This window comes from Chromatiaceae bacterium, assembly GCA_024235395.1.
GTDB lineage: Bacteria > Pseudomonadota > Gammaproteobacteria > Chromatiales > Chromatiaceae > Thiosocius.
In genome coordinates, this window is sequence record JACKMK010000004.1 from 633615 (window position 1) to 691285 (window position 57671).

At 64.1% G+C, this 57671-nt stretch carries 54 protein-coding genes; 20 read left to right on the forward strand and 34 right to left on the reverse strand.

What is annotated here, in order from left to right; translation table 11 throughout:
- Window positions 1-108 precede the first annotated feature (108 nt).
- On the forward strand, window positions 109-618 hold the full coding sequence (locus H6955_21380; protein MCP5316122.1) for a cytochrome C: 510 nt from the start codon (window positions 109-111) through the stop codon (window positions 616-618).
- A gap of 264 nt (window positions 619-882) precedes the next feature.
- On the forward strand, window positions 883-1767 hold the full coding sequence (locus tag H6955_21385) for a PhzF family phenazine biosynthesis protein (GenBank protein MCP5316123.1): 885 nt from the start codon (window positions 883-885) through the stop codon (window positions 1765-1767).
- A 33-nt stretch (window positions 1768-1800) separates the two neighbouring features.
- On the opposite strand, the gene H6955_21390 is transcribed toward H6955_21385, so the two are convergent.
- The 22 genes from H6955_21390 to leuC form a co-directional block, all read right to left on the reverse strand.
- Complete coding sequence (locus H6955_21390; GenBank protein MCP5316124.1) at window positions 1801-2607, reverse strand: TonB family protein; 807 nt, start codon at window positions 2605-2607, stop codon at window positions 1801-1803.
- Entirely contained in the window at window positions 2604-2987 is a 384-nt protein-coding gene (locus H6955_21395) for a biopolymer transporter ExbD (GenBank protein ID MCP5316125.1), read from the reverse strand. The genes H6955_21390 and H6955_21395 overlap by 4 nt, the downstream gene beginning before the upstream one ends.
- Complete coding sequence (exbB, locus tag H6955_21400; GenBank protein MCP5316126.1) at window positions 2984-3412, reverse strand: TonB-system energizer ExbB; 429 nt, start codon at window positions 3410-3412, stop codon at window positions 2984-2986. The genes H6955_21395 and exbB overlap by 4 nt, the downstream gene beginning before the upstream one ends.
- Window positions 3413-3545: 133 nt before the next feature.
- Entirely contained in the window at window positions 3546-5756 is a 2211-nt protein-coding gene (locus tag H6955_21405; GenBank protein ID MCP5316127.1) for a TonB-dependent receptor, read from the reverse strand.
- Window positions 5757-5960: 204 nt separating this feature from the next.
- Entirely contained in the window at window positions 5961-6386 is a 426-nt protein-coding gene (locus tag H6955_21410; GenBank protein ID MCP5316128.1) for a hypothetical protein, read from the reverse strand.
- 198 nt (window positions 6387-6584) lie between these two features.
- Window positions 6585-7130 (reverse strand): hypothetical protein, encoded by a 546-nt coding sequence (locus H6955_21415; GenBank protein MCP5316129.1) that lies wholly within the window; start codon window positions 7128-7130, stop codon window positions 6585-6587.
- A 194-nt stretch (window positions 7131-7324) separates the two neighbouring features.
- Entirely contained in the window at window positions 7325-8512 is a 1188-nt protein-coding gene (locus tag H6955_21420) for an O-succinylhomoserine sulfhydrylase (GenBank protein ID MCP5316130.1), read from the reverse strand.
- A 194-nt stretch (window positions 8513-8706) separates the two neighbouring features.
- Window positions 8707-10227, reverse strand: a complete 1521-nt coding sequence (purF, locus tag H6955_21425; GenBank protein MCP5316131.1) for an amidophosphoribosyltransferase — start codon at window positions 10225-10227, stop codon at window positions 8707-8709.
- 13 nt (window positions 10228-10240) lie between these two features.
- Window positions 10241-10735, reverse strand: a complete 495-nt coding sequence (locus H6955_21430; GenBank protein MCP5316132.1) for a CvpA family protein — start codon at window positions 10733-10735, stop codon at window positions 10241-10243.
- A 59-nt stretch (window positions 10736-10794) separates the two neighbouring features.
- A complete protein-coding gene (locus H6955_21435) occupies window positions 10795-11337 on the reverse strand; it encodes an SPOR domain-containing protein (protein MCP5316133.1) in 543 nt (180 codons plus the stop codon).
- A gap of 42 nt (window positions 11338-11379) precedes the next feature.
- A complete protein-coding gene (folC, locus tag H6955_21440) occupies window positions 11380-12669 on the reverse strand; it encodes a bifunctional tetrahydrofolate synthase/dihydrofolate synthase (protein ID MCP5316134.1) in 1290 nt (429 codons plus the stop codon).
- Between the two features lie 64 nt (window positions 12670-12733).
- On the reverse strand, window positions 12734-13594 hold the full coding sequence (locus H6955_21445; protein MCP5316135.1) for an acetyl-CoA carboxylase carboxyltransferase subunit beta: 861 nt from the start codon (window positions 13592-13594) through the stop codon (window positions 12734-12736).
- A gap of 47 nt (window positions 13595-13641) precedes the next feature.
- Window positions 13642-14448, reverse strand: a complete 807-nt coding sequence (locus tag H6955_21450; GenBank protein ID MCP5316136.1) for a tryptophan synthase subunit alpha — start codon at window positions 14446-14448, stop codon at window positions 13642-13644.
- On the reverse strand, window positions 14445-15674 hold the full coding sequence (gene trpB, locus H6955_21455; protein ID MCP5316137.1) for a tryptophan synthase subunit beta: 1230 nt from the start codon (window positions 15672-15674) through the stop codon (window positions 14445-14447). Before trpB ends, H6955_21450 begins: the two co-directional genes overlap by 4 nt.
- Complete coding sequence (locus H6955_21460; protein ID MCP5316138.1) at window positions 15646-16269, reverse strand: phosphoribosylanthranilate isomerase; 624 nt, start codon at window positions 16267-16269, stop codon at window positions 15646-15648. Before H6955_21460 ends, trpB begins: the two co-directional genes overlap by 29 nt.
- Before the next feature lie 34 nt (window positions 16270-16303).
- Complete coding sequence (truA, locus tag H6955_21465) at window positions 16304-17122, reverse strand: tRNA pseudouridine(38-40) synthase TruA (protein ID MCP5316139.1); 819 nt, start codon at window positions 17120-17122, stop codon at window positions 16304-16306.
- Between the two features lie 56 nt (window positions 17123-17178).
- Entirely contained in the window at window positions 17179-20325 is a 3147-nt protein-coding gene (locus tag H6955_21470) for a hypothetical protein (protein ID MCP5316140.1), read from the reverse strand.
- Window positions 20326-20545: 220 nt separating this feature from the next.
- Entirely contained in the window at window positions 20546-21661 is a 1116-nt protein-coding gene (gene asd / locus H6955_21475; protein ID MCP5316141.1) for an aspartate-semialdehyde dehydrogenase, read from the reverse strand.
- A gap of 42 nt (window positions 21662-21703) precedes the next feature.
- Window positions 21704-22777 carry a 3-isopropylmalate dehydrogenase gene (leuB, locus tag H6955_21480; GenBank protein ID MCP5316142.1) on the reverse strand — a complete coding sequence of 358 codons (1074 nt, stop codon included), beginning with the start codon at window positions 22775-22777 and terminating at the stop codon, window positions 21704-21706.
- Between the two features lie 90 nt (window positions 22778-22867).
- A complete protein-coding gene (gene leuD, locus H6955_21485; GenBank protein MCP5316143.1) occupies window positions 22868-23509 on the reverse strand; it encodes a 3-isopropylmalate dehydratase small subunit in 642 nt (213 codons plus the stop codon).
- Window positions 23510-23512: 3 nt separating this feature from the next.
- Entirely contained in the window at window positions 23513-23641 is a 129-nt protein-coding gene (locus H6955_21490) for an entericidin A/B family lipoprotein (GenBank protein MCP5316144.1), read from the reverse strand.
- Between the two features lie 20 nt (window positions 23642-23661).
- Window positions 23662-25065, reverse strand: coding sequence for a 3-isopropylmalate dehydratase large subunit (gene leuC, locus H6955_21495; GenBank protein MCP5316145.1), 1404 nt, complete (start codon window positions 25063-25065; stop codon window positions 23662-23664).
- Window positions 25066-25159: 94 nt separating this feature from the next.
- Between leuC and H6955_21500 the strand changes: the two genes are divergently transcribed.
- Window positions 25160-26026, forward strand: a complete 867-nt coding sequence (locus H6955_21500; protein MCP5316146.1) for a LysR family transcriptional regulator — start codon at window positions 25160-25162, stop codon at window positions 26024-26026.
- Window positions 26027-26068: 42 nt separating this feature from the next.
- On the opposite strand, the gene H6955_21505 is transcribed toward H6955_21500, so the two are convergent.
- From H6955_21505 to aroC, 5 genes are all read right to left on the reverse strand, one after another.
- Window positions 26069-27379 (reverse strand): LssY C-terminal domain-containing protein, encoded by a 1311-nt coding sequence (locus H6955_21505; GenBank protein MCP5316147.1) that lies wholly within the window; start codon window positions 27377-27379, stop codon window positions 26069-26071.
- A complete protein-coding gene (locus H6955_21510) occupies window positions 27376-30498 on the reverse strand; it encodes an efflux RND transporter permease subunit (GenBank protein MCP5316148.1) in 3123 nt (1040 codons plus the stop codon). Before H6955_21510 ends, H6955_21505 begins: the two co-directional genes overlap by 4 nt.
- Before the next feature lie 5 nt (window positions 30499-30503).
- Window positions 30504-31778, reverse strand: coding sequence for a biotin/lipoyl-binding protein (locus tag H6955_21515; protein ID MCP5316149.1), 1275 nt, complete (start codon window positions 31776-31778; stop codon window positions 30504-30506).
- A gap of 6 nt (window positions 31779-31784) precedes the next feature.
- On the reverse strand, window positions 31785-32939 hold the full coding sequence (locus tag H6955_21520) for an MFS transporter (GenBank protein MCP5316150.1): 1155 nt from the start codon (window positions 32937-32939) through the stop codon (window positions 31785-31787).
- A gap of 103 nt (window positions 32940-33042) precedes the next feature.
- Complete coding sequence (gene aroC, locus H6955_21525; GenBank protein ID MCP5316151.1) at window positions 33043-34146, reverse strand: chorismate synthase; 1104 nt, start codon at window positions 34144-34146, stop codon at window positions 33043-33045.
- Between aroC and H6955_21530 the strand changes: the two genes are divergently transcribed.
- From H6955_21530 to H6955_21550, 5 genes are all read left to right on the forward strand, one after another.
- Window positions 34115-34294: a hypothetical protein gene (locus H6955_21530; GenBank protein MCP5316152.1), complete on the forward strand. Its 180-nt coding sequence runs from the start codon at window positions 34115-34117 to the stop codon at window positions 34292-34294. The two genes, aroC and H6955_21530, sit on opposite strands and share 32 nt — an antisense overlap.
- A gap of 22 nt (window positions 34295-34316) precedes the next feature.
- Window positions 34317-35462, forward strand: a complete 1146-nt coding sequence (locus H6955_21535; protein ID MCP5316153.1) for a glycosyltransferase family 4 protein — start codon at window positions 34317-34319, stop codon at window positions 35460-35462.
- Complete coding sequence (locus tag H6955_21540) at window positions 35452-36378, forward strand: NAD-dependent epimerase/dehydratase family protein (protein MCP5316154.1); 927 nt, start codon at window positions 35452-35454, stop codon at window positions 36376-36378. Before H6955_21535 ends, H6955_21540 begins: the two co-directional genes overlap by 11 nt.
- Window positions 36375-37394: a glycosyltransferase gene (locus tag H6955_21545; protein MCP5316155.1), complete on the forward strand. Its 1020-nt coding sequence runs from the start codon at window positions 36375-36377 to the stop codon at window positions 37392-37394. The genes H6955_21540 and H6955_21545 overlap by 4 nt, the downstream gene beginning before the upstream one ends.
- Window positions 37395-37607: 213 nt before the next feature.
- Window positions 37608-38378: a class I SAM-dependent methyltransferase gene (locus H6955_21550; GenBank protein ID MCP5316156.1), complete on the forward strand. Its 771-nt coding sequence runs from the start codon at window positions 37608-37610 to the stop codon at window positions 38376-38378.
- Window positions 38379-38486: 108 nt separating this feature from the next.
- Here the strand turns inward: H6955_21550 and H6955_21555 are convergent, their stop codons facing one another.
- Window positions 38487-40178 carry a methyltransferase type 11 gene (locus H6955_21555; protein ID MCP5316157.1) on the reverse strand — a complete coding sequence of 564 codons (1692 nt, stop codon included), beginning with the start codon at window positions 40176-40178 and terminating at the stop codon, window positions 38487-38489.
- Window positions 40179-40758: 580 nt separating this feature from the next.
- On the opposite strand from H6955_21555, the gene H6955_21560 reads away from it, so the two are divergent.
- The 8 genes from H6955_21560 (at window position 40759) to H6955_21595 (ending at window position 49652) form a co-directional block, all read left to right on the forward strand.
- The gene (locus tag H6955_21560) at window positions 40759-41538 is read left to right on the forward strand and encodes an ABC transporter permease (protein ID MCP5316158.1); all 780 of its coding nucleotides are present in this window, start codon (window positions 40759-40761) and stop codon (window positions 41536-41538) included.
- Window positions 41528-42805, forward strand: coding sequence for an ABC transporter ATP-binding protein (locus H6955_21565; protein MCP5316159.1), 1278 nt, complete (start codon window positions 41528-41530; stop codon window positions 42803-42805). The genes H6955_21560 and H6955_21565 overlap by 11 nt, the downstream gene beginning before the upstream one ends.
- A complete protein-coding gene (locus H6955_21570; GenBank protein MCP5316160.1) occupies window positions 42802-43155 on the forward strand; it encodes a hypothetical protein in 354 nt (117 codons plus the stop codon). The genes H6955_21565 and H6955_21570 overlap by 4 nt, the downstream gene beginning before the upstream one ends.
- A complete protein-coding gene (locus tag H6955_21575) occupies window positions 43152-44672 on the forward strand; it encodes a GMC family oxidoreductase (GenBank protein ID MCP5316161.1) in 1521 nt (506 codons plus the stop codon). Before H6955_21570 ends, H6955_21575 begins: the two co-directional genes overlap by 4 nt.
- Before the next feature lie 12 nt (window positions 44673-44684).
- On the forward strand, window positions 44685-45209 hold the full coding sequence (locus tag H6955_21580; GenBank protein ID MCP5316162.1) for a class I SAM-dependent methyltransferase: 525 nt from the start codon (window positions 44685-44687) through the stop codon (window positions 45207-45209).
- Window positions 45210-45214: 5 nt separating this feature from the next.
- Window positions 45215-46693 (forward strand): glycosyltransferase, encoded by a 1479-nt coding sequence (locus tag H6955_21585; GenBank protein MCP5316163.1) that lies wholly within the window; start codon window positions 45215-45217, stop codon window positions 46691-46693.
- A gap of 114 nt (window positions 46694-46807) precedes the next feature.
- Window positions 46808-48763 (forward strand): hypothetical protein, encoded by a 1956-nt coding sequence (locus tag H6955_21590; GenBank protein MCP5316164.1) that lies wholly within the window; start codon window positions 46808-46810, stop codon window positions 48761-48763.
- Window positions 48764-48779: 16 nt separating this feature from the next.
- Window positions 48780-49652 carry a glycosyltransferase family 2 protein gene (locus H6955_21595; protein MCP5316165.1) on the forward strand — a complete coding sequence of 291 codons (873 nt, stop codon included), beginning with the start codon at window positions 48780-48782 and terminating at the stop codon, window positions 49650-49652.
- A 29-nt stretch (window positions 49653-49681) separates the two neighbouring features.
- Here H6955_21595 and H6955_21600 read toward each other — a convergent pair whose 3' ends face one another.
- Window positions 49682-50983, reverse strand: coding sequence for a TolC family outer membrane protein (locus H6955_21600; protein ID MCP5316166.1), 1302 nt, complete (start codon window positions 50981-50983; stop codon window positions 49682-49684).
- A gap of 48 nt (window positions 50984-51031) precedes the next feature.
- Window positions 51032-51898: a M23 family metallopeptidase gene (locus tag H6955_21605; protein ID MCP5316167.1), complete on the reverse strand. Its 867-nt coding sequence runs from the start codon at window positions 51896-51898 to the stop codon at window positions 51032-51034.
- A 149-nt stretch (window positions 51899-52047) separates the two neighbouring features.
- Between H6955_21605 and H6955_21610 the strand changes: the two genes are divergently transcribed.
- Complete coding sequence (locus tag H6955_21610; protein ID MCP5316168.1) at window positions 52048-53793, forward strand: ABC transporter ATP-binding protein; 1746 nt, start codon at window positions 52048-52050, stop codon at window positions 53791-53793.
- 7 nt (window positions 53794-53800) lie between these two features.
- The gene (locus H6955_21615; GenBank protein ID MCP5316169.1) at window positions 53801-54757 is read left to right on the forward strand and encodes a hydrolase; all 957 of its coding nucleotides are present in this window, start codon (window positions 53801-53803) and stop codon (window positions 54755-54757) included.
- Window positions 54758-54769: 12 nt separating this feature from the next.
- On the opposite strand, the gene H6955_21620 is transcribed toward H6955_21615, so the two are convergent.
- On the reverse strand, window positions 54770-55126 hold the full coding sequence (locus tag H6955_21620; protein ID MCP5316170.1) for a hypothetical protein: 357 nt from the start codon (window positions 55124-55126) through the stop codon (window positions 54770-54772).
- A gap of 19 nt (window positions 55127-55145) precedes the next feature.
- On the reverse strand, window positions 55146-55556 hold the full coding sequence (locus tag H6955_21625; GenBank protein MCP5316171.1) for a phosphate-starvation-inducible PsiE family protein: 411 nt from the start codon (window positions 55554-55556) through the stop codon (window positions 55146-55148).
- 24 nt (window positions 55557-55580) lie between these two features.
- Here H6955_21625 and H6955_21630 point away from each other — a divergent pair, with 24 nt between their 5' ends.
- Both H6955_21630 and H6955_21635 read left to right on the forward strand, forming a co-directional pair.
- Window positions 55581-56030 (forward strand): hypothetical protein, encoded by a 450-nt coding sequence (locus tag H6955_21630; GenBank protein ID MCP5316172.1) that lies wholly within the window; start codon window positions 55581-55583, stop codon window positions 56028-56030.
- A 108-nt stretch (window positions 56031-56138) separates the two neighbouring features.
- On the forward strand, window positions 56139-56375 hold the full coding sequence (locus H6955_21635; protein ID MCP5316173.1) for a hypothetical protein: 237 nt from the start codon (window positions 56139-56141) through the stop codon (window positions 56373-56375).
- A gap of 6 nt (window positions 56376-56381) precedes the next feature.
- Here the strand turns inward: H6955_21635 and H6955_21640 are convergent, their stop codons facing one another.
- Together H6955_21640 and H6955_21645 are read right to left on the reverse strand one after the other, a co-directional pair.
- Window positions 56382-56906 (reverse strand): redoxin domain-containing protein, encoded by a 525-nt coding sequence (locus H6955_21640; GenBank protein MCP5316174.1) that lies wholly within the window; start codon window positions 56904-56906, stop codon window positions 56382-56384.
- Between the two features lie 83 nt (window positions 56907-56989).
- Window positions 56990-57622: a lytic transglycosylase domain-containing protein gene (locus tag H6955_21645; protein MCP5316175.1), complete on the reverse strand. Its 633-nt coding sequence runs from the start codon at window positions 57620-57622 to the stop codon at window positions 56990-56992.
- Between the last annotated feature and the right edge of the window lie 49 nt (window positions 57623-57671).

Below are 57671 nucleotides of genomic sequence, written 5' to 3' on the forward strand. Positions count from 1 at the left end.
GCGAATATTTAGCATTTCCATAGCGAAGAGTTAACAGCGGCGTTTCGGGCGCCCGCCTAGGCTAGTGCCCAGGCATCCACACCCCGTCAGAACAGGAGACCCTTCGCGATGAAAACCGCTGCACTCACGCTCACCCTTTCCGCCCTGTTGTCGGCCGGCGCGCTGTCGGCCCAGCCCGGGCGCAGCGACGACACCGGCGTCGTCGAGCACGGCCGCTACCTGGCCCAGGTCAGTGGTTGCAACGACTGCCATACGCCGGGATACATGCAGACCGAGGGGCAGGTGCCCGCAGAGCAGTGGCTGACCGGCAGCGCCGTCGGTTTCCAGGGCCCCTGGGGCACCAGTTACCCGGCGAACCTGCGCCTGTACATGGACAGCATCAGCGAGGCGCAATGGCTGGTGCGCGCACGCCAGCCGATGCGCGCGCCGATGCCCTGGTTCAACCTGCGGGCGATGTCCGACGGCGACCTGGTCGCGCTGTACCGTTACGTGCGCTCACTCGGCCCCGCCGGCGAACCGGCGCCGATCGCGCTGGAGCCGGGCCGGACGCCGACAACGCCCTACATCGACTTCGTGCCCAAAAACCTGCCCCAGGCCGCGCTGCACGCGAGCCGGTAACGCGGACGAATCTACGAGCCCATCCGAACCCTGCCGCAGGCCCGGTCCAAAGCCGGGATTGCGGTCGTCTGCGCGTCGCGAGACCTCAAGGTATCCCTGGATCACGCCGGACCCGGACGTTGTCTGACCCGGAACGCCGTGTCCGTCCGTTGGTTTCTCACGCGGTCGAAAACCTCGTTCGCTGCCGTCTCAGCGTGTAAGGTCACGCTTCCGATCGATATCGGCATGCAGACAATCCGATCCCATGTGCGACAAGGCAAACGAATGACAAACCGCTTCTACATGGTCGACGTGTTCGCGGAACACGCCTATGCCGGCAACCAGCTGGCGGTCGTGGTCTGCGACACGCCGTTGGCCGACGACACCTTGCAGCTGATCGCCGCGGACATGAACTTCTCCGAGACGACCTTCGTCGAACCGGATGCCGAGGCCGATGGCGGCTACCGGGTGCGCATCTTCACCCCGGCGCGCGAGATCGACTTCGCCGGTCATCCGATCCTCGGCACCGCCTGGGTGATCCGCCGTTACCTCGCCGACACCCTGGCCGCGCAGATTCAGCTTAATCTCGCCAAGGCGCGCATCGGCGTGCGCTTCGAGACCGACGCCGATGGCGAGGAGATTGTCTGGTTCCGCGCCCCGCCGATGACACTCGGGAAAACGGCGCCGGCGGACGCGGTCGCCGCGGCGCTCGGGCTGTCGCCGGACGACATCGACACGACGACGCCGGTGCAGGTCGTATCGGCAGGGACCGCGGCGGTGATGGTGCCGCTGCGCAGCCAGGCGGCGCTGCGCCGCAGCCGGCTCCACCTGGATCGCTACGCGACACTGGCGGCAGACGGCTTCCCGCCGCTGCTGTACCAATACACACGCGAGACGAACTCACCGGCGAACGACCTGTGCGTGCGCTTCTTCTTCGAGGCACACGGGGTGCGCGAGGACCCGGCGACCGGCAACGGCGCGGCCTTCCTCGGCGCCTACCTGCTGGCGCACGCGGTGCCGCCGGGCGACATGCTGACGCTGCGCATCGAGCAGGGCCATGCCTTGCGCCGGCCATCGCTGATCCGGCTGCGCGCGCAGCGACGCGACGATGAACAGGACGTGCAGGTCGGCGGCCGCGTGGTGCCGATCGTGCAGGGTGCGTTGCTGTAAATCGAGCCGGCGAGACGCGCGCCTGCCCTGCGCCTAACCGCTGAGCTGAAACGCGATCGGCACCGATATGCTCCAGCGCTCCCGGCCCAGGGTCTGCGGGATCGGACGCACCGGTGACGCCTTCTGCAGCGTCTTGATCGCCGCGTCGTCGAGCCGCTCGAACCCCGACGAATCGAGTACCAGCAGATCGGTCAGGCGCCCGTCTCTCTCGACCACGAAGCTGACCACCACGGTGCCCTGCTCCTGGCGTCGGCGCGACTGGCGCGGGTAGAACTTGCTGCGATCGATCTGCGCCGCGAGCGCCGCGAGGTAGGCCTGCTGCAGTGCCTCGGCACCGGGATCGGGCGTCGGCGGCGCCGGGTCGACGATCGGCGCACGGGGGACATCGGTGGCGACCGCCTGGGCGCTGTGCGCCGGGGCTGTCTCGATGGATTCATGCACCACCTCGGCGGGCCTGTGCTCGACCGGCGGCCTGACGGCCTTGCGGGTCACCGGACGCGGGCGCGGCTCAGGTGCTTGCCGCACCACGGGCTCAGGCTCGGCCGGCGGCGGAGGCGGCTCGCTGACCAGCGCCGGTTCGACCGGCTCGGGTGTCGGCGGCACCGGCGGTTCGACGACCGGGTCGACGATGGAATCGACTTCAGGCTCGGCCGCGGTCTCGACCACGGCCTCTTCGACGACGGCCGGCGGCGGTGCGCTGAACATCGCGAGATTCAACGCGAGCCGGGTCTCGCCCTCGACCATCGACGAGGGCGCCTGATCCGGCAGGTTCAACGCCAGCACGATCGCGGCGTGCAGCACGCCCGACAGCAGGAAACCGATGCGCAGCGGCGTGCTCATCCGCCCCCCGACTGGCGGGTCACGATCGACACGTCGTTCAGGCCGCGCGCCTTGAGCAGATCGATCACGCGCACGAAGTGCCGAAACGCCGCGCCGGCATCGACGCGCAGCAGCAAGGTGGTGTGGGTATCGAGTTGCGCGATGCGCTGCGCCAGCGCGGCGTCGTCGACCGCCTCGTCGGCGAAGAACACCGCGCCGTCGTCGGACACGGTGATCTCGACCGGTTGTGTGACCGGCAGTTGATCGGCCGATGCGGCATCCGGCAGCGCGACCGGGATCTTGCCCTGCGCGACGAAGGTCGCGGTGGTCAGCACGACCGCGAGCAGCACCAGCATCACGTCGATGAACGGGATCACGTTCATGGTCGAGATCGGTCTCATGCACGCCCCCGGAGTCCGGCCCAGCGCGCGGTCAGTACATCGACGCGCCGCACCAGGCCGTTGTAGATCAGCGTGGCCGGGATCGCGACCAGCAGGCCCGCCGCGGTCGCCTTCAGCGCCAGCGCCAGGCCCAGCATCACCGCCGCGGCCGACAGGTTGTCGCCCTGCGCGAGATCGTGGAAGGTGATCAAGATCCCGAGCACGGTCCCCAGCAGGCCGATGTATGGCGCGTTGCTCGCGATCGATGCGATCAGCGTGAGGTGACGCGTCAGCGCCACGTCGAGATTGGGCCGGTCGGCGAAGTCATCGACCTCGACCCTGGCATAGAACAGCAGGCGCTCGATGGCGTACGCGAACATCAGGAAACTCATCAGGCCGAGCACGCCGAACACCGCCACGTCGAGATAGTCGCGCAGCAGCGTGATCAGCGCCGCCTGTTCGAACCAGCTGGTCTCCGTCATCAGTCGTCATCCATCCAGCAGCTGTCGGACGGGGCGCGCCCGGGTGGGCGCACCCCTCGATGCCGGCGCAGAGCCGGCGATACATGGCAGACCGGGTTCAGAAGGTCACGGTCACCCCGGCATACACGGAACGTCCCATGCCCGGGACCGCCACGCCCCACTCGATGCCGTTGAGCGACATCGTCGAGCCCTGCCCGGTATAGGCGCCGCCGGTCGGCAGATAGTAGAACTTGTCGAACAGGTTCTCCACACCGAGATCCAGGCGCACGTTCTTCCATGCATGGCTCGCGCGCAGGTTGACCAGGCCGTAACCGGCGGTCTGGATCTCGTTGCGCACGTCCGACCCGTCATCCTTCGAATCGACCAGCACCCACTCGACCGCGTTGTCCCAACCGTTGTACTGATGGGTCAACGTGAAGCGGCCGTTGAGCGGCATGATGTTGTAGAGCTCGTCGTCGGTGTCGCGGTTCTCGCCGTCGGTGTAACTGACCACCGCCTCGAAGCCCCATGCCCCCCAGGCATTGCGACCGAGCGCCATATGGCCGGACAGGTCGATACCGTACAGGCGCGCCGACTGGTTCTCGTAACGCAGGATATTGAACTGGTCCGGCTGCCACATCGCCGGGTTCAACGCGACCGCGTCGATATAGTCGTCGACCCGCGTGTAGTACGGCGTCAGCTGCATGCCCCAGCGCCTGTCGCTCGCATGCCAGTCGAGCGTGACCGACGCGGTATAGGCCTTCTCCGGCTCCAGGTCGATGTTCCCGACATAACCGTTACCGTCGCCGACCGTGTTGTTCATCTCCGCCGGCATGCCCCAGGTCGACCAGGTGTAACGCTCGTAGAGGTTCGGTGAACGCACCTTGCGCGCGACGCCGAACTCCATGTCGAGGTTCTCGTCGTGCGTGTAGCGCGCCAGGGCCGTGAGGTCGACGTTGTCGTCGGTGCGTTCGTGATCTAGGGCGTTGAACGCCGCGGCATCGGCGACCTGGTTACCGGGCGCGTTGTCCGCGCTGCTGTAGCCATGCACGTCGCCCGCATCGGACGTGACGCGCTCGTAGCGGACGCCGAGCAGCGACAGCCACTGTGCGTTCCACCGGGTCTCCCACTCGGTGAACAGCGCCGCACGGTCACGCTTGCCGTCGTTGATGTTCAGGAAGGTGTCGGGCCACATGCCGCCACCGGACGCCGGCCAGTAGTCGTCGAGCCGGTAGCGCTGGTATTCGCCGCCGACCCGCAGCACGTCGGCGTCGGACAGGTCGATGTCCGCCTTGACCGTCGCGCCGGTCGTCGTGCTCTCGGCGTACATCGGCATGCCCTCGGCGCAGGTCATGAAACCGATCGGCGAACACGGCGTGCCGACCTCGGGTGCCGCCGGCGGCTGCGACAAGCCGCCGTACCAGAAGCGCTTGTCCGGACCGAAGTCCATGAAGTGTTCGACGCGCTCGTGGTAGAGCCGCGTCTCGAGGTCACCCCAGTCGAAGCCGCGCTGCCAGGAAAGATTCGCGCGTTTCTGCTCGTTGTCGAGCATGTCCATGCGCTGGTTCGGGTACAGCTGCTCGGGGACCTTCTGGAAACCCAGTTCGAGCTCGAACAGGTCCGCGGCGGTCTTGGCCGCGAGGCCGATCGTGTGGCTCTGGATCTCGTACGCGGTCGAGCCGACCTCGTCGAGCGGCAGGCTGTGACCGACGCGCCCGGTCGACTTGGAGGTCTTGAAGTCGTCGCCCGCGGTGTAGTTGTCGGCCTTACTCCAGGCGCCGTTGTACTGGATGCTGAACGCCTCGGTGGCGAAGGTTGCCGAGGCATTCGCACCGTGTGCATCGTTGTTGCTGCGGTAGAAGGCACCGAGTTCGCCTTCGGTGAGCGGTGCCTCGCCCGGCGCGGCGAACACCGGCGCGAGCGTCTCGGCGACGATGGTGCCGCCGATGCTGTCGCCGCCGACGCTGACCGGGGCGATCCCGGCGAACACCTGCAGCGCACCGACGTTGCTCGGGTCGACGTACGACAGCGGCGGGTTCATGTGGTTCGGGCAGGTCGAGATCAGGTCCATGCCGTCGAGCTTGATGCGCAGGCGGTCGTCGGCGAGGCCGTGGATCGACGGCAGGCTGGAGGCACCGCCGGCGGCGTTCATGCTGACGCCCGGTACGTCGCGCAACAGTGTTGCGGTGTCGTTGGTCGCCGGACGCAGGCGCTGCACGGTCGCATTGTCGACCGGCGACGCGTTCAGCGGGACGTCCTGCTGCATCTCGGCCTCGACCGTGACCGGGGCCAGCACGGTGTCCTGTGCGATGACCGGCGGCACCAGCATCGCCAGCGAGATGGCCAGCGACAGACGGCTCGGCCGGAATGAAACGGGTCGATTGAAAGCGTTCATTGTTGTTCGGTTCCTGAATGCAAAACGTTGATCAGTGCCGCGATCCGTTGGCATGCCGAACAGGGGCCGGGACCGGCGCGCGAACGCACCGGTCACCCGGCGTCGGCGCCAGGGATCACGAACGAGAGCGGAAGGGATTCAGGAAAGGCGCGGCGGGGCGCGGGTCGAATAGGCCGAGAAATGCAGCGCACGATGCGGCTGATCGGCGGTCTGGTCGAGCAGCGCGACCGAATACAGCGCGATCGCCGGGACCACCGGCGGTGCCGAGACCTGGGTCGCGCTCGCCATCTGGTACAGCTTCAGCGCCGAGCAGTGTTCGCTGGCCTGCGGGTCGGTCGACGAATCGATGATGGACGGCAGGTCGATCTCGACCAGCTTGGCACCCTTCAGGGTACAGACGACCACGGTCTGACCCCTGGCGTCATGCCCGAAGACCGGCGTGACCAGGTAGGCCAGCACCGGCTGCAGCAGGAAACCGGCGATCAACGCCCAACTGACGAAGGCGCGCCGGCGGTCGGCATGCCACCGGTGGAGCGAAAAACTGTGCGCGGACTGCGTCATCATCTACATCGAACGAGCATTGCGGGTCGCATTGTGCCAGATCCTCGACCCGGTCGGGGACGATGCTACGGGACCCACCACGCGCCACCCTTGACCGACGTCAAGCCGCGACGGATGCGCCGGGTCGATCGCGCCATCGCGGTCGCCGGGCAAAAAAAACCCCGCCGGAGCGGGGTTCGGATCGTCGGACTGCCAACCGGATCAATTGAAACTGAAGTTGTCGCGCATGATGTGCGGTGCACGGCGTGCGTTCTTCTCGAACTCGTCGCCGACGTCGATCGGGTTGGGGATGTCGATCGTCGGGGCCTTCCAGCCCGGCGGCACACGGCCCATGCGATGCGGTGCGTTCATCATGTCGTCCCACGCCTGCGACAGGCCCTCTTTCGGATCGGTGGGGTCCAGCCAGACCTGCGGCCCGGCACCCCAGACGCGCGGCCGCATCGGGTTGAAGCTGTCAGGGCGCGACATGTCGAAGCTCTGCATGAACGGCATACCGCGGAACGGGCTGCCACCGTTGAAGGGGCCACCGCCATTGAACGGACCACCGCCGTAAGGGCCGCCACCGTAGGGGCCGCCACCGTAGAACGGGCCACCACCGAAGGGACCGCCACCATAGGGTCCGGGACCGTAGCCAACCGGCGGTCCGTAGGGCGAGACACCGGGCGCAGGCGCGATCGGTCCGTCGGCTGCGGCAATCTGGCTGCCGAGCAACAGCAACGAAGCGGTCAGAACACGAAAACTTGCCATGAATAACTCCTGATAGATGTGTGTCGCCCTGCGCTGCGCAGCGCGCCCCTGGGCCAGTATAGAGTACCCGGACCCAGTGACCTCCGCGGCCCGCCCCCAAGGGGTTGCGCCCGGATCGCGCCGTCTCTCGAGCGGCCTGAAAGTTGTATTAGTGTATTCTAAATTACTTTTTCACACAAGACGATAAGGTCAATTTATCGGAATGCCAGTCCGCGCGCGAGATCGTCGCGGATGTCCTCGAACGCCTCCAGGCCGACCGCGACCCGGACAAGACCGTCGCCGATCCCGGCAGCGGCCCGCTCCGCCGCGTCGAGCCGGCCGTGGGTGGTCGTCGCCGGGTGGGTGATGGTCGATTTCACGTCGCCGAGATTCGCGGTGATCGACAGCATCCGGGTGCTGTCGATCAGCCGCCACGCGGCCTCGCGGCCTCCGGCGACGTCGAACGCGACGATCCCGCCGGCGGCGGTCTGCTGCCGCTGGGCGAGCGCATGCTGCGGGTGTGAGGCGAGTCCCGGGAAGTACACCGCGTCGACACCCGGCTGGTCGGTCAGCCATTGCGCGAGCAGCGTCGCGTTCGCCGAATGCGCCTGCATCCGCAGCGCGAGCGTCTCCAGTCCCTTGAGGAAGATCCATGCGGCGAACGGGCTCATCGCCGGACCCGCGGTGCGCAACACGCCGTAGATGTCCTCGCCGACCCGCTTGCGGTCGCCGACCACGGCGCCGCCGACCGCCCTGCCCTGGCCGTCGAGGTACTTGGTCGCGGAGTGCACGACGATGTCCGCACCCAGTTCCAGCGGGCGCTGCAGTGCCGGGGTACAGAAACAGTTGTCGACCACCAGCACGCAGCCGTTGGCGTGGGCCAGGTCCGCCAGCGCGCGGATATCGCCCAGCTCGGTCAGCGGGTTCGACGGCGTCTCGACGAACAGCATCCGGGTGTTCGGCCTGATCTTGCGCTGCCAGTCGTCCGGGTCACTCAGGGTCGCGTAGTCGGTCGCGATGCCGAAACGCGCGAGGTACTTGTTGAACAGGATCGTGGTGCTGCCGAAGATGCTGCGCGAACTGACGATATGGTCGCCGTGCTGCAGCAGCCCCATGCAGGTGGTCAGGATGGCCGACATGCCGGATGCCGTCGCGACACACGCCTCGCCACCCTCGAGCGCGGCGAGGCGCTCCTCGAAGGCGCGCACCGTCGGGTTGGTGAAACGCGAATAGATGTTGCCCGGGCTGTCACCGGAGAATCGCGCGGCGGCCTCGGCCGCGCTGCCGAACACGTAGCTCGAGGTCGCGAATATCGGCTCGCTGTGCTCGCCTTCGGCGGTGCGCCGGTGTCCGGTCCGGATCGCGAGCGTCGCCGCCGCCCAGTCGGGTGTGTCATCGTTCATTGCATTGCTCCTGTCCATGCCATCACCGCCGACGCGGACAGAAAACAAAAAACCCGCTCGGCTCCATCGGCCCAAGCAGGTTTCCCCTCGCTTTAGCTGGATTTATATAGCGCCCGCAATCTGAGCCAAATCGGCGCTCGGCGATCAGACTAGTCCTTGCGTCTGCACACGTCAACAGACCCGTCGGCGCCGTCTCAGCGGTCGTTGTGCAGGCCGATCACCGCGGCCGCGCCCTTGTCGTCGCGCATCGCCTTGGCGTCGTCGTTGCGATCCGCCTCGAGGCGCTGCAGGTAGTCCGGGGTGATGTCGCCGGTCACGTACTCGCCGTTGAACACCGATGCATCGAAGCGCTGTACCTGGGTCTTGCCCTTTTTGCCGACCGCGTCGATGAGGTCTTCAAGGTCCTGGTAGATCAGGCCGTCGGCGCCGATCCAGTCGCACACCTCCTGATCGGTGCGCCCGTGCGCGATCAGTTCGGAGGCCGCCGGCATATCGATGCCATAGACATTCGGGTAGCGCACCGGCGGTGCCGCGGAGGCGAAATACACCCGGCGCGCACCGGCATCGCGCGCCATCTGCACGATCTGCCGCGACGTGGTGCCGCGCACGATCGAATCGTCGACCAACAACACGTTCTTGCCCTTGAACTCCACGTCGATCGGGTTCAGCTTCTGGCGCACGGATTTCTTGCGCGCGGTCTGCCCGGGCATGATGAAGGTGCGGCCGATGTAACGGTTCTTGATGAAACCCTCGGTGAAGCGGACCTCCAGTTCGTGCGCCAGGCTCATCGCCGAGGTGCGACTGGTGTCGGGGATCGGGATCACCACGTCGATGTTGGAGCGTCCGAGCACGCGGTCGATCTTACGCGCCAGCTTCTTGCCCATCCGCAGGCGGGCCTTGTGCACGAAGATGTCGTCGATGATCGAGTCCGGCCGCGCGAAATACACGAACTCGAAGATGCACGGGCTGCGCTGCGGGTTCTCGGCACACTGCCGCGTGTGCAGTTTGCCGTCGAGCGTCAGGATCACCGCCTCGCCCGGGTCGACGTCCCGCACCCGTTCGAAGTCCAGGGTATCCAGCGCAACGCTCTCCGACGCGACCATCATCTCCGGACCCAGCGCGCTGTCGCGCACGCCGAACACCAGCGGACGGATACCGTTCGGGTCGCGGAACGCGACCACGCCGTAGTTCGGGATCATCGCGACCGCCGCATAGCCGCCGCGGCAGCGCCGGTGCACCCCGGCCACCGCGCGGAACACGTCGTTCTCGTCGAACGCGAGATTGGTCGTCTCGGCACCGAGTTCGTGGGCGAACACGTTGAGCAGGATCTCGGAGTCCGAGTCGGTATTGATGTGCCGGCGGTCTTCGCGAAACAGGTCGCGCTTCAGATCGTCGGCGTTCGTCAGGTTGCCGTTGTGCGCGAGGCAGATGCCGTACGGCGAGTTCACGTAGAACGGCTGCGCCTCCGCCGACGACGAGCAACCGGCGGTCGGATAGCGGACGTGCGCTATCCCCATGATGCCGCGCAGATTGATCATCTGCTGGTTGTCGAACACGTCGCGCGCCAGGCCGTTGTCCTTGCGCAGATGCAGCCGCCCGTTGTCGCAGGTCATGATGCCCGCGGCATCCTGACCACGGTGCTGCAGCACCTGGAGCGCGTCATACAGTGACTGGTTGACCGGCGATGTTCCGACGATGCCAACGACTCCGCACATCTCGCACCTGACCTCACACGGTGTAACGAAAACGGTCTGCCAGTTCCGGTGGCAACAGCTCGCGCATCCAGAACGCGAGTTCCTCGAAATAGCCCACCAGGCTCGATTGGAGCCACCATCCCTCTTGCGGCAGCGGCGTCAGCCCCGCGAGCAGCACCAGTATCGCGACCACCAGGACGCCGCGTGCGGCGCCGAAGATCATCCCGATGAAACGGTCGGTACCCGACATCCCGGTACGTTCGACCAGCTGGATGATCAGGTAGTTGACCAGCCCGCCCACGATCAGCGTCGCGATCATCAGCGCCCCGAACGCGATCCCCAGGCGCGCGGTCGGCGAACCGATCCATTGACGCAACGGCACCTCCAGGTCACGGAAGAAACTCCAGCTGACCCAGAACGCGAGCACCCAGACCGCCAGCGAAAACGCCTCGCGCACGAACCCACGCACCAGGCTGATCAACGTCGACACCAGGATGATGCCGAGGATCAGGAAATCCAGCCAGACCACCGCTCAACCGCCGCCGCAGTCTAACAGATGTACAGTGCCTGGCCGGTCGACGGGGCGCATCAGGGGTACTGCTGCACCTGTGCCTTGGTACCCGCTATCTCGCTCACCCGGTCGAGCATCGCCTCGGCCTCGCTGCGCTCGACGACCGGACCGACCCGCACACGGTAGAAGCGGCGCCCCTTGATATCGACCAGATCGGGATCCGGTGTCTGCAGTCCGGCATCGCGCAGGCGCGCGACCAGCTTGTCGGCGTTCTCCTTGCTGGAGAGACTCGCCGCCTGCACCACCCAGGCGGTCAGACCGGTGCGCGGCTGGGCGACCTCGGCCGGTTCGGCCTCGGGCGTCTCGAGCGCGGGCGTCTCGAGCACGACCGGTTCCTGCGTTTCGACCACCGGCTCGGGCGGCGGTGACAGGGGCGCCACGGCCGGCACCTCGTCGCGCAGCATCTCCGAGGCGAAATCCTGTACCGGCGGCGGCTTCGGCAGCGGTGGCAGCGACGGCGGCTGCGCGGGCGGCTCCTCGAACAGCATCGGCACGAAGATCACCGCGAGTGACGCCAGTACCGCGGCCCCGATCAATCGCCTTTTCAGTCCTTCGTCCATCCAAAACCCGTCGTCGGCAAAGTGAGAATTATACCCGTACGCCTACCCGTCCGCAGACCCGCGCGCCGTCTCCATCCAGTGCATCGCCGCGCCGACCGTGAGAAAGGAGCCGAACACCACCACCTGGTCGTCCGCGGCCAGCTGGCCGGACAGCGTGGCGAGCGTGTCGCCGATCTCCCCGCCCCGATGCAACTCCACGCCGGGCAGTGCCGGGCGCATGCGGTCGTACAGCGCCGCCGCCGACAGGCCGCGCGAGCGATCGTCGAGGTCGATCAGGTACCAGGCATCGAAGCGACCCGCCAGCACCTCGGCGACGCCCGCCGCATCCTTGTCCGCGAGCATGCCGCACACCGCGATCCGTCGGCCCGGCACATGCAGATCCGCCAGCATGCCGTCGAGCACGCCGGCCGCCTGCGGGTTGTGGGCGACGTCCAGCACCCAGGTCGGACGGCCGGGGCGGACCTCGAAGCGGCCGCGCAGCCGGGCCGTCAGCAGGCCGGCGCGCACCGCACGCTGATCCAGCGGCAGCCGCGTCGCCAGTTGCGCCAGCGCCACGATGACCCCGGCCGCATTGTCGAACTGCACCGCTCCGCGCAGACCCGGGAGCGGCAGCGATCGGCGTTCGACGCCGGCGCCGCTCAGGTCCCAGCTGTCCGCATGCCGGGTCGCGTGGTAGTCCTCGCCCGCGACCAGCAGGCGCGCGCCGACCGCCGCCGCGCTGCTGCGGATGGACGCCGGCATCGCCCGTCCGGAAAACACCACCGGGCGACCGCTGCGCATGATGCCGGCCTTCTCGCGTGCGATGGATTCCAGGTCGTTGCCCAGCCAGTCCTGGTGATCCAGCCCGATGCTGCTGATCAGCGCGACGTCCGGATCGATCAGGTTGACCGCATCGAGGCGTCCGCCGAGACCGACCTCGAGAATCACCGCGTCGAGCGGCTGCTCGCTGAAGATGCACAGCGCCGCCAGGGTGCCGAACTCGAAGTAGGTCAGTGGGATCTCGCCGCGCGCCCGGTCGACGCGCTCGAACGCGGCGCAGATGCGCCGGTCGTCCGCCTCGACCTGGTCGACCCGGATGCGTTCGTTGTAGCGCACGAGGTGCGGCGAGGTGTAACAACCGGTGCGGTACCCGGCGGCCTGCAGGATCGCCTCGGCGAACGCGACGCTCGAACCCTTGCCATTGGTGCCGCCGACGGTGATCACCGCGGCCCCGAGCGTGTCGATCGCAAGCCGTTCCCAGACCGCACGCACGCGTTCCAGGCCGAGATCGATGTGCTTGGGACTGAGTCTCGTCTGCCAGTCCAGCCAGTCGGCGAGCGTCGTGAACCTCATGTCCGGCCCACTAGACGGCGGACGATTCATGCTTGGACGACATACCCGTGGATCTGCAGTGCGGCTAACTCGCCTTCTCGCCGGTGAGGATGCTGAGGATCGCGGCGATCCGGTCACGCATCTCGCGACGGTCGACGATCGTGTCGATCGCCCCGTGTTCGAGCAGGAACTCGCTGCGCTGGAAGCCCTCGGGCAGTTTCTCGCGCACCGTCTGCTCGATGACGCGCGGCCCGGCGAAGCCGATCAAGGCGCCCGGCTCGGCGATGTTGACGTCGCCGAGCATCGCGAAGCTCGCCGACACACCGCCCATCGTCGGGTCGGTCATCACCGAGAGAAACGGCAGGCCGCGCCGCGACAACCGCTGCAACGCCGCGGACGTCTTGGCCATCTGCATCAGCGAGAACAACGACTCCTGCATGCGTGCCCCGCCGCTGGCGGCGAAGCACACCATCGGGCAACGCCGTTCGAGCGCGGTATTGACGCCCTGCACGAAACGCTCACCGACCACCGATCCCATCGAGCCGCCCATGAACTCGAACTCGAACGCCGCGGCGACGATGTCGCGCCCCTTCAGCTGGCCGCGCAGCACCACCAGCGCGTCCTTCTCGCCGGTCTTCTTCTGTGCCGCGCTGAGCCGTTCCTTGTATTTCTTGCTGTCCTTGAACTTCAGCGGGTCGCTCGATTCGAGATCGGCGGCGATCTCTTCGCGCGGTTCGGGATCGAGGAAGATATCCAGCCGTCGGCGGGCGCCGACGCGGTTGTGGTGTCCGCACTTCGGACACACCTCGACGTTGCGTTCCATCTCGGCGCGGTACAGCACGGCGCTGCAGCTGGGACACTTGGCCCACAGGCCCTCGGGGACGGCCTTCTTGCTGCCACCCTCGGTCCGGATCCGGCTGGGCATCAGTTTTTCGAACCAGCTCATGCGTGTCCCCGTCGATCGATTCGCCGAATATTAGCAGACCGGCTGCTTCAGCCGGCGTCCATTGCCGCGCGCATCCCGCCGAGCACGCGCTTGATCTCTTCGATCGCCTGCGAGGGATCGTCGAGATGCTGTTCGATGCGCGACACCAGGGCGCTGCCGACAACGACCGCATCGGCGAACGCCGACATCGCCGCCGCTGTCTGCGCGTCCTTGATGCCGAAACCGACGCCGACCGGCAGGCTGGTGCAACTGCGGATCTCGGCGAGCTTTTCGCGCACGCTGTCGAGCGAGAGATTCGCCGCGCCGGTCACGCCTTTGAGCGACACGTAGTAGACGAACCCGCTGGCAGCCGCGGTGATGCGCTCGATACGCGCGCGGTTGCTGGTCGGTGCGAGCAGAAAGATCGGGTCGATCATGCGCGCCTGCAGCGCGGCGACCAGGCCCGAGCCCTCTTCCGGCGGGATGTCGACCGTGAGCACGCCATCGACGCCGGCCTCGGCGGCGGCCAGCGCAAAGGCGTCGTAGCCCATGACCTCGATCGGGTTCAGGTAACCCATCAGCACCACCGGCGTGGTCTGGTCGGTCTCGCGGAAGCGGCGCACCATGTCGATCACGTCGTGCAGTGCGACATGGTGCGTCAGTGCCCGCTCGCTGGCCCGCTGGATCACCGGTCCGTCCGCCATCGGATCGGAAAACGGCACACCCAGCTCGATGATGTCGGCACCGGCCTCGACCATTGCATGCATCAGCGGCAGCGTGGTCTCCGGCGCGGGATCGCCCGCGGTGACGAAGGGTATCAGGGCCTGGCGGCCCTGATCACGCAGTGCGGAAAAGACCGCGGCAATCCGTCTCATAGCTGCAGGCCCTCGCGCGCCGCCACCGTGTGCATGTCCTTGTCGCCCCGCCCGGACAGGTTCACCAACACCACCTGGTCACGATCCATCTGCGGTGCCATCTTGATCGCCTGGGCGATCGCGTGGCTCGATTCGAGGGCCGGAATGATCCCTTCGGTGCGGGTCAGCCGATGGAACGCCGCCAGCGCCTCGTCGTCGGTCACCGCGACATAGCTGGCGCGGCCTATGTCCTTCAGCCAGGCATGCTCCGGACCGACGCCCGGATAGTCCAGCCCGGCCGAGATCGAATGCGTCTCGATGATCTGGCCGTCGCGGTCTTCCATCAGATAGGTACGGTTGCCGTGCAGCACGCCCGGCGTGCCGGCACACAGCGGGGCCGCGTGGTGGCCGGTCGCCAGCCCCTCGCCGGCCGCCTCGACGCCGTAGATCGCGACGCCGCGATCCTCGAGAAACGGAAAGAACAGGCCGATGGCGTTCGAGCCGCCGCCGACGCACGCGACCAGGGCGTCCGGCAGGCGTCCGGTCGTCGCCAGCATCTGTTCGCGCGCCTCGCGGCCGATCACGGTCTGGAAGTCGCGCACCATCGCCGGATACGGATGCGGGCCCGCGACCGTGCCGATGATGTAGAAGGTGTCATCGACGTTGGTCACCCAGTCACGCATCGCCTCGTTCAGCGCGTCCTTCAGGGTCTTGGAGCCGGACGACACTGCGCGCACCTCGGCGCCGAGCAGGCGCATGCGATAGACGTTGGCCTCCTGGCGTGCGACATCGACCTCGCCCATGTACACGACGCATTCCAGTCCGAGTCGCGCGGCCACGGTCGCGGTCGCGACACCGTGCTGCCCGGCGCCGGTCTCGGCGATGATGCGCGTCTTGCCCATGCGTTTGGCGAGCAGCGCCTGACCGACCGTGTTGTTGATCTTGTGCGCGCCGGTGTGATTCAGGTCCTCGCGCTTCAGGTAGACCTGCGCACCGCCGAGCTCGCTGCTCAGGCGCCGCGCGTGGTAGATCGGCGACGGGCGGCCGACGTAGTTGCGCAGATCCTCGTCCAGCTCCGCCAGGAAGTCCGGATCCTCGATGAATCGCTCGTAGGCCACGCGCAGTTCATCCAGCGGCTCCATCAGGGTCTCGGCCACGAATATGCCGCCATAGGGTCCGAAATGTCCTGCCGCATCCGGCAGATCCGTCAGACGGGACTCATTGTTCTGCACGTCGTACCTCGTCAATGAAAGCTTTGATCTTCATCGGATCCTTGATGCCCTTCTGCGCCTCGACACCGCCGCTGACGTCCACCGCGAACGGTCGCACCTGGCGGATCGCCGCGGCGACGTTGCCGGCGTCCAGCCCACCCGCCAGCACGATGTGCGGCGCCAGTTCGGACGGAATCCGGGTCCAGTCGAAGGTCTCACCGGTACCGCCCGGTACACCGGGGCGATAGGCATCCAACAGCAGCCCGCGCGCCTCGGCGAAGGTCTCCCGCAGCGCGACCAGATCGGTCTCGGGCTTCATACGCACCGCCCGGATCCAGGGGCGGCGGTGTCCCGCGCATTCGTCGGCCGACTGGTTGCCGTGGAACTGCAGAAGATCGATGCCGACCTGGTCGACGATCCGCGCGATCTGTTCGGCATCCGCATCCACGACCAGCGCGACCGCGGTCACGAACGGCGGCAGTACACGCACGATCTCGACCGCTTGCGGCAATGTCACATGGCGGGGACTGGGTTCGTAGAACACGAGGCCGATCGCATCTGCCCCGTGTTCGACCGCTGCCAGGGCGTCCTGCACACGGGTGATACCGCAGATTTTAACCCGGGTTCGCATGCCGCGGCATTATGCCGCAAAAGCATACGCGGGATTAACGCGATTGTGGCGCCGGATTGTCCGCGTCAACGCCGCAGATCAACGGCACCGGCGGTGGCGCGGGGATCGCAAAGTGTTCCGGGTACCAGACGCGTTCGAAGTACAGGCCGTCCGGCGGCGCCGTCACCCCGCCCAGGGTGCGATCACGTCGCTCGAGCACCTCGGCGGCCCATTCGACCGGCCGTTCGCCGCGGCCGATCGCCAGCAACACGCCGGCGATGTTGCGGATCATGTGGTGCAGAAAGGCGTTGGCGTGCACCCGCAGGTCGATCAGCTCGCCGTGCCGGTGCACCGCCAGGCTGTGCAGGGTGCGCATCGGGCTCTTGGCCTGACAGCCCAGTGCACGGTAGCTGGAAAAATCGTGTGTACCGACCAGTGCCTGTCCGGCGCGGTGCATCGCCGGTACATCGAGCGGCCGATGCTCCCAGGTGGCGCGGCCGGCGAGCAGGCTGCTGCGTGTCGCGCGATTCAGGATCAGGTAACGGTAGCTGCGCGATTGCGCGGAAAAACGCGCGTGGAAATCGTCCGCGGTCTGCAACGCCCAGCTCACCGCCACTTCGGGTGGCAGATTCACGTTCGCGCCCAGCACCCAGTTGCGCGGCGCACGCACCGCGGTGGTGTCGAAGTGCACCACCTGGCCGACGGCATGCACCCCGGTATCGGTCCGCCCGGCACAGACCACGCGGACCGGTTGCGCGGCGACGCTGCCGAGCGCCGCTTCCACCGCCGCCTGGACGGTCGCCACCGTATGCCGCTGCATCTGCCAGCCTTTGAATGCGCGGCCGTCGTATTCGATACCCAGTGCTATTCGCATGAACGAAAAGGACGCCTTGCGGCGCCCTTCGATTCGCAGCTGTCAGCCGCGCCGACTCAACCGAGACGTGCCAGCATCTGCTCGGCATCTCCGCGCTGCATGTCGTTGCCCTCGACCACGACCTCCGCGAGGATGTCGCGCGCTCCGTCCTGGTCGCCCATGTCGAGATAGGCACGTGCAAGATCCAGCTTGGTGGTCACCTCGTCGTCACCCTCGGCTTCACCGCTGCCGGCCAGCATGGAGTCGTCCAGCTCGATGGTCTCGCTGGCATCGTCGTCGGGGATCTCGACGGTATCGAATGCCGCGTCGAGACTCAGCGGTTCGTCGACGCCGCTGTCGGCGGCACCCGTGTCTTCCGCGACCAGACCGAGGCCGGCCGGCGCCTCCCTGCTCGACAGGTCCGAAGAATCGTCAAGCGAGGAATCGAGCATCGACAGGTCGCTCAACTCGTCGAGCTGTGCCTGCAGGTCGTCGGCGCTGAAATCGGAGTCCAGACTGACCAGGTTTTCATCCTGGTCGACCGCCGCCTCGGCATCCGCCATCATGCTGTCGAGGTCGAGCGAATCGGAACCGGTCTGCTTGGCCACCGCCTCGCTCGCGCTCTCCGACTCGGGCATCTCGAAGTCCAGCGAATCGAGGTCTTCGAGCGGGATCGATGCCGGCAGGTCCTCGACCGCATCGTCGGCCAGTTCCGAAGCCTGCTCCAGATCGAGCAGGATCGAGACCTCCGAGGACGGATCCAGGGTCTCCTCGGCGCTGTCGCTGTCGGCATAGGCCGAGTTCAACTCGGACAGTTCGAGATCGTTCAACGACAGGGTATCTTCGTCGACTGCCGCTGCCGCGGCGGCAACGCCCGATACGGCGCCGGAGAGGCCGACTTCACCGTCACGCGCGGCGAACAGCGGATGATCCGGCATCAGTTCGCGTCCCATGTCGCGGGCACGCAACCAGGCATCTTCGTCGGCGGCGTCCTGCCCCGCATCGACCATCTCCTGGGCCAGGGCGGCAAACGCATCGCCGTTGCGCGTCGCGTAGTGCACTTCGAGCAGCTTGTGTTTCAGCGCCAGGCGGTTGGGATCGCGCCCCAGGGCCTGGCGCAGCAGCTCCTCGGCCTGCTGGTAGCGGCCATAGGCGATGTAGACATCCGCCTCGGAGACCGGATCGACCTCCCCGGTCTCATCCTGCAGCGCATTGATCTCGCTCGGCGAGAATTCGTCCAGGAACGAGCTGTCGGCCAGGTCGTTCATCGTGTCGCCGTCGAACATCGGCTGATCGATCGCGTCCATCTCGTCGTCCGCGGCCGTCGCGGCTGCCGAGGCGTTCGCCACCGCCGCTGCCTCGGCCAGCTCGGGGGCGGCTTCCTCACGCCGACGCCGGGTGGCCAGCCACCCGAACAGGCCGAGCAGACCGACTGCCCCGGCGGCGATCGGCACCATGTTGCGTTCCAGCATCCCGAGCATCGATTCACTCTGCACAGCCGGCGGTTCGGCCGCCACAGGCGCTGCGGTCGGCGGTTCGGCCGCGACCGGCGGTTCATTGACCACCGGCGGTGCAATCTCTGCAACGACCGGCGCCGTCGGTTCGGCGGTCGGCTCGGGCATCACTGCCGATTCGCCGGCCATCTCGATCACGATCTCCTCGCTGCCGAGGGTCGGGGCCACGGCCACATCCGCCACCGGGGCGCCGCCGTCCTCGACCATCAAGGCCGAATCCGGCACCAGGCCATCCGCGTCGGCCATCTGCACGATGCGGTCGGCATCGATCTGCGGCGGAATCTCGCCGATCGCGAAGGTCTCGCCCTGCACGACCTCGCCGACGGTTTCGGGCACGGCATCGGCCACGCCGGCCGGCACGGATTCGACCACGATCTCGGTGGAGACAGTGCCGTCTTCGCCGGCGCCACCCACGACCCGGTCGGCATCGACCTGGTTCACGACCTCTGGGATCTGGTAGTCCGGACCCGGCACCCAGGCCGGTGTCGATTCAGCGGTCACCTCCAACGTCGCCGGCGCCTCCGGCTCGACAACCGGTTCCACGGGCTCCGGCGCGGCCGCGGCCTCGTCCCCGGTGATCACTTTGTCTTGCAGCTGCGCGAGTTGTTCGTCTTTCAGACTGAGCAGGCGCTGCATGTCGGCCAGGCGATCCTGCAGATCGTCGACCTGGCCGCGCAGCGACTCGGCCTCCTGGCGCGAGGTCTCGGCGTTTTCGCGCGCGACGATCAGGCGGTCGCGCAGATTCGCGGCGGTCGTCGAGCGGGCGTCGTCATCGCCGGCACCCGCCTCGCCCTGGCCCTCGGGCCTCGCCGTCGCGATGCGCAGCTGGTCGCTGCCCTCGGCGGCCGCGGCACCCGTTGCCGTCTCGCCGGTACCTGTCGGTTCGGTCGCCGCTTCGGCGGCCTGCTGCAGGCGGGCATCGCGCCTTGCCAGCCAGGCGTCCTGTTGTTCGCGATAGGCGGCACGCGCCGCCTGCCGACTCAGTTCCTGGATCTCACTGATTGCCGGCACACGCAGAATCTGTCCGCGACGCAGACGGTTGATGTTGCCGTCGACGAATGCCTGCGGATTGGCATTCAGCAGCGCGATCATCATCTGTTCCATGCTCACACCGCCCGTCCGCAGCTTCTTGGCGATGCTCCACGCGGTCTCGTTGGCACGCACCGGGCCGTACTCCGAACCATCGGTGCTGACCGTGCCGCTCGGTGCGGCCGGCGGCGTCGCCTGGACGGTGGTCGGCTTGACCGCAGCCTTGCGCGGCGTGCTGGCAGCCACCTTCGCCGCCGGTGCGACCGCGGGTGGGCGGCGCTTGGTGGTCGTCGGTGGATCGAGCAGCACGGTGTATTCGCGCAGCAACCGGCCGTTCGGCCAATTGACCTCGACCAGGAAGTTCATAAAGGGTTCGCGAATGGGGAACTCGGATGTCACCCGGATGACCGGCCTACCCTTGTCGCCGAGCACGGGCTCGAACTTCAGCAGCGAAAGATAGAAGGGTCTATCGACGCCTGCGCGGGTAAAGGCTTCCGAATCCGCGAGTTTCACACGGATCGTATCGAGTTCATCGGCTTTCGCCGAAAGCAGTGTGATATCGCCCTGGAAGTTCTGATTCAACGCGGACTTGGAACTCAATTCACCAAGACCCAGTGCGTGAACGGGAACGTTCCAGGTTCCCAATGCGAGTGAAACTGCCAACGCCAACTTGCGGACCATGAATCCCCCCTCAGGTTCGCCGTCCCGGACTCCTGGTTACGGCTCTTTCCCGAGCCGGCTTTCCTTAAAATAAAGGAGCCACCATCAACCGGTGAATTAAATTCGGCCTTACTATAGCCGAGCCCTGGCTATGTACCAATGCAACTAACGGCAGCGGGCCCGGAGACTTAAACGCCTTCGGGCCACTTTTTTGCGAGGGATGACGCAGTTTGGCTGCGAATCACCCGGATTGGAGGATCCGCAGCATCCGACGCAGCGGTTCGGCCGCTCCCCACAGCAGCTGGTCGCCGACCGTGAACGCGTTCAGGTACTCGTTGCCGAGGTTCATCTTGCGCAGCCGGCCCACCGGTACCGACAGGGTCCCGGTGACCTTGGCCGGGGTGAGTTCCCGGATCGTGGTCGCACGGTCGTTGGGGATCACCTTGGACCACGGGTTGGCGTCGTCCAGGATCTGCTCGATCTCGTCGATCGGGACATCGCGCTTGAGCTTGATCGTCAACGACTGGCTATGGCAGCGCATCGCACCGATGCGCACGCAGGTACCGTCGATCGGCACCGGGTTGTCGCTCCGACCCAGGATCTTGTTGGTCTCGGCGAAACCCTTCCATTCCTCTTTGCTCTGGCCGTTGTCCAGCGCGACGTCGATCCACGGGATCAGGCTGCCCGCCAGGGGTACGCCGAAGTTTTCCGTCGGGAAGGCATCGCTGCGCAGGGTCTCGGTCACCGCGCGATCGATATCCAGGATCGCCGACGACGGATCCGCGAGTGGACCGGCGACACTGTCGCGCAGCGCGCCCATCTGGCTGAGCAGTTCGCGCATGTTCTTCGCGCCGGCACCGGACGCGGCCTGATAGGTCATCGCGGTCGCCCACTCGACCAGGTCGGCATTGAACAGGCCGCCGAGCGCCATCAGCATCAGGCTCACGGTGCAGTTGCCGCCGATGAAGTCCTTCTTGCCTGCGGCCAGCGCCTGCTCGATCACCGGCAGGTTGACGGGATCGAGGATGATCACCGCATCCTTTTCCATGCGCAGCGCCGAGGCCGCATCGATCCAGTAGCCCTTCCAGCCGGCGTTGCGCAATGCGGGATACACCTGCTTGGTGTAGTCGCCACCCTGGCAGGTGACGATCACGTCCATCCCGGCCAGTTCCTCGATGCTGGCGGCATCGCGCAGCGGTGGCACGTCCCTGCCGATATCCGGCCCGGCCTGCCCCGCCTGCGACGTGGTGAAAAACACCGGCTCGTCGATCTGCGCGAAGTCGTTCTCCTCGCGCATGCGATCCATCAGGACCGATCCGACCATGCCACGCCAACCCACAAATCCCACTCTATTCATCGTTCAGCTCTCAGTTCCGATTCATTGGCAGTGCGGCCCGCATCACAGCGCCGCGACGACCGCGTCACCCATCGCCTCGCAGTTCACCTCGGTCATGCCCTCGGACATGATGTCGGGCGTGCGCAGGCCCTGGTCGAGCACCGCAACCACCGCGTTTTCGATACGCTCGGCCATCGCCGGTTCGTCGAGGCTGTAACGCAGCATCATCGCCAGCGACAGGATGGTCGCCAAGGGATTGGCGACGCCCTTGCCGGCGATATCGGGCGCCGATCCGTGGATCGGCTCGTACATGCCCTGGCCTTTTTCATTCAGCGAGGCCGAAGGCAGCATGCCGATCGAACCGGTCAGCATCGCCGCCGCATCCGACAGGATATCGCCGAACATATTGGTCGTGACCATCACGTCGAACTGCTTGGGCCACTTGACCAGCTGCATCGCCGCGTTGTCGACGTACATGTGCGTCAACGCGACCTCGGGATATTCATTCGCGACCACGCGTGTCGCGACCTCGCGCCACAACTCGGTGCATTCCAGGACGTTCGCCTTGTCGACCGAACACAGGCGCTTGCCGCGTTTCATCGCGATCTCGCACGCCGAACCTACGATGCGTTCGATCTCGTGCTCGGCGTACACCAGGGTGTTGAAACCCTGGCGCTCGCCGTTGTCCAGCGTGCGCACGCCGCGCGGCTGGCCGAAATAGATGCCGCCGGTGAGCTCGCGCACGATCATGATGTCGAGTCCGGAAACGATCTCCGGCCGCAGGCTCGAAGCACCGGCGAGCTGCGGATAGAGGATCGCCGGGCGCAGGTTGGAGAACAGGCCCAACCCTGCACGCAGCCCCAGCAGCCCCTTTTCGGGACGCACCGCGATTTCGAGCGGCTCCCATTTCGGGCCGCCTACCGCACCCAGCAGGACCGCGTCCGCCTCCTGCGCCATCGCCAGTGTGCTGTCCGGCAGCGGAGTGCCGACCGCGTCGTAGGCGGCCCCGCCGATCAGGCCCTCGTCGAGTTCGATCGCCAGGCCTTCTCCGGCCAAGCGGTCCAGCACCTTGACGGCCTCGGCGACGATCTCGGGACCTATCCCGTCACCCGGCAGTATCAATACGCGTTTCGTCATCGTCTCTGTCACCCCACTCGGCGCTTGATCGCGTTCAATATCGTCTTGGCCCCGACGACCACTCGGCCGCCACGGGTCCGTTGCTCAGGGTCAGCCTGCAAACAACCACGGCGCTTCCTGTCTGCGCCTGGCCTCGTATGCCTCGATCTCGTCGACGTGCTGCAACGTCAGGCCGATATCGTCGAGACCGTTCAGCAGACAGTGCTTGCGGAACCGGTCGACGTCGAAACCGATCGGCTCACCGGTCGCACCGCGAATCTGCTGCGCCGCCAGGTCGACCGTCAGTTGCAGGGCCTGCGGACCGGTTGCCTGCTCGAACAGGCGATCGACCGTCGCCGGGTTCAGCACGATCGGCAACAGCCCGTTCTTGAAACTGTTGTTGAAAAAGATGTCCGCGAAGCTCGGCGCGATGATGACCTTGAAGCCGAAATCGGTCAGTGCCCAGGGCGCATGTTCGCGCGACGAACCACAACCGAAGTTCTCGCGCGCCAGCAGAATGCTCGCGCCGGCGTAACGCGGATCGTTGAGCACGAAGTCCGGATTCAGCGGCCGCCGGCTGTTGTCCATCCCCGGTTCGCCCTGGTCGAGGTAGCGCCACTCGTCGAACAGGTTCGGGCCGAAACCCGTCCGCTTGATCGATTTCAGAAACTGCTTCGGGATGATTGCATCGGTATCGACATTGGAGCGATCCAGCGGACACACGATCCCGGTGAACGTTGCAAACTTTTCCATAACCTACCTCACGGCGTCATCGATGGCCTCGCCGGCGTTCTGAATATCGCGGCCCAGACCCTTGATCGTCTCGCAACCGGCGGTCAGCGCCAGCAGCGATATCAGCACGAACATTGCCCAGTTGCGTCTCATCGTCATCCCCCGCCTACGGCCTACAGGTCGCGAATGTCCACGAAATGGCCGGCGATCGCGGCGGCAGCCGCCATCGCCGGGCTGACCAGATGGGTGCGGCCCCCCTGGCCCTGCCGCCCCTCGAAATTGCGGTTCGAGGTCGACGCGCAACGCTCGCCAGGCTCCAGCCGGTCGGCATTCATCGCCAGGCACATCGAGCAACCCGGTTCGCGCCATTCGAAACCGGCCTCGACGAACAGGCGGTCGAGTCCCTCCTGTTCGGCCTGCGCCTTGACCAGACCGGAGCCGGGGACGACCAGCGCCTGTTTGACGTGGTCCGACACCTTGCGACCCCTGATCACCGACGCGGCGGCGCGCAGATCCTCGATACGCGAGTTGGTGCAGGACCCGATGAACACCTTGTCGACCTCGATGCGTTCGATCGGCGTGCCGGGCTCCAGCCCCATGTAGTGCAGCGCACGACGCATGCCCTCGGCCCGGACCGGGTCGCCGACCGCGGCCGGATCGGGGACCTTGTCGGTCACCGGCACGACCATCTCCGGCGAGGTGCCCCAGGTGACCTGCGGGACTATCTCCGCGGCCGGGATCACCACGACCTTGTCGAACTCGGCGCCATCGTCGCTGTGCAGGGTCCGCCAACTGGCGACCGCCTGCTTCCAGTGTTCCGGACCGGGCGCGAACGGCCGCCCCTTCACGTAGTCGATGGTCTTGTCGTCCACCGCGACGAACCCGGCCCGCGCTCCCGCCTCGATCGCCATGTTGCAGACCGTCATCCTGCCCTCGATCGACAGGTCGCGGATCGCCTGGCCGCTGAACTCGATCGCGTACCCGGTGCCGCCGGCGGTGCCGATCCGGCCGATGATCGCGAGCACGATGTCTTTCGCGGTCACGCCAGAGCCGACCGAACCGTCGACCACGACCAGCATCGCCTTCGACTTCTTCTGGATCAGGCACTGCGTCGCCAGGACGTGCTCGACCTCCGAGGTCCCGATACCGTGTGCCAGCGCGCCGAACGCGCCATGCGTCGAGGTATGCGAATCCCCGCAGACCACGGTCATGCCCGGCAGCGTCGCGCCCTGTTCCGGGCCCATCACGTGCACGATGCCCTGGCGCGGATCGTTCATACCGAACTCCACGATCTTGAATTCGGCACAGTTGTGATCCAGCGTCTCGACCTGCACCCGTGACACCGGGTCCGCGATGCCCGCGCTGCGGTCTGTGGTCGGCACATTGTGATCCGCGGTCGCGAGATTGGCGTCGGTGCGCCACACCGGCCGGTGCGCCAGCCGCAGACCCTCGAACGCCTGCGGCGAGGTGACCTCGTGGACCAGATGGCGGTCGATATACAGCAGCGCCGTGCCGTCCGGCTCCTCGCGCACCACGTGCGATTCCCACAATTTGTCGTACAGCGTTTTCGGTTTCATCTTCACGCTCTCCGGGCTGACGTGGCTAACGATAGCGTCTATCATCAATAACACAAATTCATGTTTTTCATTTATTTGATTCCTATTGAGAATAATGGAAATCGCCGCGCTGCATGCATTCGTCGAGGTCGCCGAGCACGCCTCGTTTTCCGAGGCGGCCGAGGCGCTGTACCTGACCCAGCCCGCGGTCAGTAAACGCGTCGCCCAGCTGGAAGGGGAACTCGGCGCGCGTCTGTTCGATCGCATCGGTCGCCGGGTCTCGCTGACCAGCACCGGGGCGGCGCTGCTGCCGCGCGCGCGGCGCCTGATCAACGACGCGCGCGAACTCAAGCGCCTGGTCAGCGATCTGTCGGGCGAGGTGCGCGGCCGGCTGGTGATGGGCACCAGTCACCACATTGGCCTGCACCGCCTGCCGGGACCGCTGAAACGCTTCACCGAGGCCTTCCCGGGCGTCGAACTCGACATCCGCTTCATGGATTCCGAGGCCGCGTGCCGCGCGGTCGAGACCGGCGACCTGGAGCTGGCGATCGTCACGCTGCCACCGGACCAGCCCCCCAACCTGCAGCTCGAGACGATCTGGCAGGACCCGCTGGCATTCATGGTCGGACGTGACCACCCCCTGGCCGGCCGCGCGCGGATCGGCCTGGACGAGTTGCTGACGCACCCGGCCGTGCTGCCCGGCGGCAGCACCTATACCCGGGGCATCCTCGAACAGGCGCTGCGCACCAGCGGGGCCCGACTGCATGTCGCGATGGCGACCAACTACCTGGAGACCCTGTACATGCTGGTCGCCACCGGGCTCGGCTGGAGCCTGCTGCCCGCGGTGCTGCTGAAGGACGACGTCGTCGCGCTGCGCGTCGACGGGCTGCAGCTGACGCGCCATCTCGGCGTGGTCACGCACCACCGCCGCAGCCTGTCGAATGCCGCCATCGAGATGATCCGCGCCTGTAAGGCCGGGTAGGCGACAGCACCCGGTGCAGCGCCCCGTGTCACCGGCGCTTTGTCACTCGCGGCGGAGGTAGAAACCGCGAAACGGTTCCATCACCGACGGCAGCTCCCAGTCCAACAGCTGGATCTCGGACGGCTTGACCTGACGCCGGGAGAGCACGAACACGTTCCTCAGGCCGTCGGTGAAATAGGGATCGTGCTCGGCGTTGTGGTGCGGCGACGATACGTCCGCCGGACGCTGGCCCTGGACGAAACCGACCTTCTCGATCAGCCCGCCGGCCAGCATGTCCTGCAGGACATAGAACCGCGCGTCGTCGACATCCGGATCGATCACATGGGTCGTCGGTGGCCACAGCCGCCCGGACAGTTTGATACCGACATCCCGGCTGACCTGGCCCAACCAGACCGCGCGCCCCTCGAATCTCACGGGCGCCAGCCACAGGCGCATGTGGTTGCGCTCGTCGATGATCGCGCGCGATTTCTGGAACGACAGGTCCTGTTCGCGGCCGAACACGAACAGGCTCGAGATCGGTGCATAGCGGAAGCGCGATCCGAAGAGGAAGGCACTGACCATGCGTCGGAGCGAGGCCTCGTCGACCGGCGCGGTGACGTCCCAGTGTCGGGATATCAGGGCGGAACGGAGCCGGTCCAGGCTGCCGACGAACACGATGTTCAACGGATCGCCGGGCGCGCCGCGGACGTCGACCGCGCAGCAGTCCGATCGACGCAACCATTCCTGGAACGCCTCGGCGTTCAGGTTCGGCGCCGCGGCCTGGTGGCTGCGGACCGCCTCATCGACGTCGAAATAGGTCGTGGGCAGACCGGGCACCTGCACGACGAAGCTGAACAGGTCGACCGCATGCGAACCGACCAACTGCACGTTGAATGCCTTCAGTCCCTCGTCGCTGTGCGCGAAGACAAAACCGGAAACCGTCGCCTCCGGCGGGACGAACCATTTCATCTCCTGATCGCGGAACCGTTCGTACAGGTCGTCGACCGAATCGCCGCCCAGTGCCGATGCACGGCGTGCGACCTCATAGGTCGGGAAATAGTCGTTGTCGATCGCGATCGGGAACAGCCAGTGCGGATCTTCGCGGAAGTTCTCGATCTTCAGCCAGACCGGTTGCACGTTGATGTCGTTGAGCGCGACCCCGAACGTCGCCTCGCTTTCGCACCGGCTCAGCGCGACGGCCTCGACGACCAGGCCGCTGCGGTGCTGACGCTCGACGCGTGTCTGGAATGGCTCGGACGGCGTACAGACACCGCCCGGCGTCGCACACCCGGCCAGTATCCAGGGCAACAGCGCCACCAGGAGGCCCAGGCGATATCGCGACGAGGAAACGGGTGCGAGCGACAAGCGCGTCATGCCTCGCCGGGGGCGACCGCCGCGGTCAGGCGCAGCCGCGCGCCTTCCAGCGCGGACAGCAACGCCGGCACCAGCAGCAACACCAGAAAGGTCGCGAACGCCAGGCCGAACGAGATCGAGACCGCCATCGGTATCAGGAACTGCGCCTGCAGCGAGGTCTCGAACAGCAGCGGCAGCAGGCCGGCGATGGTCGTCAGCGAGGTCAGCAGGACCGCGCGCAGGCGCTGACAGGCGGCCTCGACGATGGCCTCCCTGACGCCCATGCCGCGCTCCCGCAGCTGCTTGTAGAACACCACCAGGATGATCGAATCGTTGACCACGATCCCGGACAGCGCGAAGAGTCCGAACATCGACAGGATGGTCGGCGTGATCCCCATGAACAGGTGTCCGAACAGGGCACCGACGATACCGAACGGAATGATCGCCATCACGACCAGTGGCCACCCGTAGGAACCGAACACCCAGGCCAGTACGATGTAGATCATCGCGAGTGCGAACAAGGCACCCTTCTGCATGTCCGATGCGGTGTCGCGCTGGTCTTCGGCCCGCCCGGTGAACTCCCAGCTGAGGTCGTGCCGCTCGGCGAGTGTCGGCAGCACCCCGCTGCGCAACAGCGCACGGATCTCGTTCGCGTTTGCCGTCTGTTTGTTGACATCGGCGTAGACCGTCGCCGCCAGGCGTCCTTCCGCATGCCGGATCGCCTTGAAGCCACGCCGCTCCTGCAGGTCGACCACCGACATCAGTGGCACGCTGCCGCCTCCCGGCAGCACCACGTTCAGATCGTCGAGTGCGCTCAGCCGGTAGCGTTCGCGGTCGGGCAGCATCACCCGCACCTCGATCTCCTCGTCGCCCTCGTTGAAGATCTGCGCCAGCTCGCCGTCGAACGCCGCACGCATCTGGCGACCGACGTCCTGCACCGTCAGGCCCAGCGACTCGCCCAGTGGACTCACGCGGAACACCAGCTGCTGTTGCCCGTATGGCATGTCGTCCTCGATCGCCTGCACGCCGGGGATCGCCGACAGTGCATCCGCCAGCTCCAGCGCGGCCCTTTTCAATGCGTCGGCGTCCGGCCCCACCAGGCGCACCTCGAGATCACGCCCCGGGTGGCCACCGGTACGCGAGGTGATGGTGAGGTATTCCAGGCCCGGCGGCCGGACCAGGCTCGCCTCCCAGGTCTCGATGAATTCCTCGTTGCGCACCGCGCGCTGGTCGGACGGCAAGAGTTCGACCGTCACCGACGCGAACTGATCGCCCGTCTGCTCCTGGCGGCCGTTGGAAAAGAAGCCACGGCCGAGCGCGACGTTCGCCACCTGCACCAGGCCGCCACCCAAGGCGCGATCGGTCGCGTACAACTGTGACTCCAGATGTTCGGCGAACGCCTTCACGCGCTCCGGCGGCGTGCCGGCAACGAAGGTCGCACTGGCGACCACGCCGTTGCCTTCGACATTGGGGAAGAAACTGAAACCCATGCGGCCACCGCGCAACACCCCGAACAGCACGATCACCGTGGCCAGTGCGATCGAGACGATCGCGACCCGGTTGTTCACCGCCCAGGTGACCAGGGCGCGGAAATACCGGTCGCGGAAGTGTGCGAATCCGGCATCCCAGCGGCGCCGGAAGCGGCCGGGTTCGGCGTGTTGCAGACCCCGGAAGCTGTGCCGCAGATGTCCGGGCAGCACCAGGAAGCTCTCGAACAGCGAAGCGATGATCACGCACACGATCACGAACGGGATATCGCCGAGGAACTTGCCGATGAAGCCGCTGATCGCAAACAGCGGCAGGAAGGCCGCGATCGTGGTCAACGACGACGACATCACCGGCGCGAACATGCGGCGCGCACCCCCCTCGGCGGCCTCCAGCGAGCTCTCGCCGGTCTGATAGTGGGTCAATGCGTCTTCGCCCACGACGATCGCATCGTCGACGATGATGCCGAGCGCCATGATCAGCGCGAACAGCGAGATCATGTTGATGCTGCCACCGGCCAGGTACACGATCGCGAGCGTGGCCATGAACGATACCGGGATACCGACCGCGACCCAGAACGCCACCCGGCCATTGAGGAACAGAAACAGGATACCGACCACCAGCAGCAGGCCGCTCCCGCCGTTCTTCAGCAGCAGGTTGATGCGGTCCTCGATCAGCGTCCAGTGCTCGTCGTACGGAGTGATGGTCACGTCGGGCGGATAGCGCAGACGCGCCTCGTCCAACCAGTCGTGCATGATGCGCGCCGACACCAGCGAGTCGGCGCTGGTCGAGCGCATCAGCTGCAACTCGACGGTCGGCTGTTCCTGGAACGTCAGCGCGACCTGGTTGGGACGCGGGCGGCGTTCGACCTCCGCGACATCGGCGACGCGTACCAGCCGGCCCTCGCGGTCGGCGCGCAGCACCAGTTGCTCGAAACCGAGTTCGGTGCGCCGCTGGTCGAGCGTGCGCACCTCGCGCCCGACGTCGTCGCGCCCGACGGTGCCGGCCGGCAGATCGCGCGAACCGGCCGCGACACGCTGCGCGACCTGCTGCAGCGACAGTCCGAGGTCCTCCAGGGTCGCCTGCGGGATCTGGATGGCCAGTTCGTCTTCGGGCAGGCCGGTGATCGTGACCTTGGCGATACCGCGGTCGAGCAGTTCGCGTTCCATGCGCCGCACCAGCGGCCGCAGTTCGCGGATATCCGGCGGGCCATGCACCAACAGGCGTGCGACCGGCTCGTAGCGCAGCACATGGCTGACCTCGGTGGCCTCGGCATCCGCCGGCAGGTTGCGCACCGCGTTGACCAGTTCCTCGACGCGGTCGGTCGCCGCGCCCATGTCGGTCCCCTCGGGAAACTCCAGGGTGATCAGGCTGAGGCCCTGGCTGGAGGTCGACGACATCTTGTCGAGGCCGTCGGTAGTGCGCAGTGTCTGTTCCAGCGGGACCGTGATCGAGCGTTCGACATCCTCGGCCGACGCGCCGCTCCAGGCCGTGGTGACGGTGACCATCTCGATCTCGAAGTTCGGAAAGAACTGCACGTTCAGGTGCGCCAGGCCCCAGGTCCCGGCGAGCAGCATCACCACCATCAACAGGTTCGCTGCGACCTTGTGCTGGGCGAACAGTCCGATGATGTCGTTGCGGTGCTGGAAGGCCATGCGTTTCAGCGCTCGTCCGCTACCCGGATCAACAGACCGTCGAGCGCGTTCGGCAGCTGCGTGACCACCACCTTCGCTGCCGCCGGCAATGCCGCGGTGTCGACCAGCACGCGGGTCTCGCCATTGTCTAGACGCACCTCGCCGACCCGTTCGATGCGTTGCGCACGCATCCGGCTATCCTCGTCGACCAGATAGACGCGGTCCGTCCCGTAGATCGCCTCGTGCGGCAGGGCCGCCAGTCCGTCACGTGCCGGCAGCTGCAGTTCGATGCGCACGAAGCGCCCCTGGCTGATCTCCTGCGCGCCTTCGGTGACCGTGAACAGGCCATCGACACCGCCACTGTTCGCGTCGCTCTCGGCCGCGAGTCCGCGCAGCTGTGCGACCACGCGGATGCCGTCGATCTCACCGTGCGCGACGAGCGGCTCGCCGGCATTCATCGCCGAACGGATCTGGGGCAGATGGCGGGTCGGCAGTTGCGCACGCACGAGCATGTCGTCGCTCGCATACAGACTGATCAGCGGATCGCCGACACGCACCCGCCGTCCCGGCGCGGCGGGCAGTCGCGCAACCCGGCCGTTGTACGGCGCACGCACCTCGCAACGCTGCAGCTCCAGCAGCGCCTGGTCACGCAAGGCCTCGGCGCGGGCGCGTGTCGCCTCGACCTCGGCCAGCCGCGCGGTGTGTTCGTCGACCGCCTGCTGACGCTGGGTCAGTGCGATCGCCTGGCGTTCGGCGGCCTGCATCGCGGTATCCAGCTGCGATTGCGCGCCGACCTTGTTCTTGACCAGGTCCTGCAGCCGGTTGACCTCGCCGCGGGTCAGCGACAGCAGGTGACGCTCGCGCGGCAACGCAGCGAGGTCCGCCTCATGGCGCAGTCTTTCGGCCGCGATGCGTGCCTCCGCCTGCTGCAGCTCGGCCTCGCGTTGCGCCAGTTCCAGGCGCACGTCCCGGTCATCGAGGCGCACCAGCAGCTGCCCCTGCTCGACACGATCCCCCTCGACGACGGCGACCCGTTCGATGTCCGCCGCGATACCCGCGGTGAGTTCACTCGACCACTGTGACTCAACGCGGCCGTACAGCGTCAGGCTCGCCGCGTAGCGGGCGGCATGGACGTCCTCGACGGCGACCAGCCAGGCCCGCTCCAGCACCTTGACCGGTCGACGCTCCGGTTTGGTTGCGATCAGGGCCGCGGCGGCGGCACCCGCAACCGAAAGAATCAGTAGCGGCAGCCACCATCGCCGGCGGCGGCGTTGTGTCGGTTGTGTCGATCGTTCCTGCATGCGCAATTATGTCAGCCGTCTGAGTGCAAAGGTTCCACCGTCGACCCAGCGCAGTGCCACCATGCCACCGAGCAATGCCAGGCCGGCGGCGATCGTGAACGTCAGCGTCGGTCCCAGGCCCTGCCAGGCGTAGCCGCTCAACAGGCTGCCGACCGCCCCGCCGGCCCCGAAGCTGACGCTGCTGTACAACGCCTGTCCACGCCCCTTGTGGCGCCCGCGGAAGTAATGTTGCACCAGATGGATGCTGGCGGCATGGAAGGTACCGAAGGTGGCCGCGTGCAGCAGCTGGGCGACCAGCAACATCGGCAGCGAGCCCGCGAAATGTCCGATGATCAACCAGCGCAGACCGGCCAACAACAGGCTGACGGCCAGTACCCGGTGCGCACCGAACCCATCTAGCAGGCGGTGCATCACGACGAACAGACCGACCTCGGCAAATACGCCAAGCGCCCACAGCTGGCCGATCAGGGTCTCGCTGTAGCCGTGACCCTTCATATAGATGGAGTAGAACGCATAGTAGGGGCCGTGGCTTGCCTGCATCAGAAACACCGCGACGAAGAAACCGATGATCGCCGGCTGTCGCAGGATCGCCGCCAGCGACTGCTGCTCATGTGGATGCGGTTCCGGGTCGGGATCGCTGACCAGCAACGAACTCCCCCAGATCGCCGCGAAGATCAGCAACACCGCCGGCAGAACGATCTCCGGGCCACGCGATTCGACCAGCGCGCCGAGCACGACCACGGTGACGATGAACCCGATCGAACCCCAGACCCTGATACGCGCATACCGCGCCGCACGTTCGCCCAGATAGCTGAAGGTGACCACTTCGAACTGCGGCAGCGAGGCGTTCCAGAAGAAGCTGTACAAGGTCATCACCAGGGCGATCGACCAGAAGCCGTGTGCCCAGAACATCCCGGTGAACACCAGTACCGAGACCAGTGACGCGACACGCACGATCTGCATCCGATGACCCAGATGGTCGCCCAGCCAGCCCCAGACGTAGGGCGCCACGACCTTGGTCGCCATCAGGATCGACATCAGCGCCCCGATCGCGGTCGCGTCGAAACCCCGTTCCTGCAGGAACAGTCCCCAATACGGGACCAGCGCACCGAGCAGCGCGAAATAGAAGAAGTAGAAACCGGACAGCCGCCAGTAGGGCATCTTCATCGACCGGCTCCCACCTCAGCCGGTCGGCTGCCTGCCGACCGACCGGACGTCGACCGCGACCAGCCAGGCGGCCGTGGAGCGTCCGGACGGCGCTGCACTAGCCGTTCGATGACGCCGGCAGGACCGGTGTCTGCGACCCCACGTCGGCGTTCTGGCCACGGTGCCGCAATGCGTGATCCAGCAGTACGATCGCGAGCATCGCCTCGGCGATCGGCGTGGCGCGGATACCCACGCAGGGATCGTGTCGACCCTTGGTGATCACGTCGGTCGCATGTCCCTCGACATCGACCGTCTGTCCACCCAGGCGGATGCTCGAGGTCGGCTTGAACGCCACGCGCGCGACCACGTCCTGGCCGCTCGATATGCCGCCGAGAACACCGCCGGCGTTGTTGGACTGGAATCCCTGCGGGGTCATCGCATCGCGATGTTGGGTGCCCTTTTGCGTCACGCACGCAAACCCGGCTCCGATCTCGACGCCCTTGGCGGCATTGATCCCCATCAGCGCATGCGCGATATCGGCATCCAGACGATCGAACACCGGTTCACCCCAGCCGGGCGGGACACCGCTCGCGACCACGGTCACCTCGGCACCGATCGAATCGCCGGACTTGCGCAGGTCGTCCATGTAGCGCTCGAGTTCCGGCACCTGTGCGGCATCCGGCCAGAAGAACGGGTTGTGTTCGACCGGGTCCCAGGAAAAGCTGTCGGGCCGGATCAGGCCGAGTGCGGACAGGTAACCACGGATCTCGACCCCGTAGCGTTCACGCAGGTATTTCTTGGCCACTGCGCCGGCCGCGACACGCATCGCGGTCTCGCGCGCGGACGAACGACCGCCACCGCGGTAGTCGCGCAGTCCGTACTTCTGTTGATAGGTGTAATCGGCGTGCCCGGGGCGGAACTTCCGGGCGATCTCGCCGTAGTCCTTGGACCGCTGATCCTCGTTGTAGATAAGCAGGCCGATCGGCGTGCCGGTGGTCCTGCCCTCGAAGACCCCTGAAAGGATGTGCACGCGGTCGGGTTCACGGCGTTGCGTGGTGTGTCGCGAGGTGCCGGGCCGACGCCGGTCGAGATCCGGTTGGATATCCGCCTCCGAGAGTGCCATTCCCGGTGGACAGCCGTCGACGATGCAGCCGATCGCAGTGCCGTGACTCTCGCCGAACGAGGTCACAGTGAAGAGTTTTCCAATGGTGTTTCCAGACATCCGCGGTATTGTAACTGCGGACCTCGACCTCGCCCACGCCTGCGCACAAAAAAGCCGCCGGATGACAGCAACCGGCGAGGCCCGGAATACCGCCGGTCTGGATTTTTTCCCTGCACTGCCGCTGATAACCACGTCGCGGCGTTCGTGATAACGTCGATGGTGGAAGATCTATGAGCGCTATCCCGACACCCAATCCACGCCTTGACGTGCTGCTGGGCACGACGTCCTTCCCGTTGGACGCAGCGGATTGGAAGGGGCGTTTCATCCACGATCTGGCCGCTGCGCTGGACCGCACGGGTCAGGTCGGGGTCACACTGTGGGGGCCACCCGGCGAGTTGCCCGGCCGAGTCACCTCGGCGAACTCGGACAGCGACACCCGCTGGCTCCAGCGGATGGCCGACGAAGGTGGCATAGCCCACCTCCTCCGCCGACGGCCGGTGAACGGCCTGGTGCGCGCCGCCGGTGTACTCACCCGCTTGCGCGCCGCCTGCCGACGCCGCCAGGTCGACGTCTACCATGTCAATTGGTTGCAGCTGGCACTCGCGCTGCCGGCCGACCGCCGTCCGGCCTATGTCGCGGTACTCGGCAGCGATTTCGGACTGCTGAGGGTCCCCGGCATGGCGGGCCTGCTGCGCCGCGCTTTCGCGCGCCGCCAGACGTTGCTCGCACCGAATGCGCACTGGATGTCGGCGCCGCTGGCCGCGCAGTTCGAAGGCGTCGCCGAGGTCCGCACCAATCCCTTCGGGGTCGCCCCAGGATGGTTCGAGGTCAAGCGATCGCCGGCCACTCATCGCGAATGGCTGGTCGTTTCACGCATCACCCGCAACAAGATGGGCGACCTGTTCGACTGGGGACGGGACCTGTTCTCGGCAGGTCGTCGGCTGCGCCTGCTCGGCCCGATGCAAGAGCAGGTCGCGCTGCCCGAATGGATCGACTACGAGGGCCCGACCAATCCGACGGCCCTGCGCGAACACTGGTTTCCCCGGGCGGCGGGCCTGCTGACCCTGAGTCGCCACGACGAGGGCCGGCCACAGGTGATGATCGAGGCGATGGCGGCCGGGCTGCCGGTGGTCGCCAGCCGGATCGCCGCCCATGCAGACCTGATTCGGGACGGCGAGACCGGTTGGCTGGTCGACGATCGCCGGCAGCTGCAACAGGCACTCGACAGGGCGGAGTCGACCACGGTCGCCGACGAGGTCGGCACCAGGGCACGAACTGCGATCCGCAAAGAGATCGGCACCTGGGACGATCATGCCGCGCGTTGTCTGAGCGCCTACCACGACCTGTTGGCGAGGGAATCCCGGCATGCCGCCTGACCAGGCCATACTGCTGGTGGGCGGTGCGGGATTCCTCGGTCTCGCGCTGGCACGCCGATTGGTCGCCGACGGTCGTACGGTTCACGTGTTGTCACGCTCCAGTGACGATGCCCGGCACGACGGCATCACCTTCCATCGCGGCAGTCAGAATGACCACGTGGTCGTCGCGCCGCTGTTGCGCGAGTGCCCGATCGTCGTCCATCTGGCCTCCACCACCACGCCCGGCTCTTCGGCGCGCAGACCGCAGATCGACACCCTGGAGAATCTTCTGCCCGCCGCCCGTCTGACAGAAATGATGGCCAACCACCCACCCGCCCGTCTGTTGTTCGCCTCCAGCGGCGGCGCGATCTACGGCAATCCGACGCGTCTGCCGGTCGACGAGACACACCCGCCGCAGCCTCTTTCCTACCACGCCGCCGGCAAGGTCGCGCTGGAATCGCTGTTCGAGGTGTTCGCCCAGGCCAACCGCGTCCCATTGGCCACGCTGCGCCTGTCGAACCTCTACGGGCCAGGTCAGCGCCTGCGCGGCGGATTCGGGCTGGTGCGCACCCTGCTCGAACGGGTGCGGCGCGGAGAACCGGTGGAGATGTGGGGTGACGGCGGAGCGATTCGCGACTATTTGTACGTCGACGACGCCGTCGATGCATGCCGTCGGTTGATCGGCGACCCGGAGGCGACCGGCACGTTCAACGTCGGCAGCGGACTCGGCGCTTCGATCAGTGAGCTGATCGACCTCGTCGGGCGTGTCACCGGCCGTGAACTACAGGTTCGACAGCGACCAGCGCGCGGCACCGACGTGCGCGCCATCGTGCTCGACAGCACGCGCCTGCAGCGTGCCACCGGTTGGCGACCGCTGACCGACCTTCCACAGGGTATCCAACAGACCTGGCACTGGCTCGACAGGGAAGACGCATGACGCCCGTGGTCTCGGTCTGCATCGCCCACTATCTCGGACCCCGGTTGATCGATGCCTGTATCGCATCGGTGCACGCCCAGGACTTCGATCTGCCGGTCGAGATACTGGTGCACGACGATGCCTCAGACGACGAATCGGTGGCGCATATCCGGCAGCACCACCCGGAGGTACGCCTGATCGAGAGCGCGCAGAACGTCGGTTTCTGCGTCGCCAACAACCGCATGGCCGATGCCGCCCGCGGCGAGTACCTGCTGTTGCTGAACAACGACGCAGAACTCCTGCCGGATGCGCTGCGGACGCTGCATGCCGAGGCGTCGGCCATCTCCCGTCCGGCGATCCTCACCCTGCCACAGTTCGATCACGCCAGCGGCGATATCGTGGATCGCGGCTGCCTGCTGGATCCGTTCTTCAACCCGGTACCGAACCTCGATACCGCGCGCCGGGATGTCGCGATGACCATCGGTGCCTGCCTGTGGATCCCGCGCACGCTGTGGAACGAGCTCGGCGGATTCCCGGACTGGTTCGGCTCGATCGGTGAGGACCTGTACCTTTGCTGCAGGGCGCGCCTTTCAGGCCACCCGGTGAGGGTGTGTGACACCTCGGGTTACCGTCACCGAATCGGCGCCAGTTTTGGGGGTGCCAGAGTCGACAAAGGCAGACTCCACACGACGCTGCGAAGGCGCGCATTTAGCGAACGCAACAAGCTGTTCAGCATGATCGTGATCTACCCGCTGCCGTTGTTGATCCCCGTTGGGCTCCTGCACGCCGTTTTCTTGCTGGTGGAAGGCGTGCTACTCAGCCTCGTCAAACGCGATTTCGCCATCTGGTCGTCGATCTACGGCCCACTGCCTACATCCGCCTGGTCCGCCCGCAATGATTTGCTAGACGAAAGGCGCACAGCGCAGAAAAGCCGCGCCGTCACGCTCGGTGAATTCCTCAAACAGGTACGAATTTTTCCACGCAAGCTGGAAATGCTCATCAGGTATGGCATTCCGGGTTTTGACAGACAAAATTGATCGATAGATGAATGCAGTGACCGATACTTCACCTCGGGCGACCGGATTTCTGCGCCCTTCGATCGTTTGGCAAAACATGCGCAGTTGTTCGTTCGACCACAGGAACGGCTGCGAGAACGAACCGAAGCGGAAATTTTTCTGGCCGATACTTTTCGGATCAACCGGTCCTTCCACCCGTACGACCGTTTGAATCAAAATCAAAAGGAACAATTCATGAAACCCAATCTGCCGGAACTGGCGAGCAAGTACGATACGGACAAGAACATTTCTTCCGGCTATCTCGACAACTACACGCGACATTTCTCGCACCTGCGCGAACAACCGGTCAAGCTCCTGGAACTAGGCGTGTACCACGGCGGTTCGTTGCTCATGTGGAATGAATACTTTGCGAACGGACACATTGCCGGGCTGGATATCAATCCCAATCCGATGCCATCGACCCCCGAGCGTGTGAAGTTCTTCCAGGGCTCTCAAGGCGACCATGCACTGCTGCACAGCATCGCCAACAAAGTCGCGCCCGATGGATTCGATGTCATCATTGATGATGCCGCACACGTAGGAACACTCGCTCGCAGCTCATTTCAAGCGATGTTTGATGACCACCTGAAGCACGGCGGAATCTACGTGATCGAGGATTGGGGGACAGGGTATTGGGGCAGCTGGCCGGACGGACAGGTTTACGACCCCAGCGTCCGCGCGCCTCGGTCACCGGACTCTCGCGGCAAACTGATGCGCACGCGAATGACCAAGAAAGTGCTCAGCGCCCTCGGACTGGGAAACCTTTCGCGGCTGGCCGGTCGTTACGATCCCGACTTCGCTGTCCACAACTTTGGCATGGTCGGCTTTGTGAAGGAAATCGTCGATTTCATCGCCTGGGGCGACATTACTCGTCCCGACCAGGGCAATCCCTCGTTGCCTCAACCACGCTCGCGAATCAAGGAGATCTCGATCTACCCAGGTCAGGTATTCGTCGTCAAGGCATGAAAGCCGTACCGCACGCGCACTTCAACTGCAGTGCAACTTATTCCGCGAGGGTCATCACAGCGAGACCTGGGCCGGTGCGCGGACAGAGATCTCCTGGTCTGCCGGTGATCAACGATGCCGCGCATTGAAATCGGTCAGCTTCTGCTGCAGGAATTCCGCGCTCTCCGCGATCATGCTGGCGTACTGCTGGTTTCCAAAGCCCCATAAGGTCGATGTCGCACCTTCGTCATGTCCCACGACAAAGGGGAGAGCGACAATGACCCGGAGCCCCTCGGTCCTTTCCAGGTACCTATCGATGGTGTTCGAACTCCAATCGGTATTCGATTCATCCCATCGCGCGATGATGTCGAAAGCACTGCGATTGTATATGTTGAACACCATGCTGGTCATCTTGTTGATATGCACGAACGTCACCCCTTCGTACTCATCGACCTGTGTGACTTCAACATCCGGATCTACATGCGCAATCAGCCCGGCGAACACATCCCATGTCCCGGGGTTGGCATCCAGATAGCGATCGATGATGGGCAACACCTTCCGTCCATGCGCCGTCAGAACCATATCGTCTTCGCAAACCAGCACACGTCGTATGCCTCTGTTGGCGGCCTTCGACAGAATAAACTTGTAGCTCATGCCGCAGCCGATCCACCCCTCGCTGTGACGCAGTCCATCGAACATCTCAAATCCGTCCAGCTTCTGCGCGAGAAACTGTCTTTGCCTTTTCAGGGTTTCCGGGAGACTCAGACATAGCCGGCCAGTGGAGAATGCCGGCCTGTCATCAATTCTGTCGGTCAACTGTTCAAACGTCGTCAGATCGTTCGCGAGCAAGAATCGCCCAAAATAATATTGCGATCTCGCCAAATGGCGATCGGCTGCGCTTCGAACCTGGTCGTGAAACGCATTGGCGAACTCGGGCTGGTCGAGAATCTGACTTATCTCATAAATCATCGCACGGACGTTACCGACTGGAACGAAGCGCACCAATGGAGCCAAATCCGGATAGTCCTCAATATCGACGCTGGACTCAGAGACCACAGGTATACCCAGCGCCAGACATTCATGTATTCGAGTCGTTTCCAACAATGCGTTGTCATAATAGTGAATGTTTACCACCACCCTCGACTTGCACAGCTCATTAATCAATTCTTCGCCAAAGGTATTGCCAATCACCTTGACGTTGAAATGCTGCTTGAGCTGGGAGAGCATCTGTTGACGTCTCGGCTTGTTCACGTCTCCATAAAACAATACGTCATACGCCTTATTCGATACGCCACCGCTGTCCCACTCCGGCCCGAGGATCTTCTCCCGATAACCCGGCATCATCGTGATCGGAAAATAGAAAAACCTCTGGTAAGGGATGCCGCGTCCTGTCAGATATAGAATATTGTTCTTTGAGTAATCGAGTATCGCCAGTGCGTCTTTCAGCAGACCTAGATAGCGCTGATCAAACCAGCGCTCGCTGATCGACTGTTCCATCTGCACGGCAATCAGGTTGCGTGGCAACGAAGAGTACATCTGCGGGCACAGCACGATGTGCAGGTCCTTTCCGTATCCGCGCAAAGGCCGTGTCGAAATTATCTCGGAGGCGAAACCGAATTCCGCCAGCAGCGCCTGTAGCTGATGGGCCACGTATGTGACGTGCGGCGTCGTAAGGATCACAACCTTCCGCGACTGTGCCGCCTGCCGGAGCACCCTGGCCCGGCGCGCCTCTTCTGCTTTTTCCTTGCGAATCGACAGCGTCTGACGCACCTCTGCCTCAAGGCCGCGAAATCCCGATTGCCGAAGCAGTTTCACTGACAAGCGGACGACCTTGGCCAGACTTCTACGGAGCCCTCCGTTGTCGCGGACGTAGTGAGCAAGCGCAGCAAGACTTTTCAAATGCGAATCTCTCTCAGAAGCACTGGCTGAGCCGTGGTGCCGGCGCGTACACGGGACACCCGATACCGGTGTGTCTCAAGTTTCGTTGCCGGGGGTCGCTGCATAGAAAACAGGCCGGCAAGGGCTTGCTGCCTCCCGGGATCGTTAGCACCCACCGCAGACTTTGACGACCCGAAAGGACCGTTGCCGGACCGTCTTGGGATTCGACGACATGAAAGGCCCTTACCAAGCCACGTTGGCACTATGACTGATCCCACGTCGATGCAACAGCTTCGCGACGCTTGCCGTTTTGGAAATTCATTGCGCGTGCTCGGGCACAACGGTAGGGCTCGCGGCCGCATTCATCGCGAACTCCGCCGACCACCGGGTGCCAGTGTACCGGGATACCGGACACTCTCGCGCGACAGTACGATTGTCGACGCAGCATAATGGCATTTCGACCTCCCCATCCAGGCGTCAGACATGCCCGGCTGCCAGATTCCAGGTTGAACCTAATTGTGCGATGTACAAGACCATTTATCGACAACGCTTACTGCTCCTGCAACTCATAAAGAGGGACGTCCTACTTCGTTACCGCGGAGCGATGTTTGGCGTCTTCTGGATGTTTCTGAGTCCTCTCCTGATGCTTGCCATCTTCGCTTTCGTTTTCAGCCAGATATTCCAAACGCGTTGGCCGCAAGAAGAAACAGGGGCGCCTTTCTGGTTGATGCTCTACGCCGGTTTGATCATTTTCAACCTGTTTGCCGACCCTGTTTCCAGATCGCCCGGTTCGGTGCGCAGCTACCCGAGCTACGTAAAGAAGATCATCTTCCCCGTCGAGATACTGCCGCTTGTACCGGTGGGCTCGGCGTTGATTCATGCCGCCTTCAATTTCGCGATTCTGGCGATTGCTCTTGCGTTGACCGGGCATCTCAGCATTGGCGTCCTGTTGCTGCCGATCTTGACCATTCCGGTCATCTTTCTCGGTGTTGGGCTCTCGTGGTTTATCGCGGCCTGGGGCGTGTTCATCAAAGATCTCAGTCAGATCGTGCCGCTGTTCACGCAGATGCTGCTTTTCCTCTCCCCTGTCTTCTATCCAGTCAACGCGGTCCCCGCTTTCCTGCGACCGCTATACCAATACAATCCACTGGGAGCCGTTATTGAGACAAGCCGGGCCTTGATACTTCATCAGGCAATCAACTGGACGGCTTGGTCTATCGCACTGGCAACCGCAATCATCGTTGCCGCGCTCGGTCACGCTTTCTTCCAATACAGCCGGGACGAGTTTCCAGATGCCATCTAGAGACCTCGCCATCTCTGTTCGCAACGTGTCGAAAGCCTACCGTCTGTTCGCGCATCCCGGGGATCGTGTCAAACAGTTCTTCAGCCTGGGATTCCGACGCTACTACCAAGAGTTCACTGCGCTGGATCAGGTCTCATTCGACGTTAAGAAAGGCGAGACAATAGGCGTGATCGGGCACAACGGATCGGGCAAGAGCACCTTGCTCCAGATACTGAGCGGCATTATCCGGCCTACGAAGGGCGAGGTCCGCACACAGGGCCAGATCTCCGCACTGCTCGAGTTGGGCGCCGGATTCAATCCCGAGTTCACAGGCCGGGAGAACGTTTTTTTTCAAGGTGCCTTGATGGGCCAGAGCGTATCAGAGGTGCGCGCGCGTTTTGACGATATCGCCCAGTTGGCAAACATCGGGCAGTTCATGGATCAGCCTGTCCGAACCTACTCCAGTGGCATGTTCGTACGACTCGCCTTCGCCGTTGCGGTTACGATCAAACCCGACATCCTTATCGTGGACGAAGCACTGTCCGTTGGCGACATCGTATTTCAGGCTCAAGGCATAAAGCGAATGCGCGAACTCATCGAAGGTGGCGGCACCTTGATCTTGGTTTCGCACGATATGAACGCGATAAAGGGCCTTTGTGATCGCGTCTTGTTCCTCGACCGCGGACGGCTGATCGATGATGGCCCCAGCGGACCAATCTGCGACGAGTACCTGATGCAGCACCTGGTGGGCTCGGCGCAACACGAAGTGGCCGAAATCAACGGAATGCAGCAGATTCGCCGATCCGGGGGGACTGGGCAAGCCAAAGTGGTAGCGGCACGTATCGAGTGCGAACCCGATGGCGTCGCCGCATACGGGAATAACCTCGCTCTGCACATCCGGCTACAGGCAGCGTCCGCGCTGCCGAAGGTTGTAGTGGCTTTCTATCTGCGCGACGCACAGCAGTTCGATGTGTTGGGGACAAACACCACTTATGAGGATCTGTCAATTACTGAACTCGACGAAGGCGAATTCGTGGATATCGTTTTTCGTTTTCGAAACCCACTACGGGCCGGTCTCTACAGCGTGACCGTCATACTCTCCGATGATGCCGTCGACTCCAAGTTTTTCTATGACTGGGTCGACGGGGCTTGCCATTTCGAGAGCATCGACACCCCCGGTCAAAGGCGTTGGGCAATGACATGCCCGGCAATTGACGTGCAACTTGAGCGACAGCGGGCACCGATGAAAATGGTGTCCAGCGGGCTTTCGGCGAACACAAGAGAATGAACCGGGAAAGACGCACTTTCCTAACCAGGGCGACTGTTGCCAGCCTGATCGGTTTGTCGATCGCCGGTGCGGGAATTTCGACATTGACGATCGGACCTTTTCGTGGAACTGCCGACCGACGTCGTCTGCGCGAACTGCTTGCCGCCGCCGAACCACACCTCGGCAACCTTAAACACATCGTTGAATCGCATGAAAAAGCATTGGGGGCTTACACTTCATCCTCATCGAGGATCAACGAATTCCATCTTCTGCACGCGCGCGATATCAATTCCGGTCGAGTGATAGAACTCAGCGACATGATGATCACACCTGCCGAGTGGGCGCTGCTTTCGCTTTGGGTCAACACATGAGCCTGGCATCGATCGAGGCGCTGACCGGCACACCGGCACTCGATACCGACGTCTGTATCGTCGGTGCCGGTCCAGCTGGCATCGCATTGGCTTTGCGACTGGATGCGCTTCAGATTCGCTCCGTCGTCCTCGAAAGTGGCCGAGCAGACGATGATTCAGACACTCAGGCACTGTATCGTACCGATACCGACGGTATCCCCTATTCGGGTGAGCTTACGCGTCGCAGGCGATTCGGCGGCTCGAGCAATTGCTGGGCAGGCTGGTGCCGACCGCTCGACCCTCAGGATTTCACAGCGCGCGCACACATACCACACAGCGGGTGGCCATTCGACTTTGCAGAGTATCTCGAATATCTGGATGCTGCCTCTACCCTATGCGAACTTGGTGAGCCGCGATTTGACCTCGGTTACTGGCGTTCACGTCTGGAGAAACCGTGGGATGAGCAACCGGATATCGTTGACGAACAGTTGCGCAGCGGTGTCTTTCAACATAGCCCGCCGACCCGGTTCGCCTCAAGATACCGCGCGGAACTCGAGCGGTCATCCCACAGCGTCGTGGTGCTTGGTGCCAATGTCACGCGTGCGCATCTAGCCGGCCGCCAAGCCGTTCACCTGATAGCGCGCAACCTCCAGGGCGCACAACTGGAGGTCCGCGCACGGTATTTTGTTCTGGCGTGCGGCGGCATCGAGAACGCTCGGCTCCTGCTCAGTTTGAACGGTACCGATCGGCCTGCCCTGGGCAATGAGTACGACCAGGTTGGACGACACTTCACCGACCATCTGATATTTCACCGGCAACTCGATGTGTTCCCCACCGGCTCGGCGATCAAGGCCTACGTCGATATGCTTCCGACGCAGCACCCGGATCGACCGCACGCAGTCACACCGTGGCTGGGCATGACGACGCGCATCCAGGAAGCGGAGAGGCTCTCGAATACCACGCTACGATTCGATCGCCCACAACCTTTGAGCGACGACGAGGTAGACACAAGAACCGTGTGGAACGGCCTTGCTTCGAGTCAGCAACGTGAGTCTGATGGCTCGTCCATTCCAGAAAGAATGACTGCTGTTTTCATCTCGGAGATCCTGCCCAATCCTGATAGCCGAGTAACGCTCGCTGAAGAAAGCGACGCCCTGGGTATGCCGCGGGCGCGAATCACGTGGCGGATTTCACCAGCCGATATCGACTCCATACGTCGATCGGCCGAGCGGATTGGCCGGACACTTTGGCGTCTCGGACTGGCGCGACCCGGCCCGGTTCGTGTCCCTGACCCCGATACATTGGACAATCGATCTTTCTGGATCGGCAACCACCACTACGGGACGACCCGAATGTCCGACAATCCGCGACACGGTGTCGTCGACAAAAATGGCCGTGTGCATAGCCTTGACAATCTCTACGTCACTGGCCGTTCCATTTTCCCCACTACGGGAGCCGCAACGCCCACCCTTAGCATCGTGATGCTGGCTTTGCGACTGGCCAACCATCTCGAGCAGCGATTCAAAGTTGAGCACTAGAGGAAAAGTGCGATGCAATCCGAACAGGAACTTGATGCCTGGCACGAAAAGCAGGACCCTTGGAATTACGAAAGCACGCCGGACGACCAGATTCGGAAGTCAATGCTGCTCAATGAGCTGCCTGCCAGACAGTATGATCGCGTATTGGATATTGGATGCGGACAAGGTTACGTCACGCGCGACCTGCCGGGCCGATCCGTCATGGGCGTAGACATTTCTGGCGAAGCAATCGACAAAGCGCAAGCAGTGGCAAATGAACGGGTCAGTTTTCTTCGTGCCTCGCTGTTTGAACTGCCGAAAAAAGTTTCTGGCCCGTTCGACCTGATCGTCATAACCGGAGTCCTCTATCCACAATATATCGGCAATGCGGCCACCCTCGTCTATGGCATTGCGGACGACCTCCTCGCTTCTGATGGTGTTCTGGCATCCGTACACATCGATGCCCGCTACCGGGCTCGATTCCCCTATCTCATGCTGAAGGAGCTTTTTTATCCGTATCGTGAATATACCCATCGCCTGGAGATATACATCAAGTGATTTTGATGTATCACAAAGTGGCTCCGGACTCGCCGACGATGTGGTGGGTGGATGTCGATAACTTTTACCAGCAGTTACATGCGCTGCGGGATAGGCATGTTGTTTATCTAGACGATTACGATCCGACAAACCCGGACCACGTGGTCATCACGTTCGACGGTGTTTATAGGAACATCCACGAGTTTGCTGCCCCACTACTGCAGCGATTTGGGTTTCCGTTCGAGCTTTTCATCTCTGGACAGCACATCGGGGCCAGCAACGACTTTGACAGCATCGAACCGAAAGCCGAGTTTGCGGGGTTGGAAGAGCTCGCATCGATGGTCGCCATGGGCGGGCGGCTGCAATGGCACAGCCACAGCCACATCAATCTGAAAGGTGTTCGAGACCCGGAGGCAATCGCGAGTGAATTGGATGTCGCAGACGATCTGCGTCAATTGGATCCGTCCGGATTCCGTTGGTTTGCCTACCCGCATGGCGACTTCGATAGCGATCTCAAAGAGGCCGTAAAAAATCGCTTTGTCGGCGCCCTGTCCTGCAACCAGGGCACCGATACCGATCGATATGCATTGAACCGTGAGACTGCAACGAACGAATTGCGACTGCGCAAGCAATCGGTGTCTGTCGTTATTGCATCATACAATTACGGAGCTTACCTGGTCGAAGCGATTGAATCGGTGCTTCGCCAGACGGTCCCGCCGGACGAGATTCTGATAAGCGACGATCATTCAACCGATGACACATGGATGATTGCTCAGGATTTTGCACGCAGATATCCCGACTTGATCCGTGTAAATAGAAACGAGGAGAACCTCGGCATCATCAATCATTTCAACAAAGCGATCCGACTGACGCACGGCGACTATGTCTGCATTCTCGGAGCAGACAATCGGTTTCGCAGCGACTTTCTCGAGCGTACTTCGGCTTTGCTCGGTACCGACCCGAACATGTCGGTCGCATACACCGACGTTGCACTCTTTGGACCACGAGCCGATCAGGTTGCTGCCGATCAGATAAAGCTTTGGCCTGGAAGAAAGGTCGCGAACAAGTTTTGGATCATCCAGTACCCTGAATTCGACGAAGCCGCGCGTCACCTGCTAAAGGAGCGAAATTTTATTCATGGCTCGTCGCTCTTCCGGCGCGCTGCATTTGAAGCAGTCGGTGGTTACCAGGATGCAAAGCCGTTGCCCGAGGACTACAACCTGTTTCGTCGCTTCATCGATGCTGGATGGAGCGCAGGCCACCTTGCTCTCCCACTGCTTGAATACCGTCAGCACTCTCGCGATCAAGCCAACATCCAGGCGAACTCGGAAGCTTTGATGCATCACTATCGGGAAGGGATTCGGCAGTATCAGGAACAATTAGCAACACTGCGGAACTATATCGAGCAGACCCACGCCTCGGTGGCGTGGAAAATCGCCGCACCCGTACGCGTATTCGAACATTTTGTGCGACGGCGGCTGGACAAGTGGAAAAAGCAAGTCTGAATGCGTATGCGCACTCGTAGTTCTTCGCGCGAATTGCGCGCTCCTTGACGGGTCAAACCCGTGACGATCCTCGGCGCTCTGCGTTAAACAATCCCCATATCTGGATATCAATCGATGCAAACACCATCCAATCGCAGTTCTGCAGCCGCTTCTTTTGTTACCTATGGACTTCTGCTGATTTTGGTTGGGGCGACGATTTTCGTTTATGCCCGCGGTCTACATGGCCCGTTCCTGCTCGATGACAGCATTCACATCACGCAGAACCGCTGGGTGAAAATCGATTCGTTGTCCTGGTCCAACCTCAGCCGCGCCTGGGATTCGTCGTTCAGTGCTTTCCCGTCCAACCGACCCCTGGCCCAAGTCAGCTTTGGTATCAACCATGCGCTTGCCGGTCTGGACAGCTGGTCGTTCAAAGCCACCAATCTCGCGATCCACCTGATTTGCGGTGTTGTTGTGTTCCTTTTGGCCAAGCTTGTGTTTCGCACACTGTACGGACCCGATGCGGACCGCCGCACCGCCCACCTGTTCGCACTCGTCGCGGCGGCATTCTGGTTGCTACACCCACTGCACGTGAGCACCGTTCTGTACACGGTGCAGCGAATGACGCAGATCTCGACGCTGTTCGAGCTAGCCGGGTTGACCAGTTACATCTATGGAAGGATCCGACTTTCCGAAGGCCGGCCCGGCGCGGCATGGGTCATTGCAGCAGCCCCGTTGGCCATGGTCGGATTCCTTGCCAAAGAGAGTGCTGGGCTGTTCCCGTTGTTGCTGCTGGCAGCCGAGTTCACACTGTTAAATCGGCTTCCGTTATCCCCGAGCCGCACGTTCGTCAGATCGATCCAGGTCTTGTACGTTGCGCTACCGATCGTTGCCGCGGTTGTTTACTTCATCCTGCACCCTGGGTATTTCAACCATGACGGACGTCCTTTCACGCTCGACGAGCGCCTGATGACCCAGGCGCGCGTCCTTTGGCTGTACTTAAAATGGCTGTTCGTGCCGGACATTTCTGCCTATGGCCTGTTTCACGATGATATCGCCAAGTCGACGGGGCTGATCGAACCACCTTTCACGATACTCGCCATAGTCGGACTCATCGGGTTGACGATCGGGGCGATCGTCGCCCGAACAAGGTGGCCAGTATTCGCCTTTGCAGTCCTGTTCTTCCTCGCCAGCCATTCGCTGGAGTCGTCAGCTTTTCCACTCGAGATGGTATTCGAACACCGCAACTACCTCGCCAGCGTTGGACCAATCCTGTTTCTGACGCATCTCATCATGGTCGGCGCGCAGCATTTTCGATTGGCAAGAGCGGCGTTGATCCTGGGGTTGCTTTTATTGCTCACCTATTCATTTGTTACTTATTTGCGGACGCTGCACTGGTCAAGTATCGAAGAGTTCGCCATCACCGCAGCCGAGAATCATCCACGCTCGCCGCGAGCCAACTTCTTCGCAGCGCAGGTGATGATCAACGCCATATCCAGAAACCCACAGCTCGGTGGAACACTTGGCGACACTACAAGAACCCTGTTGCAAAACGGCTTGGCAGCTGATCCAGAGTGTATCAACTGTCTATTCGGCATGATGGTACTGGACCAGTATTTGGACCGCGTACCGGATAGTGAGACGATTGAGCGCGTGCGGTTCGCATTACGTAATGGTCTAGTCGGTCCCACCAAAGTCTCGGTCAGCCAGTTCAGTTTTCTGGTCAAATGGCAGCGCTCCAACGGGGTCAAGCTCTCCGGTGACGACCTCGAGTCGCTTTTCGAAGCGGCGCTCGCCAATCCGGGCTGGAACCCGACCGGCAGGGCGGGCATCGAAGCGGCCTATCGCGAATACTACGAGTTCGTGGTTCGGGATCTGGAGCTGGCACTACCCCACGCAAAAGCCGCAACCGATGCCTGGCCGGAACAGTGGAGTTATCATGTCAAGCTAGCTGATATCCTGCGCAGGCTGGGCCGGACGGAAGAGGCCTTGGCAGCACTGGAAAAAGCACAAAAAACGGCCAGCAATGCAGACCAGACGCAGCAGACCGCCACCGCGATCGCTGAACTGATGCGCGATTCACGGAATTGAAACGAGTAATCGAGTGGTGCAGCAAGACATCGAACTGAGCATCATCCTGCCGGCGCTGAACGAGGCACGCAGCCTGGAGACGCTCCTGCCCGAGTTACGCCAGGCGTTCCCTGAGGCGGAGATCATCGTTGTCGATGACGGCTCGGATGACCACACGACCGCTACGTGCAGCCGATTCGAATGCCGTGTGGTCAGCAATCCCTACCGGATGGGAAATGGTGCGGCGATCAAGCGCGGCGCACGGGCGGCAAACGGCCGAAATCTGGCGATGATCGATGCCGATGGCCAGCACACGGCCGCTCACCTGGTCCGCCTGTGGCGGCGATTCAAGTCCGCCGACCTGGATATGGTCGTCGGCGCCCGGCGGGCGGCCGATCATGCGAGTGGTTTTCGCCGCCTGGGCAATTTCACGTTCAACCGGTTGGCAAGCTGGATGACCGGGCAGCGGATCCTCGACCTGACCAGCGGACTCCGCATCTGCCGCGCCCATCGTTTCCGCGAGTTCCTGCATCTCCTGCCGAATGGATTTTCGTACCCCACGACCAGCACGATGGCATTCTTCCGGTCCGGCTACACGGTCGCGTACGAACCGATCGATGTGCAGCGACGCGAGGGGCGAAGTCACCTCAAGATCTGGCGCGAAGGTGTACGCTTCCTGGTCATCATTTTCAAGATCGGGGCGCTGTACTCACCACTCAAACTGTTCCTGCCGGTGAGCATCTTTCTGTTTACCGGTGCGACGGCGCTGTACGCATACACCTATTTCGACCAGGGCCGCTTCACCAACATGAGCGCGCTGCTGTACATGACCGGGCTGCTGACGTTCCTGATCGGCATTGTCTCCGAGCAGATCACCAATCTCATGTTCGCGCGCCGCGAACGCGAATAGCGCTTACCTGCTCCAGGTCTCCGGGCCGTTCATTCCAGCCAGGCATTTGCCGCCCGCACGTCTTGCGCATCCAGCGTCCCCGCGGCCTGGCGCAGCGACAGCATGTTCAGGATGTAGTCGTAACGCGACAATGCCAGGTCGCGCCTGGCACGGAACAGTTCCCGCTGGCTGTTGAGCACATCGACCAGGGTACGGGTGCCGACCTCGAAGCCCGCCTCGGTGGCCTCCAGCGCGCTCTTCGCCGACACCTCGGTGGCCTCCAGCGCACGCACGCGGCTGATGCTGGCAAGCACGCCGCGGTATGCGTTGCGGACCTGGGTCTGGATCGCCCGGCGTCGCTGTTCCAGCACCTCCTGCGCCGCCTCGTAGCGGTAACGTGCCTGACGCGTCGCCGCAGCGACCCCGCCACCGGTATACAGCGGCATGCTCAGCTGCAGACCGACCAGGGCGTCGTTGACGTCGGTACCGTTGTTGGCACCCGTGCGCGCCATGGTGTATGAGCCGACCAGATCCAGCGCGGGCGAATCCCCGGCATCCTGCCGCTCGATCTCCTTCTTGGCGATCTCGGCGTCGTACTGGGCGGAGATGATCCCCGGGTTGTTCTTCAGCGCCATCGCCGTCCATTCGTCGAGGCTGCCGGGGTCCGGTTCCTTGAGCTCCACCCCCTTCTGAAGCAGCGCCAGCGTGCCCGTGGGCACACCGGTGATCTCGGAAAGCGACTCGATCGCGTCGTCGAGATCGTTCTGCGCCACGATCGAATCGGCGCGCGCCTGGTCGTATCGCGCCTGTGCCTCGTTGACGTCGGTAATCGCGATCAGGCCGACATCGAACCGCTGCTTGGCCTGGTCGAGCTGCCGGGCGATCGCTTTGACGTCCGCATCGGTGAACGTCAGCGTGTCCAGCGCGGACAAGACGCCGAAATAGGCCTGCGTGACACGTACGATCAGATCCTGCTCCGCAGTCGCGTAGTCGACCGCCGCCTGCGCGACCTGGTCTTCGGCCTGGTCGCGCTGGATGGAGAGATCCTTGCGATAGATCGGCTGGGTAAGCCGGATGCCGGCATTGCCCGCGGGATAGTCGTCGGTGAAGGAACCCGCCGCCGAGTCTCGCACGTCGCGGTTGTTGTACGTGGCTTCGCCGCTCAGCGTCACCAGCGGCAGCAACTGCGAGCGCGCCAACGGCAGTGCCTCCAGATTCGCGTCGCGGGTCGCGCGCGCGGCACGCAGTGACGGATCGTTGGTGCTGGCGAATTCATAGGTCGCCAGCAGGTCCTGGGCCTCCACCCGGCCGACAGCGACTGCCAGAAGGATCAACATTGCAACGCGTTTCATGGGCGGCTGTTCCCTATCAAATCCACATTTATAAACGATAACATAATTTTATGGCCGACTACCCGCCGAGGCACTCTCCAACGCGGCGGTGTCGGGCATCGGCGGCACCAGCAACTGCGGGTCGATGCGCCGGTCACGCAGATTCATCCGCCAGTCCAGATGGGCCCCGGTGACGCGGCCGGTCGCCCCGACCTCGGCGATCAGGTCACCGCGCTCGACGCGATCCCCGGTGCGCACGTGGAGCTTGTGCAGATGCAGGAAGCTCGAACTCAGCCGGTAGCCGTGATCGAGGATCAGGGTGCCGCCGGAGAAGAACATATCCGGTTCGGCCAGCGTCACGATGCCCGGCGCCGGGGCATATACCGCGGTGCCCACCGGCGCGGCGATATCGACGCCGAAATGCGGTCGACGGGGCTCGCCGTTGAGGATGCGCTGACTGCCGTACACGCCGGTGATCGGGCCTGTCACCGGCCAGACGAAACCACCGGCGAAATCCTGCCGGTCATCGTCGCGCCGGCGCGCCTCCTTGACGGCCGCCGTGTCGCGCCGGATCCGGGCGAGATCCGCCGGGCTGCGCGGGCTCACCTTGCCCGGTGGCAGGCCATCGATGCGCTGGATCTGGTACTCGCGCGCAGCCACCTGCAGGGTGCGCTCGACGACCCCGCCGTCCGGCATCACGACGCGCAGGTCTGACGTCGCCGGCGCATCGCGTGTGAACCCGAGCAGGAAGTCGCCATTGGCGCTGACTCTCAGCGGTACGCCATCCTGAAAGACACGGCTCCCCGGGTGCGTCGACCCGAACGCCAGGCCGCCCTGCACCAGCTGACCGGAAATGGCCACCGGGGGCTGCGCGTCAGCTGTTTCAGCCGCCGCCACCCCGGTCATCGACAGGCCCAACACGGCCACCCAAAACATGCGCAACAACGCCTTCCTCCTCCCACCGCGCGACGCCGCAACCAGGACGGTCGCAGCGGTGACTTTGTTAGACTGCCGGCATGCCCAAGACTCGCGATCCAATGCCGACCCTGCGTTCCGAAGTCTACACCTGGCCCGAGGTTATCCAAATGATCGCGCGGCATCGCCGCGAACTGGTCGCCGCGAACCTGGTCGCGGTACTCGGCGCACTGGCGGCCGTGCCGGTGCCGCTGCTGATACCCTTGCTGGTCGACGAGGTCCTCCTCGACCAACCGGCGGCAGCGGTCGGCACGATGAACGCGCTGTTTCCCGAGGCATGGCACGGACCGGCTCTGTACATCCTCGCAATCCTCGCACTGACCCTGCTGCTCCGCCTGTTTACCCTGGTGTTCAACGTCTGGCAGACGCGTGAATTCACGCTGATCGCCAAGGACGTGATCTTCAGCATCCGACGCACCCTGCTGCAGCGCCTGGAACGTTTCTCGATGGCCGAGTACGAAACGCTCGGCAGCAGCACGGTCGCCTCGCACCTGGTCACCGACCTCGACGCCATCGACCAGTTTGTCTCGCAGTCCACCAGCAAGTTCATCGTAGCCGTGTTGAGCGTGATCGGCACCGCGCTGGTGTTGTTGTGGATGCACTGGCAGCTCGCGCTGTTCATCCTGCTGCTCAATCCTGTCGTGATCTACCTGACCACGGTGTTCGGGCGGCGCGTGAAATCGTTGAAGGCGCGCGAGAACTCGGCTTACCAGGCGTTCCAGGAATCACTCGCCGAGACCCTCGACGCCATCCAGCAGATCCGCGCAAGCAACCGCGAACGCCACTATGTGCAGCGCGTGATCACGGCCGCGGGGCGTATCCGTGACCATTCCGCGAGTTTCACCTGGAAGAGCGATGCCGCGAACCGCCTGTCGTTCATGGTGTTCCTGTTTGGCTTCGACCTGTTCCGCGCCCTGTCGATGTTCATGGTGCTGTATTCCAATCTGACGATCGGCGAGATGCTCGCGGTCTACGCCTACCTGTGGTTCATGATGACGCCCGTGCAGGAGATCCTGAACATTCAGTACGCCTACCAGGCCGCCAAGGCCGCGCTCGCCCGGATCAACCAGCTGATGGACGTCGGGCTGGAGCCGCACTATCCGAACCTGGTGGATCCGTTTCACGGCAAGCAGACCACCAGCATCCGCATCGAGGACGTCTGCTTTCGCTACGGTGAGGGCCCGCCGGTGCTCAAGGACCTCAATCTGCGGATTGCCGCCGGCGAGAAAGTCGCGCTGGTCGGGGCCAGCGGCGGCGGCAAGACCACCCTGGTCCAGATACTGCTCGGTCTCTACCTGCCCGAACGCGGCCAGGTGTACTTCGATGACGTACCGGTGACCCAGATCGGCCTGGACGTCGTGCGCGACAACGTAGCGACGGTGTTGCAGCACCCCGCCCTGTTCAACGACAGCATACGGGGCAACCTCACGCTCGGCCGACCGATCGACGAACAGCGGCTTTGGCGCGCACTGCGGATCGCGCAACTCGACGAGGTCGTGCGTGCGTTGCCGAACGGACTCGATACCGTGGTCGGACGCGGCGGCATCCGCCTGTCCGGGGGGCAGCGCCAGCGGCTGGCGGTGGCACGGATGGTGTTGAGCGATCCGAAAATCGTCATCCTCGACGAGGCGACCTCGGCGCTCGACACCACCACTGAACAGCGCCTGCACGGCGCGCTGCGCGAGTTCCTCAGTGGACGGACGACGTTGATCGTCGCGCACCGCCTCAGCGCCGTGCGTCAGGCCGATCGCGCGCTGGTATTCGAGGACGGACGCATCGTCGAGGAAGGCAGCCACGAGGAACTGATGCGCAGCGACGGCCTGTACGCCAGCCTGTACCAGCACGCGGAATCGTGACCCACCCGTGCCGCTGATTCACAGCCGGTTCCGACCCGCCTGGTGGTTGCGCAGCGCGCACGCGCAGACGCTGTGGCCGGCGTTGCTGCGCCGCAGGCCACGCCTGCAAGTCACCTGGGAACGGCTCGAACTCGATGACGGGGACTTTCTCGATCTCGCCTGGTCCGGCCCGGACGACGCGCCCATCGTGATGCTGTTTCACGGTCTGCAGGGCAGCATCCATTCCCACTACGCCGGGGCGTTGATGCACCACCTCAACCGCCAGGGGCTGCGCGCCTGCCTGATGCATTTTCGCGGCTGCAGCGGCGTCCCCAATCGACTTCCGATCAGCTACCACAGTGGCAAGACCGACGACCCGCAGCGCCTGCTCGAACACATCGCCGCCGTCAGCGGTGGCCCGCCGTTCGCGGCAGTCGGGGTGTCACTCGGCGGCAACGTGCTGTTGAAATGGCTGGGCGAACAAGGGCCCGCATCGCCGCTGCGCCGTGCCGCGGCCCTCTCGGTGCCGTTCCGCCTGGACGCCGCTGCCGACCGTCTGCAACATGGCCTGTCGCGCCTCTACCAACGCCACCTGGTCACGAGCATGCAGGCGGCCTACCGGCGCAAGTTCTCGCGCATGTCATCGCCGCTGGACGTGGACGTGGGGCGGCTCACCACCTTCCGCCTGTTCGACGACCAGGTCACCGCGGCGTTGCACGGATTCGACGGCGTGGACGACTACTACAGCCGGTGCAGCAGTCGCCCGTTCATCGCGAACATCCGCGTGCCGACATTGATCCTGCACGCACAGGACGATCCGTTCATGTTCCCGGACACGCCGCCGGCATCCGACGAACTGCCCGAAAACGTCTTTCTGGAACTCACGCCACACGGTGGCCACGCCGGATTCATCGGCGGTCGCCTGCCGGGCTGGCCCGACTACTACGCCGAACGGCGGATCGCGCAATGGATCGCCGCGGACTGATGCTCTCACCGCTTACATCAGCTGGTATGGGACCTCCTGGTCGAGTCCCAGCGTCTGTGCGCCGAGTTGTAGCGCCTGATCGACAAAGGCGTCCAGCACAGCCCATTGGTCACCGACGTCCAGCACCTCGTCCATCGCGCTGTTGATCAGGCGCAGGGCATGGCTGCCGTCGCCACGCCGGCCCGGCGGCAGTCGCTCGCTGGCGACAAACAGGCGCGGCTGAGATTCGCCCTCGCGCACGAAGGCCGCAATGAAGCGGTAGTCTCGCCCGTCGCCGGACTCGATATCGCCGAGCACGGTCACCGCATATTCGCCGTACTGATAGCGTCTTTGCGGAATCGCCCGCTGGATCTTGGGGAACCCACTCATGCCGGTGACCACCTTCCCCTCAGATGACTTCCTTGTCACCGAATCGCGTGCTGCCAATGCGCAGCACCAGCACCGACAACGTCAGGATCAGGATGGCGCCGGTGAGCGTCAGCATATGCGTATCCGACATCGATTTTATGTCGACCGCCAGCACCCGGGTCAGCGCAGTGACCGCGATATAGATCAGGTAACGTACCGGCAGATGCTTGGTCTGAAAATAGATGCCGACCATCGCACCCAGCTCCAGGTAGATGAACAGCAACAGGACGTCTTTGATCTTCGGCCCGCCCTGCGCGATGATGTCGAACACCTCGACCCAAGAGGCCCAGACGATCGCTGCGCCGATCACGAACAGGCCAACCAGATGAAAGATCTCGAACAGCTTATTGCCAAGGTTGATCAGTTTCTCATCGAGCACGTGTTGCGTCATCGCTGCAGGTTCCGCTGGCATTGGATGTCCGCAAGCCTAACCAAGGTATCGCGGCGCTGCAAAGCCCCGCTGCTGCCGCTGTGCTTGGTGTTGACCGCAGCCGGGGCGAATGCGGCGGCGCCGGTTGCCGACGGGCTGAGGGACTGCATCGCGAAAGCCCGCGATCCGGGCGCCATCGCCGCCTGTGAGCATCGCGCGCGCAGCGCCCTGCAGGCGCACATACAGCAGCTCGGTGACGAGATCCGGTCCCGGCTGGACGCCCGCGAACGACAGCAGTTCGAACACAACGTCGCGGCCTGGGAAGCCTTCTTCGCCGCAGAGAAGAAGATGCTCGAACTCAGCCTGGGCGCACGTGGCGACGGACTGGGGGCGACCCTGATGCCCGGCGCCGTCAATCGGCTGTACGAGCAGCGCGAACAACAGCTGCGCGAGCACCTGCACAACCTGAAGTCCGCACCCGCTGCTTCCGGTTAGTGGGCCACACCATCACCCGGCGAAACACGCGGTTTCAGGTGCTCGGAGCACGCACGGCTCGGCTAGAATGGCCGCGCCGGACCTCATTTGAGCGGAGCGATACACGCCATGCCCTACTTCGTCTACTACGTCACCAAGCACGCCGACAGCCCGAAAAAGTCGCTTGAGCATATCGAGACCTTCGACAACTTCAAGACGGCGCGCAACCTGGCACGCGAGAAGCGCGCAGAACTGCAAAGCGCAGGGAGCGCCCGCGATTGCCGGCTGATCTTTGCGAAAAATCAGGTGGAGGCAGAAAAGCTGCTCAGCGCTCCGCGCGAAGAACGGGTCATCGGCGAGGATTGAGCGCGCCTACCACTGGGCCCACCACAGTCGCAGGCGCAATCCGAGCTCGGTCGCGTATCCCATGTGGGCACTGCGGATCTCGCCTCCACGATCGACGATGAACGTCGCCGGGACCCCGTTCACTCCCCACGCCTGTGCGATGTCGCCCCGCTCATCCAGGACCACCGGCATCGCCAACCCCTGGTCCTCCAGATAGGCCGCGACATCCTCTGCACTGCCCGAACTGGTCGCGACCGTCACCACCCGGCCGTCGGCGGCGATGCTGGCGATGTTGTCCTGCTCAAGGCGGCATACCGGACACCAGGTCGCCCAGAAATGCACCATGACCGGGCCTTCGGTCGTTTCCAGCTGGTATGGCGAGCCGTCAACCAGCAGACCGACCAGCGGAGGTGCCCTGCCCCCGGCGAGATCGCGCGCCTGCCACCATTGCACCGCAACGACAATCGCCAGCAGGATCAACAGATCGCGCACCCATCGGACCCAACGTCGGGCTCGTCGCGGGCCTTGCTGCGTAGTCTGTGGATCTCCCATCTGGTCTTTCCGCAGGCGCTGAATAGAGGACCGTGGCCGGCCGGGAGAGATGCATCCGGGTAGCCGCAGCCTGCGGCACCGGTCTAGCGCAGCGCGATGCGCTCTCCGTCGCGCTGGTCGTTGTAGAACTGCATGACCCGACGCACGTAACCCTGGGTCTCGTCGTAGGGCGGAATCTGGTTGCCAAACCGGATCACGGCGTTCTCACCCGCATTGTACGCGGCCAGCGCAAGCCGTAGATCCTGATCGAACAGCTGCAACAGGTCGCGCAGGTAGGCGCTGCCGCCCTGCAGATTCTGCGCGGCGTCACTCCGGTCGGATACGCCGTAGCGCTCGGCGGTCGCCGGCATCAGCTGCATCAGCCCGACGGCCCCTTTCGACGATATCGCGTCCGCACGGTACGCCGACTCCGCGCGCACCACGGCGTGTACCAGTTCGGGACGCAGATCGTTGTCTTGCGCGGCGCGTTCGATCAAGGGAGTCAAGCGATCGCGTCGCCGGTACATGTCGGCGAGCGCCGTCGAGCTGCCCGGCGCGGTGGCCTTGACTCCACCGCCGGTCGAGATCGAATAGCGCTTGAGGAGCTGCATGCCGCGCATCGGTTTGTCGGTCAGATGTATATGGCCGCGTGCATCACGATACTTGTACACCTCCGCGGCCGCGAGCGACGGCACGGCGAGCGCGCAGACCAGCAGAAATTTGATCGTGATATGCATGTTTCGATACCCGCGGCGAATATTAGCACCTGCGGACGAGGCAAGGGCC

What these genes read in the sequence shown, in the direction of transcription:
- H6955_21640 (MCP5316174.1), bottom strand. Translation starts at nt 56,906, where the DNA reads ATGGGAGATCCACAGACTACGCAGCAAGGCCCGCGACGAGCCCGACGT.
- H6955_21505 (MCP5316147.1), bottom strand. Translation starts at nt 27,379, where the DNA reads ATGACGCGCTTGTCGCTCGCACCCGTTTCCTCGTCGCGATATCGCCTG.
- H6955_21490 (MCP5316144.1), bottom strand. Translation starts at nt 23,641, where the DNA reads ATGAGACGCAACTGGGCAATGTTCGTGCTGATATCGCTGCTGGCGCTG.
- H6955_21520 (MCP5316150.1), bottom strand. Translation starts at nt 32,939, where the DNA reads ATGCCCTACTGGCGGCTGTCCGGTTTCTACTTCTTCTATTTCGCGCTG.
- aroC (MCP5316151.1), bottom strand. Translation starts at nt 34,146, where the DNA reads ATGTCTGGAAACACCATTGGAAAACTCTTCACTGTGACCTCGTTCGGC.
- H6955_21625 (MCP5316171.1), bottom strand. Translation starts at nt 55,556, where the DNA reads ATGACGCAACACGTGCTCGATGAGAAACTGATCAACCTTGGCAATAAG.
- purF (MCP5316131.1), bottom strand. Translation starts at nt 10,227, where the DNA reads ATGTGCGGAGTCGTTGGCATCGTCGGAACATCGCCGGTCAACCAGTCA.
- H6955_21600 (MCP5316166.1), bottom strand. Translation starts at nt 50,983, where the DNA reads ATGAAACGCGTTGCAATGTTGATCCTTCTGGCAGTCGCTGTCGGCCGG.
- H6955_21450 (MCP5316136.1), bottom strand. Translation starts at nt 14,448, where the DNA reads ATGAGACGGATTGCCGCGGTCTTTTCCGCACTGCGTGATCAGGGCCGC.
- H6955_21585 (MCP5316163.1), top strand. Translation starts at nt 45,215, where the DNA reads ATGTATCACAAAGTGGCTCCGGACTCGCCGACGATGTGGTGGGTGGAT.
- H6955_21515 (MCP5316149.1), bottom strand. Translation starts at nt 31,778, where the DNA reads ATGCAGGAACGATCGACACAACCGACACAACGCCGCCGCCGGCGATGG.
- H6955_21540 (MCP5316154.1), top strand. Translation starts at nt 35,452, where the DNA reads ATGCCGCCTGACCAGGCCATACTGCTGGTGGGCGGTGCGGGATTCCTC.
- H6955_21415 (MCP5316129.1), bottom strand. Translation starts at nt 7,130, where the DNA reads ATGGCAAGTTTTCGTGTTCTGACCGCTTCGTTGCTGTTGCTCGGCAGC.
- leuD (MCP5316143.1), bottom strand. Translation starts at nt 23,509, where the DNA reads ATGGAAAAGTTTGCAACGTTCACCGGGATCGTGTGTCCGCTGGATCGC.
- H6955_21410 (MCP5316128.1), bottom strand. Translation starts at nt 6,386, where the DNA reads ATGATGACGCAGTCCGCGCACAGTTTTTCGCTCCACCGGTGGCATGCC.
- H6955_21575 (MCP5316161.1), top strand. Translation starts at nt 43,152, where the DNA reads ATGAGCCTGGCATCGATCGAGGCGCTGACCGGCACACCGGCACTCGAT.
- H6955_21385 (MCP5316123.1), top strand. Translation starts at nt 883, where the DNA reads ATGACAAACCGCTTCTACATGGTCGACGTGTTCGCGGAACACGCCTAT.
- H6955_21405 (MCP5316127.1), bottom strand. Translation starts at nt 5,756, where the DNA reads ATGCTGGTGCCGCCGGTCATCGCACAGGACACCGTGCTGGCCCCGGTC.
- H6955_21445 (MCP5316135.1), bottom strand. Translation starts at nt 13,594, where the DNA reads ATGAGCTGGTTCGAAAAACTGATGCCCAGCCGGATCCGGACCGAGGGT.
- H6955_21420 (MCP5316130.1), bottom strand. Translation starts at nt 8,512, where the DNA reads ATGAACGATGACACACCCGACTGGGCGGCGGCGACGCTCGCGATCCGG.
- H6955_21645 (MCP5316175.1), bottom strand. Translation starts at nt 57,622, where the DNA reads ATGCATATCACGATCAAATTTCTGCTGGTCTGCGCGCTCGCCGTGCCG.
- H6955_21435 (MCP5316133.1), bottom strand. Translation starts at nt 11,337, where the DNA reads ATGGACGAAGGACTGAAAAGGCGATTGATCGGGGCCGCGGTACTGGCG.
- folC (MCP5316134.1), bottom strand. Translation starts at nt 12,669, where the DNA reads ATGAGGTTCACGACGCTCGCCGACTGGCTGGACTGGCAGACGAGACTC.
- H6955_21610 (MCP5316168.1), top strand. Translation starts at nt 52,048, where the DNA reads ATGATCGCGCGGCATCGCCGCGAACTGGTCGCCGCGAACCTGGTCGCG.
- H6955_21630 (MCP5316172.1), top strand. Translation starts at nt 55,581, where the DNA reads ATGTCCGCAAGCCTAACCAAGGTATCGCGGCGCTGCAAAGCCCCGCTG.
- H6955_21500 (MCP5316146.1), top strand. Translation starts at nt 25,160, where the DNA reads ATGGAAATCGCCGCGCTGCATGCATTCGTCGAGGTCGCCGAGCACGCC.
- H6955_21390 (MCP5316124.1), bottom strand. Translation starts at nt 2,607, where the DNA reads ATGAGCACGCCGCTGCGCATCGGTTTCCTGCTGTCGGGCGTGCTGCAC.
- leuC (MCP5316145.1), bottom strand. Translation starts at nt 25,065, where the DNA reads ATGAAACCGAAAACGCTGTACGACAAATTGTGGGAATCGCACGTGGTG.
- H6955_21460 (MCP5316138.1), bottom strand. Translation starts at nt 16,269, where the DNA reads ATGCGAACCCGGGTTAAAATCTGCGGTATCACCCGTGTGCAGGACGCC.
- H6955_21605 (MCP5316167.1), bottom strand. Translation starts at nt 51,898, where the DNA reads ATGTTTTGGGTGGCCGTGTTGGGCCTGTCGATGACCGGGGTGGCGGCG.
- truA (MCP5316139.1), bottom strand. Translation starts at nt 17,122, where the DNA reads ATGCGAATAGCACTGGGTATCGAATACGACGGCCGCGCATTCAAAGGC.
- H6955_21510 (MCP5316148.1), bottom strand. Translation starts at nt 30,498, where the DNA reads ATGGCCTTCCAGCACCGCAACGACATCATCGGACTGTTCGCCCAGCAC.
- H6955_21560 (MCP5316158.1), top strand. Translation starts at nt 40,759, where the DNA reads ATGTACAAGACCATTTATCGACAACGCTTACTGCTCCTGCAACTCATA.
- H6955_21550 (MCP5316156.1), top strand. Translation starts at nt 37,608, where the DNA reads ATGAAACCCAATCTGCCGGAACTGGCGAGCAAGTACGATACGGACAAG.
- leuB (MCP5316142.1), bottom strand. Translation starts at nt 22,777, where the DNA reads ATGACGAAACGCGTATTGATACTGCCGGGTGACGGGATAGGTCCCGAG.
- H6955_21635 (MCP5316173.1), top strand. Translation starts at nt 56,139, where the DNA reads ATGCCCTACTTCGTCTACTACGTCACCAAGCACGCCGACAGCCCGAAA.
- H6955_21570 (MCP5316160.1), top strand. Translation starts at nt 42,802, where the DNA reads ATGAACCGGGAAAGACGCACTTTCCTAACCAGGGCGACTGTTGCCAGC.
- H6955_21565 (MCP5316159.1), top strand. Translation starts at nt 41,528, where the DNA reads ATGCCATCTAGAGACCTCGCCATCTCTGTTCGCAACGTGTCGAAAGCC.
- H6955_21545 (MCP5316155.1), top strand. Translation starts at nt 36,375, where the DNA reads ATGACGCCCGTGGTCTCGGTCTGCATCGCCCACTATCTCGGACCCCGG.
- H6955_21395 (MCP5316125.1), bottom strand. Translation starts at nt 2,987, where the DNA reads ATGAGACCGATCTCGACCATGAACGTGATCCCGTTCATCGACGTGATG.
- H6955_21590 (MCP5316164.1), top strand. Translation starts at nt 46,808, where the DNA reads ATGCAAACACCATCCAATCGCAGTTCTGCAGCCGCTTCTTTTGTTACC.
- asd (MCP5316141.1), bottom strand. Translation starts at nt 21,661, where the DNA reads ATGAATAGAGTGGGATTTGTGGGTTGGCGTGGCATGGTCGGATCGGTC.
- H6955_21470 (MCP5316140.1), bottom strand. Translation starts at nt 20,325, where the DNA reads ATGGTCCGCAAGTTGGCGTTGGCAGTTTCACTCGCATTGGGAACCTGG.
- H6955_21580 (MCP5316162.1), top strand. Translation starts at nt 44,685, where the DNA reads ATGCAATCCGAACAGGAACTTGATGCCTGGCACGAAAAGCAGGACCCT.
- H6955_21535 (MCP5316153.1), top strand. Translation starts at nt 34,317, where the DNA reads ATGAGCGCTATCCCGACACCCAATCCACGCCTTGACGTGCTGCTGGGC.
- H6955_21380 (MCP5316122.1), top strand. Translation starts at nt 109, where the DNA reads ATGAAAACCGCTGCACTCACGCTCACCCTTTCCGCCCTGTTGTCGGCC.
- H6955_21620 (MCP5316170.1), bottom strand. Translation starts at nt 55,126, where the DNA reads ATGAGTGGGTTCCCCAAGATCCAGCGGGCGATTCCGCAAAGACGCTAT.